At 37.4% G+C, this 57,671-nt stretch carries 57 protein-coding genes (1 of these 57 running past the window's edge); 30 read left to right on the forward strand and 27 right to left on the reverse strand.

The features are described 5' to 3' along the window. Window positions 1–221: 221 nt before the first annotated feature. Window positions 222–764 carry an NADPH-dependent FMN reductase gene (locus OSH00_RS18960; RefSeq protein ID WP_266131717.1) on the reverse strand — a complete coding sequence of 181 codons (543 nt, stop codon included), beginning with the start codon at window positions 762–764 and terminating at the stop codon, window positions 222–224. A 177-nt stretch (window positions 765–941) separates the two neighbouring features. Between OSH00_RS18960 and OSH00_RS18965 the strand changes: the two genes are divergently transcribed. Further along, window positions 942–1,508 carry a 5'-methylthioadenosine/S-adenosylhomocysteine nucleosidase family protein gene (locus tag OSH00_RS18965; protein ID WP_266131718.1) on the forward strand — a complete coding sequence of 189 codons (567 nt, stop codon included), beginning with the start codon at window positions 942–944 and terminating at the stop codon, window positions 1,506–1,508. Window positions 1,509–1,611: 103 nt separating this feature from the next. Here OSH00_RS18965 and OSH00_RS18970 read toward each other — a convergent pair whose 3' ends face one another. The 14 genes from OSH00_RS18970 to ubiG all read right to left on the reverse strand — a co-directional run bounded on the left by OSH00_RS18970 (window position 1,612) and on the right by ubiG (window position 14,134). Beyond that, entirely contained in the window at window positions 1,612–2,226 is a 615-nt protein-coding gene (locus OSH00_RS18970) for a TetR/AcrR family transcriptional regulator (RefSeq protein WP_004832227.1), read from the reverse strand. A gap of 502 nt (window positions 2,227–2,728) precedes the next feature. Further along, window positions 2,729–3,526 carry an ATP-binding cassette domain-containing protein gene (locus tag OSH00_RS18975; RefSeq protein ID WP_266131719.1) on the reverse strand — a complete coding sequence of 266 codons (798 nt, stop codon included), beginning with the start codon at window positions 3,524–3,526 and terminating at the stop codon, window positions 2,729–2,731. A gap of 9 nt (window positions 3,527–3,535) precedes the next feature. After that, a complete protein-coding gene (ssuC, locus tag OSH00_RS18980) occupies window positions 3,536–4,357 on the reverse strand; it encodes an aliphatic sulfonate ABC transporter permease SsuC (protein ID WP_266131720.1) in 822 nt (273 codons plus the stop codon). Continuing rightward, window positions 4,354–5,523: an FMNH2-dependent alkanesulfonate monooxygenase gene (gene ssuD, locus OSH00_RS18985; RefSeq protein WP_266131721.1), complete on the reverse strand. Its 1,170-nt coding sequence runs from the start codon at window positions 5,521–5,523 to the stop codon at window positions 4,354–4,356. The genes ssuC and ssuD overlap by 4 nt, the downstream gene beginning before the upstream one ends. A 28-nt stretch (window positions 5,524–5,551) precedes the next feature. Continuing rightward, window positions 5,552–6,484 (reverse strand): sulfonate ABC transporter substrate-binding protein, encoded by a 933-nt coding sequence (locus OSH00_RS18990; RefSeq protein WP_266131759.1) that lies wholly within the window; start codon window positions 6,482–6,484, stop codon window positions 5,552–5,554. Between the two features lie 93 nt (window positions 6,485–6,577). Beyond that, the gene (locus tag OSH00_RS18995; protein ID WP_266131722.1) at window positions 6,578–7,537 is read right to left on the reverse strand and encodes a sulfonate ABC transporter substrate-binding protein; all 960 of its coding nucleotides are present in this window, start codon (window positions 7,535–7,537) and stop codon (window positions 6,578–6,580) included. A gap of 329 nt (window positions 7,538–7,866) precedes the next feature. Continuing rightward, window positions 7,867–9,222 carry an amino-acid N-acetyltransferase gene (argA, locus tag OSH00_RS19000; protein WP_196076222.1) on the reverse strand — a complete coding sequence of 452 codons (1,356 nt, stop codon included), beginning with the start codon at window positions 9,220–9,222 and terminating at the stop codon, window positions 7,867–7,869. 374 nt (window positions 9,223–9,596) lie between these two features. After that, a complete protein-coding gene (locus tag OSH00_RS19005; RefSeq protein WP_266131723.1) occupies window positions 9,597–9,959 on the reverse strand; it encodes an RcnB family protein in 363 nt (120 codons plus the stop codon). 366 nt (window positions 9,960–10,325) lie between these two features. Then, complete coding sequence (locus OSH00_RS19010) at window positions 10,326–10,622, reverse strand: RcnB family protein (protein ID WP_196076224.1); 297 nt, start codon at window positions 10,620–10,622, stop codon at window positions 10,326–10,328. Between the two features lie 218 nt (window positions 10,623–10,840). Continuing rightward, window positions 10,841–11,236: an RcnB family protein gene (locus OSH00_RS19015; RefSeq protein WP_196076225.1), complete on the reverse strand. Its 396-nt coding sequence runs from the start codon at window positions 11,234–11,236 to the stop codon at window positions 10,841–10,843. 281 nt (window positions 11,237–11,517) lie between these two features. Then, window positions 11,518–11,673: a hypothetical protein gene (locus tag OSH00_RS19020; protein ID WP_196076226.1), complete on the reverse strand. Its 156-nt coding sequence runs from the start codon at window positions 11,671–11,673 to the stop codon at window positions 11,518–11,520. 202 nt (window positions 11,674–11,875) lie between these two features. Next, window positions 11,876–12,622 (reverse strand): YciK family oxidoreductase, encoded by a 747-nt coding sequence (locus OSH00_RS19025; RefSeq protein ID WP_196076227.1) that lies wholly within the window; start codon window positions 12,620–12,622, stop codon window positions 11,876–11,878. Between the two features lie 127 nt (window positions 12,623–12,749). Continuing rightward, complete coding sequence (locus OSH00_RS19030; protein ID WP_266131760.1) at window positions 12,750–13,424, reverse strand: HAD family hydrolase; 675 nt, start codon at window positions 13,422–13,424, stop codon at window positions 12,750–12,752. After that, window positions 13,421–14,134 carry a bifunctional 2-polyprenyl-6-hydroxyphenol methylase/3-demethylubiquinol 3-O-methyltransferase UbiG gene (ubiG, locus tag OSH00_RS19035; RefSeq protein ID WP_196076229.1) on the reverse strand — a complete coding sequence of 238 codons (714 nt, stop codon included), beginning with the start codon at window positions 14,132–14,134 and terminating at the stop codon, window positions 13,421–13,423. The genes OSH00_RS19030 and ubiG overlap by 4 nt, the downstream gene beginning before the upstream one ends. A 183-nt stretch (window positions 14,135–14,317) precedes the next feature. Here ubiG and OSH00_RS19040 point away from each other — a divergent pair, with 183 nt between their 5' ends. After that, window positions 14,318–14,935, forward strand: a complete 618-nt coding sequence (locus OSH00_RS19040; RefSeq protein ID WP_196076230.1) for a thiol:disulfide interchange protein DsbA/DsbL — start codon at window positions 14,318–14,320, stop codon at window positions 14,933–14,935. Between the two features lie 67 nt (window positions 14,936–15,002). On the opposite strand, the gene OSH00_RS19045 is transcribed toward OSH00_RS19040, so the two are convergent. From OSH00_RS19045 to OSH00_RS19055, 3 genes are all read right to left on the reverse strand, one after another. Continuing rightward, window positions 15,003–16,214, reverse strand: coding sequence for an MFS transporter (locus tag OSH00_RS19045; RefSeq protein WP_266131724.1), 1,212 nt, complete (start codon window positions 16,212–16,214; stop codon window positions 15,003–15,005). A gap of 256 nt (window positions 16,215–16,470) precedes the next feature. Beyond that, the gene (locus tag OSH00_RS19050) at window positions 16,471–17,052 is read right to left on the reverse strand and encodes a TetR/AcrR family transcriptional regulator (RefSeq protein ID WP_266131725.1); all 582 of its coding nucleotides are present in this window, start codon (window positions 17,050–17,052) and stop codon (window positions 16,471–16,473) included. Window positions 17,053–17,143: 91 nt separating this feature from the next. Continuing rightward, window positions 17,144–17,788, reverse strand: coding sequence for a TetR family transcriptional regulator (locus OSH00_RS19055; protein ID WP_266131726.1), 645 nt, complete (start codon window positions 17,786–17,788; stop codon window positions 17,144–17,146). Between the two features lie 174 nt (window positions 17,789–17,962). On the opposite strand from OSH00_RS19055, the gene OSH00_RS19060 reads away from it, so the two are divergent. Both OSH00_RS19060 and OSH00_RS19065 read left to right on the forward strand, forming a co-directional pair. Then, window positions 17,963–18,988, forward strand: a complete 1,026-nt coding sequence (locus OSH00_RS19060; RefSeq protein ID WP_266131727.1) for a ferredoxin reductase — start codon at window positions 17,963–17,965, stop codon at window positions 18,986–18,988. A gap of 119 nt (window positions 18,989–19,107) precedes the next feature. After that, on the forward strand, window positions 19,108–20,247 hold the full coding sequence (locus OSH00_RS19065) for a fatty acid desaturase family protein (protein WP_420909555.1): 1,140 nt from the start codon (window positions 19,108–19,110) through the stop codon (window positions 20,245–20,247). Window positions 20,248–20,365: 118 nt separating this feature from the next. Here OSH00_RS19065 and OSH00_RS19070 read toward each other — a convergent pair whose 3' ends face one another. Next, complete coding sequence (locus OSH00_RS19070) at window positions 20,366–21,136, reverse strand: AraC family transcriptional regulator (protein WP_266131728.1); 771 nt, start codon at window positions 21,134–21,136, stop codon at window positions 20,366–20,368. A 103-nt stretch (window positions 21,137–21,239) separates the two neighbouring features. On the opposite strand from OSH00_RS19070, the gene OSH00_RS19075 reads away from it, so the two are divergent. From OSH00_RS19075 to OSH00_RS19095, 5 genes are all read left to right on the forward strand, one after another. Next, entirely contained in the window at window positions 21,240–22,376 is a 1,137-nt protein-coding gene (locus OSH00_RS19075) for a Bcr/CflA family efflux MFS transporter (RefSeq protein ID WP_266131729.1), read from the forward strand. Window positions 22,377–22,566: 190 nt separating this feature from the next. Further along, the gene (gene rph, locus OSH00_RS19080; protein ID WP_196076741.1) at window positions 22,567–23,283 is read left to right on the forward strand and encodes a ribonuclease PH; all 717 of its coding nucleotides are present in this window, start codon (window positions 22,567–22,569) and stop codon (window positions 23,281–23,283) included. A 58-nt stretch (window positions 23,284–23,341) separates the two neighbouring features. Continuing rightward, the gene (locus tag OSH00_RS19085; protein WP_266131730.1) at window positions 23,342–23,581 is read left to right on the forward strand and encodes a hypothetical protein; all 240 of its coding nucleotides are present in this window, start codon (window positions 23,342–23,344) and stop codon (window positions 23,579–23,581) included. 21 nt (window positions 23,582–23,602) lie between these two features. Continuing rightward, complete coding sequence (locus OSH00_RS19090; protein ID WP_266131731.1) at window positions 23,603–25,783, forward strand: phosphocholine-specific phospholipase C; 2,181 nt, start codon at window positions 23,603–23,605, stop codon at window positions 25,781–25,783. A 239-nt stretch (window positions 25,784–26,022) separates the two neighbouring features. Continuing rightward, window positions 26,023–26,187 carry an ABZJ_00068 family colistin stress protein gene (locus tag OSH00_RS19095; protein ID WP_005034741.1) on the forward strand — a complete coding sequence of 55 codons (165 nt, stop codon included), beginning with the start codon at window positions 26,023–26,025 and terminating at the stop codon, window positions 26,185–26,187. 8 nt (window positions 26,188–26,195) lie between these two features. On the opposite strand, the gene OSH00_RS19100 is transcribed toward OSH00_RS19095, so the two are convergent. The 3 genes from OSH00_RS19100 to nadC all read right to left on the reverse strand — a co-directional run bounded on the left by OSH00_RS19100 (window position 26,196) and on the right by nadC (window position 30,402). Then, complete coding sequence (locus OSH00_RS19100; protein WP_266131732.1) at window positions 26,196–28,070, reverse strand: LTA synthase family protein; 1,875 nt, start codon at window positions 28,068–28,070, stop codon at window positions 26,196–26,198. A 171-nt stretch (window positions 28,071–28,241) separates the two neighbouring features. Next, a complete protein-coding gene (locus OSH00_RS19105) occupies window positions 28,242–29,405 on the reverse strand; it encodes a hypothetical protein (RefSeq protein ID WP_266131733.1) in 1,164 nt (387 codons plus the stop codon). 151 nt (window positions 29,406–29,556) lie between these two features. Beyond that, window positions 29,557–30,402, reverse strand: a complete 846-nt coding sequence (nadC, locus tag OSH00_RS19110) for a carboxylating nicotinate-nucleotide diphosphorylase (RefSeq protein WP_266131734.1) — start codon at window positions 30,400–30,402, stop codon at window positions 29,557–29,559. A 153-nt stretch (window positions 30,403–30,555) separates the two neighbouring features. Between nadC and ampD the strand changes: the two genes are divergently transcribed. Both ampD and murJ read left to right on the forward strand, forming a co-directional pair. Then, entirely contained in the window at window positions 30,556–31,161 is a 606-nt protein-coding gene (ampD, locus tag OSH00_RS19115) for a 1,6-anhydro-N-acetylmuramyl-L-alanine amidase AmpD (RefSeq protein ID WP_266131735.1), read from the forward strand. A gap of 56 nt (window positions 31,162–31,217) precedes the next feature. Next, entirely contained in the window at window positions 31,218–32,768 is a 1,551-nt protein-coding gene (murJ, locus tag OSH00_RS19120) for a murein biosynthesis integral membrane protein MurJ (RefSeq protein ID WP_266131736.1), read from the forward strand. Window positions 32,769–32,842: 74 nt separating this feature from the next. Here murJ and OSH00_RS19125 read toward each other — a convergent pair whose 3' ends face one another. The 5 genes from OSH00_RS19125 to OSH00_RS19145 form a co-directional block, all read right to left on the reverse strand. Next, window positions 32,843–33,532, reverse strand: coding sequence for a BamJ family beta-barrel-assembly machinery protein (locus OSH00_RS19125; RefSeq protein WP_266131737.1), 690 nt, complete (start codon window positions 33,530–33,532; stop codon window positions 32,843–32,845). A gap of 46 nt (window positions 33,533–33,578) precedes the next feature. Then, window positions 33,579–34,289, reverse strand: a complete 711-nt coding sequence (locus tag OSH00_RS19130) for a BamJ family beta-barrel-assembly machinery protein (protein ID WP_058972003.1) — start codon at window positions 34,287–34,289, stop codon at window positions 33,579–33,581. A 189-nt stretch (window positions 34,290–34,478) separates the two neighbouring features. Further along, a complete protein-coding gene (locus OSH00_RS19135; RefSeq protein ID WP_266131738.1) occupies window positions 34,479–36,674 on the reverse strand; it encodes a polysaccharide biosynthesis tyrosine autokinase in 2,196 nt (731 codons plus the stop codon). A 21-nt stretch (window positions 36,675–36,695) separates the two neighbouring features. Beyond that, a complete protein-coding gene (locus OSH00_RS19140) occupies window positions 36,696–37,124 on the reverse strand; it encodes a low molecular weight protein-tyrosine-phosphatase (protein WP_266131739.1) in 429 nt (142 codons plus the stop codon). 1 nt (window position 37,125) lies between these two features. After that, window positions 37,126–38,226 carry a polysaccharide biosynthesis/export family protein gene (locus OSH00_RS19145; protein ID WP_266131740.1) on the reverse strand — a complete coding sequence of 367 codons (1,101 nt, stop codon included), beginning with the start codon at window positions 38,224–38,226 and terminating at the stop codon, window positions 37,126–37,128. A 396-nt stretch (window positions 38,227–38,622) separates the two neighbouring features. On the opposite strand from OSH00_RS19145, the gene rfbB reads away from it, so the two are divergent. The 19 genes from rfbB to galE form a co-directional block, all read left to right on the forward strand. Continuing rightward, entirely contained in the window at window positions 38,623–39,693 is a 1,071-nt protein-coding gene (gene rfbB, locus OSH00_RS19150) for a dTDP-glucose 4,6-dehydratase (RefSeq protein WP_266131741.1), read from the forward strand. A 15-nt stretch (window positions 39,694–39,708) separates the two neighbouring features. Further along, entirely contained in the window at window positions 39,709–40,617 is a 909-nt protein-coding gene (rfbD, locus tag OSH00_RS19155; RefSeq protein WP_266131742.1) for a dTDP-4-dehydrorhamnose reductase, read from the forward strand. Beyond that, window positions 40,614–41,516, forward strand: a complete 903-nt coding sequence (rfbA, locus tag OSH00_RS19160; RefSeq protein ID WP_266131743.1) for a glucose-1-phosphate thymidylyltransferase RfbA — start codon at window positions 40,614–40,616, stop codon at window positions 41,514–41,516. The genes rfbD and rfbA overlap by 4 nt, the downstream gene beginning before the upstream one ends. A 64-nt stretch (window positions 41,517–41,580) precedes the next feature. Then, window positions 41,581–42,135, forward strand: a complete 555-nt coding sequence (gene rfbC, locus OSH00_RS19165; RefSeq protein ID WP_266131744.1) for a dTDP-4-dehydrorhamnose 3,5-epimerase — start codon at window positions 41,581–41,583, stop codon at window positions 42,133–42,135. A 184-nt stretch (window positions 42,136–42,319) separates the two neighbouring features. Continuing rightward, window positions 42,320–43,357, forward strand: coding sequence for a polysaccharide biosynthesis protein (locus OSH00_RS19170; protein ID WP_266131761.1), 1,038 nt, complete (start codon window positions 42,320–42,322; stop codon window positions 43,355–43,357). Beyond that, a complete protein-coding gene (locus tag OSH00_RS19175; RefSeq protein ID WP_266131745.1) occupies window positions 43,358–44,215 on the forward strand; it encodes a dTDP-4-dehydrorhamnose reductase family protein in 858 nt (285 codons plus the stop codon). It begins immediately after the preceding gene. Next, complete coding sequence (locus tag OSH00_RS19180; protein ID WP_266131746.1) at window positions 44,212–45,732, forward strand: oligosaccharide flippase family protein; 1,521 nt, start codon at window positions 44,212–44,214, stop codon at window positions 45,730–45,732. The genes OSH00_RS19175 and OSH00_RS19180 overlap by 4 nt, the downstream gene beginning before the upstream one ends. Next, window positions 45,725–46,885 (forward strand): glycosyltransferase family 2 protein, encoded by a 1,161-nt coding sequence (locus OSH00_RS19185; protein ID WP_266131747.1) that lies wholly within the window; start codon window positions 45,725–45,727, stop codon window positions 46,883–46,885. The genes OSH00_RS19180 and OSH00_RS19185 overlap by 8 nt, the downstream gene beginning before the upstream one ends. Continuing rightward, window positions 46,876–47,640, forward strand: a complete 765-nt coding sequence (locus OSH00_RS19190; RefSeq protein WP_266131748.1) for a glycosyltransferase family 2 protein — start codon at window positions 46,876–46,878, stop codon at window positions 47,638–47,640. The genes OSH00_RS19185 and OSH00_RS19190 overlap by 10 nt, the downstream gene beginning before the upstream one ends. Next, the gene (locus OSH00_RS19195) at window positions 47,637–48,833 is read left to right on the forward strand and encodes an EpsG family protein (protein WP_266131749.1); all 1,197 of its coding nucleotides are present in this window, start codon (window positions 47,637–47,639) and stop codon (window positions 48,831–48,833) included. Before OSH00_RS19190 ends, OSH00_RS19195 begins: the two co-directional genes overlap by 4 nt. Further along, entirely contained in the window at window positions 48,826–49,542 is a 717-nt protein-coding gene (locus tag OSH00_RS19200; RefSeq protein ID WP_266131750.1) for a glycosyltransferase family 2 protein, read from the forward strand. Before OSH00_RS19195 ends, OSH00_RS19200 begins: the two co-directional genes overlap by 8 nt. 1 nt (window position 49,543) lies before the next feature. Then, window positions 49,544–50,140, forward strand: coding sequence for a DapH/DapD/GlmU-related protein (locus OSH00_RS19205; protein ID WP_266131751.1), 597 nt, complete (start codon window positions 49,544–49,546; stop codon window positions 50,138–50,140). Next, complete coding sequence (locus tag OSH00_RS19210) at window positions 50,134–51,273, forward strand: NAD-dependent epimerase/dehydratase family protein (protein ID WP_266131752.1); 1,140 nt, start codon at window positions 50,134–50,136, stop codon at window positions 51,271–51,273. Before OSH00_RS19205 ends, OSH00_RS19210 begins: the two co-directional genes overlap by 7 nt. Then, window positions 51,270–52,298, forward strand: coding sequence for a WaaS/CpsH family glycosyltransferase (locus OSH00_RS19215; RefSeq protein ID WP_266131753.1), 1,029 nt, complete (start codon window positions 51,270–51,272; stop codon window positions 52,296–52,298). The genes OSH00_RS19210 and OSH00_RS19215 overlap by 4 nt, the downstream gene beginning before the upstream one ends. A 215-nt stretch (window positions 52,299–52,513) precedes the next feature. Next, the gene (locus tag OSH00_RS19220) at window positions 52,514–53,134 is read left to right on the forward strand and encodes a sugar transferase (protein ID WP_266131754.1); all 621 of its coding nucleotides are present in this window, start codon (window positions 52,514–52,516) and stop codon (window positions 53,132–53,134) included. Window positions 53,135–53,158: 24 nt separating this feature from the next. Further along, window positions 53,159–54,034 (forward strand): UTP--glucose-1-phosphate uridylyltransferase GalU, encoded by an 876-nt coding sequence (gene galU, locus OSH00_RS19225; protein WP_266131755.1) that lies wholly within the window; start codon window positions 53,159–53,161, stop codon window positions 54,032–54,034. A gap of 15 nt (window positions 54,035–54,049) precedes the next feature. Further along, a complete protein-coding gene (locus OSH00_RS19230) occupies window positions 54,050–55,309 on the forward strand; it encodes a UDP binding domain-containing protein (RefSeq protein WP_266131756.1) in 1,260 nt (419 codons plus the stop codon). Between the two features lie 17 nt (window positions 55,310–55,326). Next, window positions 55,327–56,937 carry a glucose-6-phosphate isomerase gene (gene pgi / locus OSH00_RS19235; protein WP_420909556.1) on the forward strand — a complete coding sequence of 537 codons (1,611 nt, stop codon included), beginning with the start codon at window positions 55,327–55,329 and terminating at the stop codon, window positions 56,935–56,937. Between the two features lie 11 nt (window positions 56,938–56,948). After that, window positions 56,949–57,671, forward strand: partial view of a UDP-glucose 4-epimerase GalE gene (gene galE / locus OSH00_RS19240; protein WP_196075412.1) — the 5' portion only. Its footprint extends 297 nt past the window's final position; 723 of the gene's 1,020 nt are visible here — the first part of the coding sequence; it begins with the start codon at window positions 56,949–56,951; its stop codon lies off the right edge, out of view.

The following is a 57,671-nucleotide window of genomic DNA, read 5'->3' on the forward strand; positions in this document are numbered from 1 at the left end:
ATTATATATAAAAAAAGCCCCATCATCCTGACGGGGCTTTTTCGTATTGGTTCGTTAGGTAAACTCCTGTTCTACCTCACTTCCTGATGCTCAGACCGATTATTGTTATTTTGTGTCTGGGAAACTTCCTGTTCCCTATGACGATAGAATAGATAAATTCTTTAGATCAACCAAGTCGTAAAATTAAACAAGCGATGTAAGCCAAAACGTACAACAATCACTTAGACATTGGCATATTGAATCAATTTATTGACTACGGATTTTACGGCTTTATTATCAAATTCATTGCCTTCAAATACTTCGGTCTTACCACGTTGACCAATATCGCGAATTTCGATGACTGCATTGGAGTCAATCATGCCAATAAAAGCACACACCTGTTTAATTTGGTCAATCGAACGTGAGCCATTCGTTCCACCATAACTGACAAATGCAGCGGGTTTGCTTTGCCATTCCTTGTATACATAGTCAATTGCATTTTTCAGTACAGGACTGTATCCATGATTATACTCTGGGGTAATAAAAATAAAGGCATCGCCTGAAGCGACTTTTTTTGCCCACTCCTGCTGTTTGGGTTGGTCATAAATACCTGAAGCAGGTGAGTTTTTTCCTGCAAAGAAAGGCAGATCCCACTCTTTTAAATCTACGATTTCAACATTTAAGGTACTAAATTCAAGTTGATTAATTGTTTTGAGTAGCCATTCTGCAACTTTGATTGCAACACGACCTTCTCGGATACTACCCACAATGATTTGAATATTCATTTATTGTCGTCTCTATTTATGTATTTGATCATTATGGACAATCAAACTGTAGAGTATCGTAGTGATTTGTATATGATTTTAAATTGAATGTGAGGGGCAGAAGGTTTAAAAAAAGAATTAAATTGATCTGGAATAAAAATTCAATTTTAATAAGTAAAATTTTAATTTTGAATAGTAATGAAAGATAATTTAGCATTAATCATGGCTTTACCCAATGAATCTAAAGGTTTATTTGAACAAGCAGGGATTGCCATCCATTATAGTGGAATTGGAAAGATCAATGCAGCATTCACGGCTTATGACGTCATTCAAAAGACAGGTTGTAAAACTATATTGAATCTTGGTAGTGCAGGAAGCTCAACTTTTAATGCTCATGAATTGATCGAAGTAAAAACCTTTGTACAGCGAGATATGGATGTTTCTCCTCTTGGCTTTGAAGTGGGTGTCACGCCAATGGACCAGCATTTTCCTCAAGAAATTCATTTAGACAGTTATTTTCCTGATTTGTTACAAGGCATCTGTGGTACAGGGGATAGTTTTGAAACAGGACAGCCGAAGGTCAATTGTGATTTAGTTGATATGGAAGGTTATGCATTGGCGAAAGTATGTAAAAAGCTCGGTGTGCGATTGATTTCCGTGAAGTATATTAGCGATGGTGCCAATGATACTGCGCATTTAGATTGGGAAGAAAATTTATTATTAGGCGCGCAGAAATTATTAAAACTTTATCAGTCTCTAGATTAGAAAAACAGCAAATTGAATATCATCAGAATTTCAATTTAAGTTTAGGCGACCATAGGGGACTATGGTCGTTTGCCAAAATAACCAATATTGTTATATTGGATGATTAATTGCGCGGTAATACACCATATAAAGTCATATGGATTGTATGTTCGATTGCACGTTGACACATACTTTTATTACGTAAAGTTTTACCTGTAACCATTTCGATTTGAGTACTGAAATCAGCATAGTTTTGAGTCAATGCCCAAATATTGATAATCAGTAATTCAGCATCGATTTGATCTGAGATTTTACCTTGAGTTTGCCAATTCAAAATGACCTTTGCTTTGCGTTTAAATAACTTTTTAAGCGGACCTTTGAGAATGGATAAAATATGTGGCGCACCTTGAATCACTTCTAAGGCAAAAAGCTTAGAAGCTTTGGGCTGAGTTCTTGAGATTTCAATCTTTGTCATAATGTAATGTGACAAAGCTTCAGCTGGTTCCAATTCTGATTCAAGCGATTGTAATGGTGCTAACCATTTCTGCATGACCGTTGTCAGTACTTCAACGTATAAGGCTTCTTTATTTTCATAATAATAGAAAATATTCGACTTATGCATATCTGCTAACTGCGCAATTTCGTCTAGGCTTGCACCGTTGAAACCATAGACAGAAAATACATCAAGTGCAGCACTAAGTAACTGCTGCCGTTTTTGAGCACTCTTTTTTTGTTCCATCGCATCTTTAAATCAAATAAATGATTATTAAATTGTACGGTAAAATGTTTGATTTGTGCACAGAAAGCAACATTATTTTGGTATATTTCTGATAAATAATTATGAAGTTTTATTATTAAATCAATCGCAATTCACTATTATCTAAATTTGCACTAAACTAGAGCAAAACCAATATAAAAATTATGTCAGTTATGGCTTATTATTTAAATTTTGTGACATTTTTTAGTATAAGACTATTTTTTGAGTCACTTACAAAATAAATGAACCAAGAATGCTGTTATTTAATTTTAATTTAAGAAAGTCATTTTGATTTAAAAGCATCCGATTATATTTGAATGAAAAATCTCTATGGATGATTTTATTTATTTAATAATGAAGTTTTAGTCGATAAAAATGGATGAAACTTCGACATATTGATAAAAATACAGGATTCAAGCTGGAATAAGGGCAAGAAACTTTATGCCCTTATATTTTATAGATAAATCCTCAGTGTGCTATGTTTTTAAGTCGCCAACACAGCAGCCAGCACTTGCTGTTCAAGTTCAGCAAACACAACTCCTTTTTGACGTGGGCGGGCTAATTCAACTTGAAACTGTTGTGCGATATGACCTTTATCCAAAAGAATAATACGGTCCGCCAATTGCACAGCCTCGCTAACATCATGGGTGACTAAAATGGTGGTAAATCCTTGTTCCAGCCACAGTTTTTCGATCAAGTTTTGCATTTCTAGACGTGTTAATGCATCCAGAGCTCCCAAAGGTTCATCCAGCAGCAACACGCATGGTGTATGCGACAGCGCACGTGCAAGTGCCGTTCTTTGACGTTGTCCACCTGAAAGCTGTGAAGGCCATAATCCTGACTTTTCCTTTAACCCGACTTTTTCGAGTAGTTGCTCAGCTTTGGGAAATTGATCTTTGGCGAGACCCAATTGCACATTTTTTAAAATGTTTTTCCATGGTAAAAGGCGTGGGTCCTGAAACATCACCCGAATATCATCTGCGATAATACCTTCACGAAAATTCAGCAAAGACTTAAATTTGATTTCACCGTAACTGGGTTGTTCTAAATCCGCAATTAAACGCAATAGAGTACTTTTACCGCAACCACTGCGTCCGACGATTGCAACGAACTCACCCGCTTCAATGTGCAAGTCTAGATCTTCGAGAACTTTAACTTCACCATAGTATTTATGCAGCTGTTCAATCAAAATTTCTGCACCAATTTTTGCCTGGTCTTGTTCAATTGCCTCTGGGCTTGGAAGAAGATCATTGGCGTATTGGCTTATGCTTAAATCGGTCATTTCAAGCTCCTATTTTTGATAACCTGCGTGCCAACGCAATAGATATTTTTCTAAGAATTGTGCGAAGACATCGGCAAGCTTACCCAAAAGGGCATACAGTAAAATACCGACGAGGACGATGTCTGTCTGTAAAAACTCACGGGCATTCATGGTCATATAACCAATTCCAGATTGAGCAGAAATGGTTTCTGCAACAATAAGTAATACCCAAACTAAGCCCAATGAAAAACGTAAACCAACCAGAATAGATGGCATTGCACCAGGTAAAATAATTTCTTTATATAATTGCCATTGGTTTAAACCATAGCTTTTCCCCATCTCAATCAATTGAGGATCAACTGAGCGAATGCCATGATAAGTATTGATATAAATAGGAAAAAATACCCCAACTGCCACCAAAAACAACTTTGCTGATTCATCAATACCGAACCATAAAATCACAAGTGGAATGAGTGCTAAAGCAGGAATATTTCGAATCATTTGCAAGGTCGTATCCAGCAGGTTTGACGCAACTTTTGAAGAGCCGTTGAGCAAGCCTAAAATCAAACCTAAACCGCCCCCTACCAATAGCCCGAGCAAGGCACGACCTGCACTCACTTTGACATGTTGCCAGAGTTCACCGCTGATCAATAATGTCCAAAAAGCTGATACCACTGCTGTTGGAGCAGGAAGGACACGACTTTCAAGCCAGCCCGTTTTCGAGGCGACTTGCCAAATGACAATCAATAAAATCGGAACAATCCAAGGCAGCAAACGCTGCCCCAATTGCTTTGTTCCACGTGAAACGACATGACTTTCCTTGGTAGGACTTCGCTTGACTATGGCATTCATGCGAACTCCTTTAAGGGCTTTTTATTTTCCTCGGGTGTATAGTTGTTGGCTACAATTTCTCCAAATGGTCCAGTTAAATTTGGTTGGGTGAGTTTTTTACGTGTTTCCAATGGAAGCAAGGGGAATACCAGCTCGGCAAAACGAATCGATTCTTCCAAATGTGGGTAGCCAGAAAAGATAAAAGTATTGATCCCCAATTCAGCATATTCTTGGATACGATCTGCAACCGTTTGTGGGTCACCCACCAATGCTGTACCCGCACCACCACGAACTAAGCCAACGCCCGCCCAAAGGTTTGGAGAAACCTCAAGCTTGCTACGATCACCATTATGTAGTTCTGCCATGCGACGCTGACCGACAGAATCCATTTGTTTAAATTTCTTTTGAGCGGCAGCGATGGTTGCGTCATCCACATATTGAATCAATTCATTGGCTGCTTGCCATGCTTGTTCTGCAGTTTCACGAACAATCACATGTAAGCGAATACCATAATTTAACTGACGTCCTTTGGCTTCTGCCCGTGCTTTAACGACAGCAATTTTTTCTTTCACCGCAGCAGGTGGTTCACCCCAGGTTAAATAGGTATCGACTTGCTCAGCTGCCAATTCGATGGCGTCTTCGGAAGAGCCACCAAACCATAGGGGTGGATAGGGCGCTTGAATAGGTGGATAAAGCAGTTTGGCATCATCAACACTCAGGCGTTCGCCATGAAATGTAAAAGATTCCCCTGTGTGTGAGCGCTTTAAAATTTCACGCCAAATCGTGGTGTATTCAGCTGCTGTTTGATAACGCGTGGCATGGTCTTCATATAAACCATCACCTTTTAATTCTTGTTCGTCTCCACCCGTAACGAGGTTGAGTAGAACACGGCCATTGGATAAACGGTCAAACGTAGCTGCCATACGCGCTGCAAGGGCAGGTGTGGTTACACCTGGACGCAAAGCAACCAAAAACTTTAGATTTTTAGTGGCATCAATGAGGCTTGCCGCCGTGATCCATGGATCTTCGCATGAACGACCAGTCGGGATGAGCACACCTTCATAACCCAGATTATCGACTGCAACAGCAATTTGTTTCATGTAGGCATGATCGACTTGTCGCGCGCCTTTGCTGGTTCCTAAATAACGACTGTCACCGTGAGTGGGAATAAACCAGAAGATTTTCATATCATGCATCCTTAAAAAAATTCAAATACTATTTAGCCGTCCAAACAGCCTGTTTGATGTCAATGCTGTTTGGAATAATTTTGAGTTCGCTAAAGCGATTTGCGAGCTGTTGTTGGTCTGAAATCACTTTGGCTGAAAGTGGGGCAGCACCTGAAGGACGAGGACGTCGATCGATAAAGGTCTGACTGACCTGTGGTTTTAACCCCGTGCTTTGACCAATTGATTGTGCGGTGGCAACACGGTTGGCCTGTACCCATTTATCTGCAATATTGATTTGTTGAATAATGCCTTTGACTGCCTGAGGGTATTTTTTAACAAATTCAGGCGATGCCAAGTAAAAAGTATAATTTGGACTTAAACCCTGCCCTGAAGCGAGTACACGGGCTTGATCTTCAATTTGGGCGGAAGCAAAGAATGGGTCCCAAATCGCCCAGGCATCGACAGCTCCTTTTTGAAAAGCGGCACGTGCATCAGCAGGAGTGAGCCAAATGGGTTGGATGTCCGACCATTGCAAGCCCGCTTTACGGACAGCTTGGACCAATAAATAGTGAGCACTTGAACCTTTTTGTAGCGCAATACGCTTACCTTTTAATTCGCTGAGTTTGGTTATCTTGGAACTTTTCGGTACTAGAATGGCGGAGGCAAGCGGTTTGGCAGCTTCGTAGGCAATATAATACAAAGGCTTATTGGCTGCTTGCGCGTAGACGGGTGGCGTATCTCCCGTGACACCAACATCCAGTGAACCAACGGCAAGTGCTTCAAGAATCTGTGGTCCTGCCGGGAATTCATTCCAGGAAATCTTGGCATTGGGAAATTCTTTTTCATAGAGTTTCTGTTGTTTGGCAATCGCAAAGTTAATCGAACTTTTTTGAAAACCAATACGTAACTCTTTTACGGTGGGATCAATTGCCCACACTGAAGTTGACCCAAGCATTGCACTACAGATCAACATTGTTGTCATGGCATGTGTAGGCGCATTGAACCATGATGATGTTTTGTGTTGTACAAAGTGTTGGGTCATTGTGATGTCCTCATTGCATCGCATTATGCGAAATTATTGAGCGAGTACAGCCGCTTGAATATTGATCTTGTTTGGAATAAGTTTTTGTTGATAAAAAGCATCAGCGACATCCTGTTGCTTTTTCACCACATCGTTAGAAATTGAACTTACGCCAAAGCCCATCCGTGAAATGGATGTATTGAGTACATCAAGCGGTAAGCCAGTCGGTTTTTCTAAAAGTTTGGCAGCATCAGTTTGATGTTGAGATACCCATTGTGTGGTGGTATTTAATTCATTCACTACGGTTTTTAAAACGTCGGGGTGCTGTTCTGCAAATTTTCGATCAGCCAAGTAGAATTGATGGTTGTTCACTAGGTTTTGACCTGTAGCAATGACTTTTGCATTGAGTTGTTTTTCCGCAGCAGCAAAGAACGGATCCCAAATCACCCACGCATCGACAGCACCTTTTTCAAAAGCAGCACGTGCATCAGCAGGCGGTAAGTAGACCACTTGAATGTCATCTAGCTTTAAATGGTTTGCTTCCAAGACTTTAAGTAAAAGGTAATGTACGTTAGAGCCTTTATTCAGGACGACACGTTTGCCCTTGAGGTCTTGCACCGATTGAATCGGTGAGTCTTTAGGGACGATCAGTGCCTCAGCCAAAGGTGCAGCAGGCTGATTGGCAACATAGACCAGATTGGAGTTTGCTGCCTGAGCAAAAATAGGAGGTGCTTCACCTGATTCACCAAAGGACACGCTTCCCACATTTAAGCCTTCTAACAATTGTGGACCAGCAGGAAACTCAACCCATTTGACATTGACCCCTTTTTGTTTAAGCGCTTTATCCAAGTCGCCCCGGGCCTTGATAATTGGCAATACGCCATATTTTTGAAAACCGATATTTAAAGTCGTGGTCTCTTGTGGTTTAGAACATCCAGTCAGCATCATGATGGTGGCAAGGCTTGCACTTAGAAAGGAGATTTTTTTCCATGAAGGTTGAAATAAGTGCGCCATGAGTCACGATGCCTGTGTAATGTAAAAAGGATGAGCATCAGCTTAAAAGGCTTTGTATTTTCAAAAAAATAAGTTTTTTATGATTGCTAATGAAAAAAAAAGATAAATTATTAAATGCTAAAGTTATCGTTAAATCAGAAATATAAAATAAATATTCTATAAAAATAAAAAGTTATAAGAATATGAAAAGTATAAATTTATTGCTGTTATTTAGATCAGGAATATAGATTCCATGATCATGCATAAGCAAAATCTCTCAGTCATGGAATCTATTTAGATAAGTTTAGATGTAAATGTGATAATTCATGGAACCCAGTGTGTGTTGAAGATCAGGTCATGCTTTTTTTAAATACCATTGAATTACGTTGATAGTTATATAGAGCTTGGCGTGCTTCGGGTAAGTCATCAACATTTGCCAATTCAAAACCATGCTCCAAGAACCAGTGTGCTGTTCGTGTAGTGAGAACAAACAGTTGTTGAATACCTTGCTGGCGTGCATGTTCTTCTAGGAAATGTAGAATCTGACTGCCCCGGTTCGATTTGCGATAGCCAGGATGGACAGCAACGCAGGCGATTTCAGCGGAGCTTACTTCATCGTTGGAAGCAGGAATTGGATAGAGTGCGGCACAGGCTAAAATCGTACCGTCTCGCTCGATGACAGCAAATTTATCAATTTCAGTTTCAAGTCGTTCGCGTGAGCGATAGACCAGAATTCCTTCTTCTTCCAAGGGACGTAATAAGTTGATTAAACCGCCTACATCACCGATATTTGCCATACGCACTTCTTCATAATGCGCATCAGTAATCATGGTGCCATGCCCATCCCGGGTAAAGAGTTCTTCAATTAAAGCACCGTCATGCGCATATGAAAGCAGATGTACACGATTGACTCCTTTTAATGATGCCTGTTTGGCATTGTGTAAATGCAAGGCAATTTCAAAATTTGAATCTTGATATTTTTCAATGTGTTTATCAAGCTGATGTGGGGTAATTTCACGTTTTAATTGTCCGTATTCATCCATTAAGCCCTGCTGACTGCCCAAGAAAATCAATTTATCCGCTTGCAGGTGGATGGCGGTTTTTGTTGCCACCTCTTCTGCCAGTAAATTAAAGACTTCCCCTGTGGTTGAATAGCCTGTTGGACCTAATAGCACAATATTCTGATTGTCTAAGTGACGTTGAATCGCCTCGGTATCAATGGTTCGAACTTCACCTGTGAGCTGAAAATCGATGCCATCTCGAATGCCGTACGGTTTCGCAGTCACGAAGTTACCCGATACAACATCAATGCGAGCACCAAACATCGGCGAGTTGGCGAGTCCCATTGACAATAAGGCTTCAATTTGTAGGCGAATTGATCCCACAGCGTTCATGACGCAAGGCAAAGACGCACGCGTTGTAATGCGACGATTGATATGGATGGGGCTCTGGATTTTATTTTGGCGTAAATTCGCATTGATTTGAGGGCGTGCGCCGTGGACCAGAATGAGTCGTATACCTAATGAATGTAATAGCGCAATATCATGAATAATATGTTGAAAATTGGCGTGCTCAACAGCTTCACCACCAAACATCAATACAAAGGTCTTACCACGATGGGCATTGATATAGGGTGCAGAATGACGAAACCAATGCACATATTCTTGCGCTGTGCTTTGTGTTGTTTCTGGGCTGTCAGTTTGCATACCTATCTCAGTATTGTTGATTGCTATGTGATGATTCTAAACAAAAATAACTGATAAATAATAGTCAAAATAAAAAAAGCACCCGAACGTGGGAGGACGAGTGCAAAAGGGTTATACATTTCACGATTGAATCTTGAATATAAGATGAAAATTCATGTATTAAAAAGGAGTGATGATCATTGCATTTGAAGCTTCAATATCAATACATTTCCTTTCGATCTGTGAATAAACTTAATCCTGAAATATAGAGAAATAATGAAGATATCCATGAAAATATGTAGTTGAAAGCATGATTAAATCAATAGAACTGTCATGGGTTGCTCAAAATATTAAAAAACCCAAACACAGTTGGGTTTTGCTTTGTTTCAAAATCGTCAACCGATGACACGGATAATGCGATGATTTTTCTGATTGACCAGTACATAGTCTCCATTGATTCTATACCACTGTTGATACTTTCCTGGTTTGGACAAATGACGGTAGTTTTTATAGTTGACGTGATAACGCGAAGAACCAAACTGAGAAGGTAAATACTGACCTGAACGCCAATGGCGGCTTGGTATGACTGTATTGCCATAATGTCTGTTATCGTTCCAGCGGTGTTCATTTCGATGCTCCCAACGCTGTTGTTCATAACGGTGATGTTGATCTCGGTGATCTACATGAGGTGCCGCCATAGTCGATGTCGTTATCATTGCCGCCATCGAAAGTGTGATCGTGGTTAAAATGCTTTTCATTTGATTCACCTGAATTTAACTTTTGTCCTTTGATGCTTTCAAATTACGCAAAAATTAGAGATAAATGGTGAGGATGATTTAGTTGAATTGTGAAATGTATGAAGATTTGATGAAGATGGACAACATACTCATTTTCTCAGTGCTTAGAAATCTCAAAGTCGTATCCCTGCTGCGGAAATCAACTAAATGAGAAGCTTGATAGGCAAAATGGTCGATTGCTCAACGAGCTTGAAAATAAACCGAACAATCTGAAGTTAATTTTAATAAAAAAACCCTCCTTGGGAAAAGGAGGGTGAGGAAGGTGTTGAGTTTTAATGGATGGGTAAAGCAAACAGAATAGGGACTGTGCTTTTGATCATTTTAATATTAACGGACGACTCGAATAATATGGTGGGTACGTTCGTTAACAAGCACATAACGTCCATCAACTTTATACCAACGCTCAAATTTGGCTGGTTTGTGGAGGTTTTTATAAACACGATAATCATTCACATAGTAATGATTGTCATGGTAGCGTTCAGGTAAAACCACACCTTCTCGCCATTCAAACTTTTCATGACTAGCCATAGGGCGATGATCACGGCCATGATCCCAATCTGCCATTGCTGAGGTTGCGACTAAAGCACTGAGAGAGAGCGTGATTGCGCTGATAACTTTTTTCATTTGAATTGACCTTATAAAACGGATGATCTATCCGATGATTGAAAATTACTCCTGAATTTGAGATAAAAAATGAAGAAATATCATTGAATTGTGAATTTACATACCAGTTCTATACATTATTCTCATCGCTTGTAAAAGCTGAGATGGAGCAAAAAAAAAGCTCAAACGAAAAAGGTGTTTGAGCTTATGAAATTGAACTATTGATCACGAATACCCGGCTACATGCCACGAATACTCACAATATTGTTATTGTCAGAATCAACTAAGATATAGTCATTATTAATTTTGTACCATTGTTGATTACGTGAAGGTTTTGGTAGGTTCTCATCCCTATAATCAACTTTATAGCTGTTTCCTCTGTAATGTTGTGGCATTACATAACCCATTTGCCATTTATGTTGCTGTAAACGCTTTACACCACGTTCTTCTCGCTCCCGACGTTGCTCTTGAATATTATCATCGTCATTCCCACGAAAATTACGTCCACGCTCACCGCGATCACGTTTACCTTGATCATACCCATGATCATTGTCAAAATGAGGACCTGCAATGGTAATTTGAGTCGTCAGCAGTGTTGATAGAGAGATTGCGATGATCGCTAAAATCTTTTTCATAATCATCCTCGCTTATCCAGTGTGTTTATTTTGACCTCACTACTGTACTGCTAAATTGCAGAGAAACTGTGAAGAAAATTCAGTTTTTCATTAAAAAATACAGACATAATCAAAACATATTTCTGAAAAAGTGAAAAGGGTTATCGCAATGCTTTGAATCACAAACCCTGATGTGCTTTTCTTTAGTGCACATTTTATGATTAAAAAAAATGTAAATATTTATAAATATTGTTTTAAGCTGAGCACCAGAGTAGCAATATTCCAGCTTTGATTAAGCCGCTTTAGTACCATTGCTCATTTATATCCTTGAGACAATTGACCACCTTGATGATATTTTCTGCTTGATGGGCATCATCAAGTGCTTGAATAAAATGATGGGGCAGTTGTAATTGTTCGATTGAACGGATGATCTCTACTTTATATTTTAAATCAGTCATGGCTCATTCCTCAAAAGGTCTTGTTTCCTTGAAGAAAACTATAAAAGATCTTATTGGATTTGAAAAACTGGATAAAATTATATTTTTTATTGGATAAAACGATTTAAAAGAATTTTTAAATCTCAGATTTTGATGATATGTATAAAAATTCGCTGAAAAAATTTCCCCCCACCGACCATGATTAAAGTAAGGGGAAAATCAATTAATCCTGTGCGTCGATACTTTCACCATTTAATGAAAGACTGTCATCACCCATCAAGTAAAGATATGCTGGCATAATGGATTCCGGTGATGGTAATACTTTTGGATCTTCATCAGGATAGGCTTTGGCACGCATTGCCGTACGCGTACCACCAGGATTGATGCAGTTATAGCGAATATTTGGATAAGTATTTTCTTTGGCAAAAATTTTACTTACCGCTTCAATCGCTATTTTTGAGACCGAATATGCACCCCAGTGCGCACGTGCTTCCCGCCCAACACCTGAGCTTGCAAAGACCACCGAAGCATGTTCAGATTTTTGTAATAACGGCAGAAGCTCTTGGGTCAGAACAAAAGGAGCCCGTAAATTCACTGCCATCACATCATCCCAGACTTCTTCGGGATAGTTTGCCAGTTCCACTCGTTCACCTAAGATACCCGCATTATGTAAAATGCCGTCTAAACGTCCAAATTGCTGTTCAAGGGTATCCACCAAAAGTTCGTAATCTCGAGCAGAAGCAGTAGAAAGTTGTAAAGGTAAAATCGCGGGCTGCGGTGCACCTAATGATTCAATTTCATCATAAATGACTTCAAGTTTATTGAGCGTACGACCATGCAAAACGACGGTTGCGCCGTGTAGGGCATAGCTGAGTGCTGCTGCACGCCCAATACCGTCTCCCGCGCCCGTAATCAGGATAATTTTATCCTTCAATAAATCTGGACGAGGTTGATATTCTGAATATTTCATGGGAGACCTCCTGTAGTTTTTATGATGTGATTTGAATTTCAATATAAAAACATTGAAACACCATATTCAAGATGTTTCAGTGTCTTTTTATTAACTTATTAGACCAGTTAAATAATCTTCTATGCTTCTAAATTTTGACCAACTTCTTGATAACCTGATGTAATTCATCAACATTATTCACAATACAATCTGCTTGCCAAGCACTGAGATCATCTTTGTACTGTAATGGTAAATAACCATAAGCAGCAAGGATGGTATACATCTGCGCATTTCGTCCGGCATCAATATCCCGAGGATGATCGCCTACATAAATGCATTGTTCTGGAACAATATCAATCTGTTTTGCGGCTAAATACATCGGTTCAGGGTCCGGTTTGGTCTGAGTCACATCTTCGGGGCAAACCAGTACGGCGCAACGATCTGTTAGGTTAAGTGCTTGAAGTAACGATTCACTTAGCCAGCGAGGCTTATTGGTTACAATACCCCAAGGAATCCCATGGTTTTCCAACTCTGCTAAAAGTGGATACATGCCTGCAAAGAGATCAGTATCTACAGCAATGTCTGCACCGTATAAGTCTAAAAAATGTTGGCGATGAGCGAGAAAAACCGGATCATCAACTTCAAGTTCCGGATAAACCAGTTTGACCATCGCACGTGCACCTTCAGAGACTTGGGTCCGGATTAAATCTGCATCGACGACAGCACGTCCTTCATTTCTGCACATGTCTTGGATGATACGTATAAAATCTGCGGCAGTATCGATCAAGGTGCCATCTAAATCAAAAAGAACAGCTTGCATCAGACACCTTCATTCACGGTATATACCATGTAGTTCACATCAACATTTGGTGCGAGCCAATAATGTTTGGTGAGAGGGTTGTAATGTAAACCTGTCATATCTTTGAGTATTAAACCAGATTGACGAATATCATGTGCTAACTCTGAGGGTTTAATGAATTTATGATAGTCATGGGTGCCTTTTTTCAACAGACGTAAGACATATTCTGCGCCAATAATCGCAAATAGATAGGATTTGGGATTACGGTTGATGGTGGAGAAAAAGACATGACCGTTAGGTTTTACCAATTTTTGACATGCTTGAATAATCGAAGCAGGATCAGGCACATGCTCCAGCATTTCCATACAGGTGACAATATCGTATTGTCCTGCTTGCTCTTCAGCCAATTGCTCTACAGGGATTTGTCGATATTCAATATTCTGTACATTTTCTTGTTCGGCATGCAAGCGCGCTACATTCAAAGGGGCAGCACCCATGTCAATACCCAAAACATCTGCACCACGGCGAGCCATACTTTCAGCCAGAATGCCACCACCACAACCCACATCGAGGATCTTCTTACCCGTAAGACCATTGGCATGTTCATCAATCCAATTTAAACGTAATGGATTGATTTGATGTAAGGGTCTGAACTCAGAGTGTTGATCCCACCATAAAGCAGCTAACGCTTCAAATTTAGCAATTTCCTGTGGATCAACATTAAGTTGCGACATGTTCGTCACCTCTAAGTAAATTGTTTTAATCAAAAATTAATTTCAGTTATGCTAGTGTAACCATAAATCCAAAAAAAGCGATGAATCGTGTAAAAAACTTCACAGAAGGAAAACGATTTTCTCATATTTGTTTTATAGTGAATGCATATGCTATGCAAGACGACTTAGAGGACAATAAAGTCAATGAAAAAATTTATTTTAGGTGGCATGACCGCAATGGTGATGGCATTTTCTGCAAACACCATGGCTGCTGATTTTGTTGCAGGTAAAGATTATACCGTTGTTCAAAATCCTGGAAAAGTTGCAGTACCAGGTAAAATTGAAGTACGTGAGTTTTTTTGGTACGGATGTCCACATTGCTTCAAATTAGAACCACATATGCAAACATGGTTAAAGAAGATTCCTAAGGATGTTAACTTTATTCGTACACCAGCAGCCATGAATCCATTATGGGAACAGGGTGCGCGTGCGTACTATGTGAGTGAAGCATTGGGTGTTCGCAAACGTACGCATTTACCTTTGTTCCATACTAACTTTTCAGGCAACCAACAAGTACTTCAAAAAGATGCATTTGCTAAATTTTTTACGCAATACGGTGTACCTGAAGCAAAATTCAATAGCATGTATAGTTCATTTGCGATCACGGCAAAAATTGCTGAATCAAATCAATTGGCACAGCAATATCAACTTTCTGGCGTACCCGCAGTTGTCGTGAATGGTAAATACGTAGTTCAAGGTGAAGATGCCAAAGTCACACAGGTTGTTGACTATCTTGTAAATAAAGAACGTACAGCAAAATAAGCCTGCTTCATTCAGGAACCCGCAAATATTTGCGGGTTTTTTTACATGAAAAGAGGGTACAGGATATTTAAGTCAGCTTTCGTTGACCGCTTTTGAAAGCATGTTGATGACTCAAGCCCACGATCAGCAGCGCGACAATAATCATAGCCAGCATGTAATGTGGAAACGTGGATGCTCCTGAGTGATTCAGGATCATTCCACCCATCCATCCACCGGCTGCAACTGCTAAATTAAAAACAGTGACCAACATGGATTGTGCAACATCTGCATCTTCCCGGGCTGCATCGGCAAGTGCTGTCTGTAAGAGGGTAGGTGCTCCACCAAAAGTCACTCCCCAAATTGCGATACAGGCCAGAATGATCAGATCGTTATGGATAACAGTGAGTAAGATGCAACTCAAAGCAAAAAAAATCAGACTGATTAGGGTGAGTATTCTTAAATGGCGATCTACCCACAAACCCACCAACCAAATACCAAGAATGGATGACAGACCAAACAACATCAGCACAAGATCAAGAGGTTGGTTTAATTCCGCCTGAGTTAAATAAGGTGCAATATAGGTATAGAGAATATTATGGGACAAGATCCAAAACAGTAAGACAGTCAGGATAGGTAAAATCCCTGCGCTCGAAACGACCTGCATAATAGACTTGCTGTATTGTTGAGGCTGACTTTGAAAGTCTGGAATCATGACGCGTACCCAGATGATGAGGACCAGTGCGAGTACAGACATCGCCCAAAAGATTTGATTCCAGCCAAACAAATGACCAAACCATGTGGCTAAGGGCACACCCAGAGAAAGTGCTAAAGGTTGACCGACACTGGCTATCGCCAAAGCTTTGCCTTGTAAATGAAAAGGAACCAAACGCCGTGCATAACCCGCCAATAGTCCCCAAATGACGCCTGCTGACATACCTGCAAAAAAGCGTGCCATCAAGATAAAATAATAATGTGTTGAAATTGCAGTGAGACTGTTGAAGATCAGTAAGCCGATAATTGCATATAAAAATAAAGGGCGCCTGTTCCAGTCACGTGTCATGGTGATGATGGGGATTGCTGCCATAACAGAACCTAAGGCATAAAGTGTAATGAATTGACCGGCTTGAGCTTCTGTAATATTTAGCCCTTGGCTGATTTGAGGAAGTAATCCTGCGGGTAGGGTCTCCGTCATGATGGCAAGAAAGCCTGCCAGTGTAAAAGCAAGTATTTGAAATACAGGTAATTTTTCAACAGTATTGTGGGGTGTTGATTGCTTTTGATATTTTTGATGATCAGACATGCAGGATTTCCTGAGCTGTAAAAAGGGGGGAGATCTGTCCACACAATTGAGCTTCCAATGGACTTGCTGTGACTGGTCCCGCATGACCGGTTGAAGTCAATAAATTTAATCTATTCATATATTTGGATATAAATATTTTCATCATATTCAATTCTCGCTGCTTCAAGATAAGCATGTTGTCGTGTATTTTGGAATGATTGTTCCAAAATAAACAAAATAAAAAGCCAAAACCTTGAAAGCATTTTGACCTTTAAAATTAGAGAGACAGCATTGTTATATCAATGACATACTGTAAAATTTTTTGCCTTTCAGCTAAATCACTGCCTTTACCCAGTATTCTCATTCCTTGAATAGTGTTGACCAAAAAATAAGCCAAGGCTTCAGGATTTCTATCAGATGAAATTTCACCGCTAAGTTGTCCATAAACAATTAACTGCATTAAAGCTTGCTGTAGACGTTGAAAATTATGTCTTACATGCTGAGCAACATTTTGGTCATGTGCCGCAAGTTCCAAGGCAGCATTGGCAACCATACAGCCTTTCTGCTGTGGATCTTTTAATTCATCATCAAGAATTGAAAGCAATAATTGACGTATGCGTTCTTGAACAGAAGCATCACCAGTCAATCTTTGAATGTTTGCAGTCGTGATGGCCTGATAGCGTTTTAGCGCTTCCTGATAGAGTGTGTGTTTATTTTCAAAGGTATTATACAAGCTGCTACGTGACAGCCCAGTACCATCTACCAGATCTTGTACAGAAGTTGCGGCGTATCCTTTTTGCCAAAAGACCTGCATGGCTGCATCTGCAATTTCATCAGGTTCAAATTCTTTGTTACGCATAGATTGTTTGTATTGGAATGAGTGTTCCAGTAAATTTTACATTAACTTGAATCACTGTCAACAATCCTTTAGAAATTTAAGTAGGGGAGGTTTAAGATGCTTTGACTTCCCAATTTTCAATCCCTTTGAAAATGAGATGAATTTGAGTCACAGCTTGCTTTTTTAAGACCATTTTCTGTAATTCAAGTTCGATACCTGAATATTGACGGGAGAGGTTAATCCAAGACATTGCCCAAGTAAAAGATAGATTAATCAGAATATTGGTGATCACTTTTAAGTCACTCTCATCTCGAAAATTCTCAATGACTTCAAATTTTTTTAAATCACTGGCGAGATCATCATTTAAAAAGTCGATTTCTCTTGAAATGGCGCGACGAACAATTTCTGAACCGCCCCAACGTTCTGCAATCATAAAAATCCACTGTTGAGGGCTACTGTCTACAGCTTCAAAGAATAATTCCATACTGGTTTTGGTCTTGGCTTCAGGATGAGCGAGACCTTTGCCCAATTGATGTAACACATTTTTGAGATATAGCGACACTTGATCGACCAGCTCTTTACCCAACTCATCCATATCTTGAAAATGGCGATAAAACGCAGTGGGCACTAAACCAACCTCACGTGCAACTTCTCTTAAGCTGATACTCGAAAATGAACGACCTGATGTGCTTAAGGTTAAAGCAGCATCAAGTAAAGCCTGACGGCTTTGTTGTTTACGTTCATCGCGTATCGACATTTGGACATCCATAGTTTTTGGTTGTGATGAGTCTATCAAAAAAAATAATAAATTAAACGACGAATGTCAGTGTACAGGTGTTGACTGAATTAAAAAAATGATTATAGTGTACATATGTTCACTAAAAGAACGTTTGTTCACTCAATAAATAGCAAGCACAAAGAGGAACGTCACATGAGTAGCTATATGCAGTATCAGCCAGAATGGGTTCGTGAGGATTTTGTCGATTTTATCGCAGAAAAAATCAATCCTGTTTGGGCTTGGAAAAAGGTCAAAGCCACTGTTGTTAAAACACGTGCATTGAGCGCTGACTTCTACCAAATTCAATTAAGACCAAATCGTAATTTTAAACATCAGCAATTTAAAGCAGGGCAAAGTATTCTGGTTACCGTTGAAATTGCAGGTGTACGTCAACAACGCAGTTATTCTGTAGTGAAATTTTTGAATAATGGCGACATTATTATTGCTGTTAAACAACAAGGTAAAGTTTCCACTGTATTAAGTCAGTTGGCTTTTGGAAGTGTGGTTGAACTTTCTCAAACTCAAGGTGATTTTGTTTTAGACCAAGATCATACCCCATTGCTATTGATTGCTTCTGGCAGTGGAATCACCGCAATTTACTCGCTGTTGCTTGCGGCATTGACGATGGATGCAAACCGTCGTGTAGATTTGATTTATTTTAGCCGTGATGAAGCCTTTCATGCAGATTTGGAACAACTTTTTCAGCAATATCCAAAGTTTAACTATCATTACATCAACACCGTTCAGCAGAAACAGCATTTAACAACTGTTTTACTGGAAAGTTTAGTTCCGGATTTTCAACAACGACAAACTTATGCCTGCGGTGCGAATGCCATGATGCAAAGCATCAATCAAATTTATCAGGATTTGAATATTACAGCGCGCTTAAAACAGGAATATTTCCAGATTGCAGTAGACGAAAGCCTAGAAGCACAACCAATCGTTTTTTTACGCTCACAACAAGAGTTTGAAGCGCGTTCTAACCTTCTTGAGAGTGCTGAACATGCCGGATTGAAACCAACACATGGTTGCCGTATGGGGATTTGCAATACCTGTACGTGTACTAAAGTGAGTGGTTCAACCAAGAATATACTCACGGGTGAAATTGACCACGATAGCAATACTCAAATTAAATTGTGTATCAGCCAGGCAATCAGTCCTGTGGTGATTAACCTGTAAATTAAAGTAATCATTTCAATAAATTTAAGCAACTTCTTGCTCTGTTGAAGCTAGACGTAGGAAGTTGTACCCAAAATTCAGCGAAAGCTTCTAAAAATGAAGCGCTGAGGAGTAAAACAATGAATATGTCAGTCAATTTTCCAAACAGTAAATCGAAACATTTAAACCCTGAACAAACAGCAGAGTTTGGTCGTCGGGTGGATGAAATCCGCCGTGAAGTGATGGACAGCCTGGGTGAACAAGATGCCAAGTACATTTATAAAATCCGAAATTTTGTGCGTTATAGTGAAATTGCATCCCGTGGAATGTTGATGTTTGGCGGTTGGATACCACCAGTTTGGGTCATTGGCACTGGCTTGTTGGGTATTTCCAAAATTGTTGAGAATATGGAGCTTGGACATAATGTCATGCACGGACAATTCGACTGGTTAAATGATCCAAGTTTGAATGGAGCAAACTATGACTGGGATACCATGGCAACAGGGGATGATTGGAAATATACCCATAATTATGTGCATCATACCTATACCAATATTGTCGGGAAAGACCATGATGTTGGCTACGGATTGCTTCGAGTCAGTGAGTCACAAAAGTGGGAACCGCGCTTTTTATTCAATATCCCATTGGCGATTCAATTGATGGTGTTTTTTGAATGGTATGTCGGTGTTCAGAATCTGCATTTAGAAGATGCTTTGGTCTACAAAACCAAAACTTGGAAACAAGTTTGGGCTGATGCTACAAAATTTCGTAAGAAAGCGCGCCGTCAGATTTTAAAGGATTATGTATTTTTTCCATTGATCGCAGGACCAAATGCACTGCCAGTTTTGGCAGGGAATGCAATAGCCAATGTGATTCGTAGTCTATGGTCTTCAGCCGTGATTTTTAATGGTCATTTCACTGAGGATGCTGAAACTTTTGAAGCAGATAATGTTGAAAATGAAACACGGGCGGAATGGTACTTGCGCCAAATTCGTGGTTCGAGCAATTTTACCGGAACGGATTGGTTGCATATTTTAAGTGGTAATCTAAGTCATCAGATTGAACATCACTTATTTCCAGATATGCCTGCCAACCGTTATGCAGAAGTTGCACCTAAGATCAAAGCCTTATGTGAAGAATATGGCATCAATTATAATGAAGCCAATTTCTTTAAGCAGTTTGGTAGTGTGTGGATGCGTCTAGCCAAGTGCTCTTTACCCAATAATTGGACGACAGCGATTACACAGTCCGTGCAAAGAGTAAAAGGTATTTTTGCTTAAATGATATTTTACAGGTAGTTTTATTTAAAAAGTTATAAGCTCGAAAGAACCTTGTTGAGATCAATGGGGTTCTTTCTCTAGATATAAAAAATTTTTATAAATCCAGTTGGGTATTCAATCATAGCTGATTTTTTTTAATCAACATTCTCGGTGATTGCCCAGATATTCTTTTAAAAAAGGAAATAAAGGCACTCTCACAGGAAAAACCCAGGTGATGGCTGATCACGGCTATTTTTTCATTTTTAGATAATAAATCTATCGCTTTCAGAAAACGCCATTGTTGCCGCCATTGCTGATAATTCAACCCCGTTTCTCTTAAAAAAATTCTGCCAATGGTCTTTTCACTGAGTCCAACCAAATCGGCGAATATGTTTAAATTGGGAAGCAATTCAGTACCTAAAAATTTTCTTAATCGATGATCTGTGGGGAACTGTAAAATGACCGATACCGATGCTGCAGCTTCAATTTCATTCAGTCCTACATTGAATAAATCTAAATAAGGTCGCTTGGACCAATCTGAAGCAAAATCAGCAAAAGCAATTCTTTCCAAAACTTCTTTTAATAAGCAACTGACTTGCAATACTTTGACTTCTTTAGGAAGCGCTGTGTATTGATCGGTATTGATATATACCGAGCGATAGCCAGTCACTTGACTCATTTCAGCGCGATGCACGGTATCCGGCGGAATCCAGGCGATATGTGCTGGAGGCAGGATGCATAACCGACCAGACAAAGTAATTCTTATACTGCCACTGTTGGTAAAGAGCAGTTGTCCCATTTTGTGGGAATGTTCTCCTGAATCATGTCGAGCAATTTCAGAAGCAATACCAATAACATTTAATCCGAGTTGATCGGGATTAAAATCAGCATCTGCCGCTAACCATGCCATTGTTTGTCCGATTTTATAAATAATATGTCTTTTATGATTATATCTCTCAAAATTTGATTTTGTTATTTTTCTTGATGGTTTAATTAAGCGCATTGAAAAGAAAATGTTAAAGAAATCTATATTTTGTCTACTGGCTGTTTTGATGATGTTTCCTCAAGTCGTTGAAACGATTTACAGCCCCGCATTGCCTCATATTGCATATGGATTTCATATAAGTGCTGAAAAGGCGAGTCAAACGATCTCTTTATATTTTATTGCTTTTGCTTTGGGCATCGTTTTTTGGGGACAGATGTGTGACATTCTAGGAAGACGAAATTCGATACTGGGAGGATTGTTGATTTATGCAATAGGCTCAATCGCTGCAATTTTCTGTAGCACTTTTGATGATTTAATCATCGCCAGAATTCTTTCTGCATTTGGTGCTGCTGTGGGTTCAATCGGAACACAAACCATGATCCGAGATATTTTCAAAGCTAAAGAACTGGTCAAGATTTTTTCTGTCATTGGCATCTTGCTTGCGCTCAGTCCAGTGCTGGGTATGGTGCTAGGGGCATTCATAACAACAGGGTGGGGATATCAAGGTGTATTTCTGGGTTTAGCACTATTTTCGATCATACTGATGTGTTGGTGTGTAGTTGATTTGCCTGAAACCCTTATTAAAAAGAGCAAAAAAGTTCCTATTTGTCATACTTTTATCATCCTGCTGAAAGATGGTGATATTTGGAAAACCGCATTTTTGGTCGCACTCTTTAATATGAATCTTTTTGCTTACTACCAACTCTCTCCTTTCTATTTTCAAAGATTAGAAGCCTCATTATGGTTGTTTGGGTTAAGTGGTCTTTGTCTAACATTTGGCTCAGTTTTAGGTGCATTGCTGAATAAATCTCTGCTGAATAAAGATATAAACCCGCATATTTTGGTTTCAATTGCTGCGTTGATTGCAATTTTGGGAAGTGTTTTGATTTGCATTTCTTTAGCCATAAAGAGTTGGTTATTTATTTTTCCAGCACTGTTGATCATGGTTGCATATGGACTTGCTATTCCCAATCTTCTCGCAACTGCACTTAAACACTATCCGGAATGTTTAGGGACAGCAGGCGCACTACTGGGCTTGATGTATTATTTATTATTGGGTGGAGGATTAATTTTGGCTGGTTGGGTGCAAAATTTGTCAGCAGTATTGTTAATTTGCAGTGTGGCTGCTTTATGTATTAATTTATTTCGGCATCGTGAAGTATGAAAACTTTCACGTTCATCACATTATTTTTTTAAGATGATACCCTGAGTATGGTATCCAACAGGCTTGGATCAATCAGTCAATAAGCGGCATATATTCAGCAATTCCAAAAACCACCATCTTGTAACAAAACCAACACTAGAGTATCTGTTATACTTAGCCGCAATATTTTTGAATCCAATAAGGACACACTATGCGTATCGACCAACGTGCATTAGATCAATTACGTGAAGTTAAAATTACTCGTAACTACACACGTTATGCGGAAGGTTCTGTATTGGTTGAATTTGGTCATACAAAAGTGCTGTGTACTGCAAGTATTGACAATTCAGTACCTCGTTTCTTAAAAGGACAAGGACAAGGTTGGGTCACTGCGGAGTACGGCATGTTGCCACGTTCTACCCATACCCGCAGTGACCGTGAAGCTGCTCGTGGCAAGCAATCAGGGCGTACTCAAGAAATTCAACGTTTGATTGGTCGTAGCTTACGTGCAATGGTTGACTTGAAAAAGTTGGGTGAGAATACGATTACGATCGACTGTGATGTGATTCAAGCGGATGGTGGGACACGTACTGCTTCAATTACTGGTGCTGCAGTTGCACTGATTGATGCCATGAATGTGTTGTTAGAGAAGAAAAAAATCAAACAAGATCCCTTAAAAGGTCTGGTTGCAGCAATTTCAGTCGGAATCTACCAAGATGAAGTACTGCTTGATCTTTGCTATGAAGAAGATTCGAACTGCCAAACTGACTTGAATGTGGTGATGACACAGGCGGGTGAATTTATCGAAATTCAAGGTACAGCAGAAGACAAGCCTTTTACCCGCGCTCAATCCAATGCAATGTTAGAAATGGCTGAAAAGGGGATTCAAGCGTTGGTTAAAAAACAGCAAGAAGCCTTGGGTTGGTAATTGCACCATCATCCAAAATTACTATAAATCTAACGCATCTTCGGATGCGTTTTTTTATATGAAAAATTTTGTTGTGTATTCTGATCGTCATGAAATTGCCATTAAAGCTTCACCCTATTGTCATTGGGATCGTATTGACTATGGCTACCTTTATTTCATGGACAGGACAATGCGAAATTTCCTCTTGATTGCAATTATGAGTCTGAGTGTAGTGCTCAGTGCTTGTAATGATGATAACAACCAAACATCAACGACGAATCCGCCAGCACCCACCTGTAAAGTACATTGCGCACCATAATAAAAATATAAGGATACTCACATGAAACGTCGCGATTTTTTAATCAATTCAACAAAAACAATATTTGGTACAGCTGCATTAGCCAGCTTTCCAGCCAGCATTCAAAAAGCCTTAGCGATTGATGCCAAAGTTGAAACAGGCACAATTAAAGATGTAAAGCATGTGATTATTTTGACCCAAGAAAATCGTTCATTTGATAATTATTTTGGAACATTCAAAGGTGTTCGAGGCTTTGGCGATCGTTTTACGATTCCACTATCAGACAACCGCAAAGTGTGGGAACAATATGACAAAGATAAAAATAAAATTTTCCCTTACCATTTAGACAGTACTCGTGGCAATGCGCAACGTGTCAGTGGTACACCCCACTCATGGACCGATGGTCAGTTTGCTTGGAACCACGGAAGAATGGGGAATTGGGTACAATATAAACAACCTCAGTCGATGGGATATTACAAACAGAAAGAAGTCGAGTTTCAGTTTGCACTTGCCAATGCCTTTACCTTATGTGATGCATATCATTGTGCCATGCATACAGGTACGAACTCTAACCGAATGTTCTTGTGGACTGGTTCGAATGGTCCTAAAGCTGCAGGTGTGGCAAGTGTGGTGAATGATTTGGACAGTATCGGTCCATCAACCACGGGCTATGATTGGACGACATATCCTGAGCGTTTGCAACAAGCAGGTATAACCTGGAAAGTTTATCAAAATATGCCTGATAACTTTACCGATAATCCATTGGCAGGATTTAAGCAATATCGTCGTGCCAATGAGTTGTCGGGTAAACCTGTCAATAATGATACTGTATGCCCGGCTTACGATCCTGCAATTGATGCAACACAGCCTTTGTATAAAGGGATTGCCAACACCATGCCTGATGGAGGATTTCTGGGTTCCTTTAAAGAAGATATTGCCAAAGGCCAATTGCCACAAGTGAGTTGGATGGTCGCTCCTGCAACCTACAGCGAACATCCCGGACCATCAAGCCCTGTCCAAGGTGCTTGGTATATTCAAGAAGTCCTGAATGCTTTGACAGAAAATCCTGCAATTTGGAGCCAAACCGTTTTATTGGTGAATTTTGATGAAAATGATGGTTTCTTTGACCATGTACCTTCACCAAGTGCGCCATCTAAAGACAGTTCTGGTCAAATGCAAGGTAAAACCACATTAACCGATGAACAAATTTCTTATGAATATGCAACGCATCCTAAAGCCTCCACAGGGCAACCGAACTTTACTGACCCCAAAGTCAGTAATGGTGTGGGAGTATATGGTCCAGGGATTCGCGTGCCGATGTATGTGATATCGCCTTGGAGTCGTGGAGGCTGGGTAAATTCACAGGTCTTTGATCATTCTTCAGTGATTCGCTTCTTGGAACAACGTTTTGGAGTACAGGAACCGAATATTAGTCCATATCGACGAGCAGTGTGCGGCGATTTGCTGACAGCATTTGACTTTAAAAATCCGAATACACTTGCGATGGAAGAATTGATGGGTAAGAAAAGCAAAAGTGAGGCGGATGCGATTCGTAATGCACAAGCCTTATTGCCACAGGTTTCCCGTCCATTGAGTCAGGTTTATCCGATTCAAGAGCTAGGAACACGTTTCTCACGTGCCTTGCCTTATATTTTACATAGCAGTGCTAAAGTCGATTTGGCTGCAAAAACCGTCAAACTGATGTTCTCCAATACAGGCACACATGCAGCAGTATTCCACGTTTACGACAAGTTGAATCTTGAAGCGATCCCTCGTCGTTATATGGTCGAAGCAGGAAAGCAGTTGGATGACCTGTGGAACACCAGTCATGGAAAATATGATTTATGGGTATTGGGACCCAACGGTTTCCATCGTGGTTTTGCTGGAGATCTGACTAAATCTGTACAGGCAGAGTCGTTGGCAGAAGTACGGGTGTGTGTTGAAGAGTGTGATCCAAAGATCTATTTAAAAGTTCGTCATGATGCAAGCAAATCTGCAAAACTGATGGTAAAAGCCAATGCCTATCTGCCAAATAAAACATGGAATATTGAAACAGCATCTACGGAGAAAGAATTGAACTGGAACATGTCTGATTTTGGAGGTTGGTATGATTTTACCGTCATGATCGAAGGCGACAGTTCCTTTAAACGCCGTTTTGCTGGACGTATTGAAACGGGTAAAGACTCTTTCTCTGATCCATATATGGGATTTATTGAGTCTTAATCTTTCAGTATTTGCCTGTTCAGCTTGGAAATAAGGTGCGCTTTGCACCTTATTTTTTGAGTTGATCAAAGACCACATCATTTGCGTAAAATTACATGTTTAAGCTTCCAATCATCTATTTACGTCAATAGATACATAAATCAGCACAATGTCCTGTGTTTTATCTACAGAGTGTTCAAGGATTTTGAAACAAGTCTTTTTAGAATGGTCGAAATTTTATCGAGTTGTCGGGGCATTTTATGAAAATTCTGATTTTTCTATTTGCAGTGATTACATTTATGCTGATGGCTGGAGATCCTCGCCGTGAGGATTTTGAAAGCAAAGAGTTTGAAGTCAAAAACAATGATCAACAACAGCAGATTGAACAAAAAGTTGATCAGAAAGATTCAGCAGAATCTTCCTGAACCGACCATCAGCTTTCAGCTTTCGATTTTAAAATCTGGTAAGTAAAGTTCTTGCCATTCAAGACATCCATATTCATGTCTTTGTACTGCTGTAAAATCTCAGCCTGATTAAATTCACAAGATTTTTGTGTCTGTATTCCAGTTTGATGAACAGTACGATAACAAGAACTGACATTGTTCACAAAGCGATAATAGGGTGAAAGAGGAACATGGGCTGCTTTAAGTACTTTAGGTGCAAGGAAGTGTGCAGCAACAAAAGGTCCTTTAAATTGCTTTCGGTCAATTGGAAAGTTCGCCCATACAGCAAGTGGGGTTTCAAAGAAACGCACATCTTTCTTTTCAGCTTTTTCTTGCTCGGATTTGAAAAAGCCATATTCATCATACACTTTCTGTAAGTTGGGTAAGTGATCACCAAAGAATACAACAATCGTAGGACGCTCAAGTTGTTGGACATTTTCAATCAGCATTTTCAATTTATCGTCAGCACGCTGCATCCCTGTTAAATAGGTATTCAGTGCACGTTTACTGTTATCGCTGATGCCATCTTTGGTGATTTTAAAATGGTCTTTGCCAAAACGATCATCACTATACATCGGATGGTTTTCAACACTGATGGCATAGATAAATTGTGGCTTATCGGTATTCTTCAGTTGATTTTCGATGCTGTTATAAATCAAATCATCTGTTGCCCAACCTGCAGCATTGATGTATTTGGCACGATCAGCCATGTTGATCATATTTTCAATCGAGGTAAAACGGTTGAAACCTAGATTTTGATAAACAGCGCTACGGTTATAAAAATATTTACCATTGTTATGCATAGCTGTTGTTTCATAACCCAAGCTATTTAAATACATCGGCAACGAGTAGGTCGGTCGTTTGAGTTTCGATACATAAGCCAATTCATTGTGGTTCAAATAGGTATTTAAACTGGTCAATACTTCAAATTCAACATTGGCAGTACCGCCCCCAAAGCTAGGGGAAAGTACAGTAGAGACCTGATTTTTATTGATTGTTGGGGTGATATTCCGAGGAATGCTCTTGTCTAATTTTGTGGCATCCCAATGCGACTCACTCATGACAAAAATAATATTGGGCAGTTGTTGCTGTGGCTGATCCTCGGATTCTAGATTTGATGTTGTCTTTTGTTGATTTTCATCCATCATCGGTTGATAAAGCGTCGCCACTTTTTCTTCAGGAATCACTTCAGTCTGGAAGATTTTATTGTTTAAGCCATCCACAGACTTAGAAAAAAAGAATGTTGGAAATCCCAAATATCGAATAGTTAAGTGATCACCAATCCAATCACCACGTGTGTTGGGTAAGTATTGTGCATACTGACAAAGCGAATTTTTTGCAGCATTGGCGCAGGATTCACTAAAATTATTTTTAAAATTCGCAGTAATAAAAAATCCAAGAATCGCAAAAGATAGAATGCTATTGGTCAAGAGTAAGGGTTTTGTGCCTAACTTTTCTTTTCGATATAAAAATACAAACAATGCAATAAACACCGCAATCGCAGCAAAAACAGCAATTTTTAATAAGATGGGTGAAGCAATAAAGGTTTCTTTAAATAATAAAAAATCACTAGGGACTAAGCTGGCTGAAAGATACTGCTCTTTTTTAATATTGATAAAACTGAGTAAAAAAATAATAAACTGGCTCAGTAAAATCGTTGCAAAGGTTTTTCTTAACACCAAATAGAACAGGCTGATAAAAGCATAATTCAATAGGATAGAAAAAGCATATTTATACAGACGTGACTTAAGATAGATGTCACCTAATTGAAAGAAACGCGTGATATCTTCCTGGTACAAGAAAAAAGCAAATACTGATAAAAAAGCGACAAGCAAAAACAAAACTTGTTGTTTCAATGTCTTCATCGGCCTAATTTTAGCGAAGTTTGGAGAGCCAAAAATTATAGGCTGATTCAGGCAATTATTCTATGTAAAAACCGTCTATTTTGTAAGCAAATTAAACTTTTTAACTAAAATTTTGACTGAGTTAACCAAGATAAAAGCCCAAAGAAATGACTCATTCTTTGGGCTTAAGATTTAACGGCTTACTCGTTGTATTGCTTCATTATAAGTCTCACTTGGCTTGTATTGATTTGCCAATTGATAATGATGTTTGGCTTGGGCAAAATCTTGGTTATTTTCATAGATTTTACCCATATTATAATGAGAATACGCTTTGGTATTGTCATTGGTCGCCAAAGCAATCGCTTTTTGATTTGCCCATAATGCTTCTGAGGCACGATTGAGTTTTTGATAGGTTACGGCAAGATTACTATAGGTTTGCCCTACATTTGGATTGTAGTCTATCGATTGTTGATAGAGCATGGCTGCTTGTTCAATCTGATTATTTTTATAGGCTTTGTCTGCATTTAGGTTGAGTGTTTTAGCTCGCTTCTGTGCATCCGCAGAAACAGGCACAAGATTCACTCGGGTAGTTTGATTTTGATAATTCGAGACGCTTGAACCAACTTGACTGGCATTCACGGTGGTTCCAGAAATACGGTTGATGTCTTGAATTTCGCCTTCTGGGCTAATTCGGAAGACAGTCCAAAAATTCCCGGTTTGACCTGTCGGGATATAATAGGAACGAATCAGCGACTCTCCTGCATAGACCATGACTTTGGCTTGGCTATTGGATAGATTGTTTGTGTTGGGTCGATCACGATCTGAAAAATCATGCACTGAATAAACGTAATATTGACCTTCAAGACGTTGATCAATGGTGACGGTTTCTGGACCATAAGAGTCGGTATCATCGACATCTAGATTTGCTGATAAGCCTTGTTTACTGTCCCAGTAAACATGCTGATTTTTATAACTTAAATGTGAATCAAGATCCAAAGGATTTTTGCCCCAGTTCAGGACAATACGCATACTGTTTAAATCTTTAAGCACAGGGCTGAGTGCATAGGTCATACCATCACATGGGCATTTTGCCACAAGTGTTGAATAACCTGATTTTTTAATAATCAGTAAATTATCAGCGCCGTCTGCAGCATTGCTATTGACTGTACTTCGTCCATCGGCATTGGTAGAGCTCGAGGCAGAGTGTTCACCGTTCTTTTGTAAAATCACTTCGGCATTGGCAATATTTTGATCTTTGACGGTTGCACTTAACACATGAACATTGACGGTGTCTGCATGGCTAAAAATCGGAATCGCTAAAGCGAGGAGTGATGGAGATAGAATATGTTTTTTCATTGTTTATCTCTTATCTTTACAGATGATTTATTGATTATTTAAAGTATATTGAGCATAAAAGTAGCTGATTATTTATTCACTGATCGTTATATTTTGTAATAAAAAAAAAGCAGCACTTTGGTACTGCTTGATTAAGGCATATTCCGAGTGTTTAGCCATTAAAACGCATTGATAAATCAATGGCTTTGACATCTTTGGTTAAGACACCCATCGAAATATAATCCACACCGGTTTGCGCCACTTCAGTTAAAGTCTCTAAGGTGATATTGCCTGAAGCCTCTAATTTACAACGTCCCGCAACATGCTTAACTGCATCGATCATTTGCTGTTGGCTAAAGTTATCTAACATCACAATGTCAGCTTGAGCTTCAAGGGCTTGATTCAGTTCATCCCATGTTTCAACTTCTACTTCAACGGGCTTGTTGGGTGCGATTTGACGTGCTTTGGCGATCGCCTGTGCAATTCCACCCGCCGCCATGATATGGTTTTCTTTAATTAGGAATGCATCAAATAAACCCAAACGATGATTTTGCCCGCCACCTACACCCACCGCATATTTTTGTGCAATACGTAAACCGGGTAGAGTTTTGCGTGTATCCAACAGTTTGGTTGGCGTACCTTCCAGATATTTTACATATGCTGCAGTTTTGGTTGCGACAGCAGATAGCGTTTGCACAAAGTTTAATGCTGGACGTTCTACAGTCAGTAAGCTACGTGCAGAACCTGCCAATTGATAGATCGTTTCATTGGCTTTGACGACATCACCATCATTTTTCAACCACGTAATTTGTACTGTTGGGTCGTATGCCTTAATCAAGGCATTCACCCACGGTTGTCCAGCAAGAACCATGTCTTCACGAGAAATAATAGTAGCAGTCGCTTGTTCATCTTCTGGCGTGAGGAGGGCGGTGATATCCGCATCGCCAATATCTTCTTGGAGTGCTTGTTGAATATTAATTTGAATCGATTGTTCAAGCAAAGCTTCAGGTATGCTCATGGATATCCCTATGGTTGTTGCCCTTAAAAACTGAGCGATATATTAGCATTGTCATTGCAAGTTTGAAGAAGTTTTTATTTTATATGGATAAGAGTACACTAAAATATTGAAATTCGCTTTGTTGAAAATAAACAAGCCCGGTAGGAATAAGATATGCAATCGGCATCAAAGTTTCAGGTTGTAAATGGTCAATTGACTGGCGCAAGACAGGTCCCATCTCCTAATTATAATCAACGTCCTGAAAATACTGAGATTCAGCTGATTGTTGTTCATAATATCAGTTTACCCCCCTCACAGTTTGGTGGAGGCTATATTGAACAGTTTTTTCAAAATCAACTCGATTGCTCATTACATCCTTATTTTCAAACCATTCAAGGCATGCAAGTTTCTGCACACCTATTGATTTTACGAACAGGTGAGATTATCCAGTTCGTTAATTTTAATGACCGTGCTTGGCATGCAGGACGTTCCTCATATTTGGGAAAAGTGGAGTGCAATGATTATTCCATTGGCATTGAATTGGAAGGCAGTGATGATCTCGACTTTGAAGAAGTGCAATATCAACAGTTGGTTGATGTGGTAATGGCTTTGCAACAGGCATATCCGAAGACTGATCATCATTTAGCAGGGCATTCCGATGTTGCACCTGGTCGAAAAACTGACCCAGGAGCACATTTTCAATGGCAACGCTTTCGGGAAGAATTGACGCAGAAAAAATTGAGTATAAAAAATAAGACTAAAATAGATTTCTGTTTATGATTTAACAACGCAATTTTGAGAATATTTAATTACAATAGCGACTTTATTTTAACTAGGTGAATACGATGGCGCTGTGGCGATCCACCTTTATTGTTAGTGCAATGACCATGCTGTCAAGAGTCTTGGGTCTGGTACGAGATATGGTACTGCTCAATGTCTTTGGTGCAGGTAAGGATTTTGACACCTTTGTAGTTGCTTTTCGTATTCCCAATTTTTTCAGGCGGTTGTTTGCTGAAGGGGCTTTTTCTCAAGCATTTATTCCCGTTCTCACTGAGTACAAAACTACAAAACTGCATGCTGAAGTGCAAATTTTGATTAGTCGGGTGTTTGGTTGTTTGTTAATGGTGATGTCATTATTAACGCTGATCAGCATGATTATTGCGCCAGTCATTTTGTATATTTATGCACCTGGTTTTCATAGTGATCCTGCCAAATTTGACCTTGCTGTCGATATGTTCCGTTTGACGATTCCATATCTGATGTTTATGTCACTGACCGCGTTTGCCAGCAGTATTTTAAACAGCTATGGATCATTTGCATCACCTGCATTTTCGCCTGTATTGCTCAATGTTGCAATGATTGCAGGGGCTTGGTGGCTAACGCCTTATATGGCACAGCCAATTATGGCACTGGGTTGGGCTGTGGTTGCTGCAGGGGTTTTACAACTTGCCATACAAATTCCTGAACTCTGGAAGAAAAAATTGCTGATTCCACCTAAAGTTGATTTTAAACATGAGGGTGTAGATCGAATTTTAAAGCTGATGTTGCCTGCTTTATTTGGGGTATCTGTGACACAGATTAACTTGTTGTTGAATACAATCTGGGCATCGTTTATGCAAGATGGTTCTGTTTCATGGTTATATAGTGCAGAGCGAATGACTGAATTGCCGCTTGGGCTGATCGGAGTTGCGATTGGTACAGTGATTCTTCCTTCACTTTCGGTGAGTAAAGCTGAACAAGATCAAGCCAAGTTCCGTAGAATGTTGGATTGGGCGGCACGTGTGATTGTTTTGGTGGGCGTTCCTGCCAGTATTGCATTATTCATGTTGTCTACCCCCATTATTCAAGCGCTTTTCCAACATGGTGCTTTTGATGCACGTGATACGCAAATGACTGCATTGGCTCTGCAATGTATGAGTGGTGGTGTACTGGCATTTATGCTGATTAAAGTCTTTGCACCAGGTTTCTACGCCATTCAGGATACCAAAACACCTGTACGGGTGGGATTAATGGCCGTTGCTGCCAATGCCATCCTAAACGTGATATTTATTGGAATCTTTAAACTGATTGACTGGCAAGCAGAGCACATGGCTTTAGCGATTGCATCATCTGGTTCAGCTTTGGTGAATGCAGGTATGCTGTATTTTTATTTGCATAAAAAAGACATATTCCGTTTTGGTGCACATTGGAAAAAACTTTTCATTCAGTTTGCGATTGCCAATATTGCCATGGTTGCAGCGTTATGGTGTGCTTTGACTTGGTATGATGGTAGCGTTTCTCAATGGATCCGGATTCTTGAAGTGGTGGGGCTATGTCTAGTCGGTGTGATTGCTTATGCTGTTGCTTTACTTGTATCGGGTTTTAGACCAAGACATTTAAAGCATTAACGATAAGATTGATGCTTATTAGAAATAAAAAACATCGCAATTTAAGCGATGTTTTTTTAATATTTATGCTGAAACTAAGGTAACACTTTCAACAGCTCTACATCAAAGATTAAGGTACTGTCTGGTCCAATCGCATCACCTGCACCCATGTCTCCATAGGCGAGTTTTGCTGGAATAAAGAAGCGATATTTAGCACCTTCTTTCATCAGTTGTAACCCTTCAGTCCAGCCTTGAATCACTTGGCTGACTTGGAACTCAACAGCTTCGTTGCGTGCAAAAGAACTATCAAAAACGGTGCCATCCAGTAAGCGACCTTCATAATTGACAGATACTTTAGACTTCGCAGAAGGTGATTTTCCTGTTCCTTGTTGCAGGATACTATATTGTAAGCCACTTGGACGTGTAATCACGCCTGCTTTTTTTGCATTTTCAGCAAGAAATTTTTCACCAAGTTGAGCATTTTCATCAGCGACTTTTTTAAATTCTAGCAACTGTTTAGCTTCAGTCTGTTGCTTGTATTGGGCTAATGCCTTGGCCATTTCTTCGTCGGTCAATGCAGCTTTTTGACCTGTAGATCCTTCTTTGATGCCTTGAATAAAGGCATCTAAATTGATCTGTTTAAGGGTATCAGCATTGCTACGTCCCATGACATAACCATAGCTGTAGCCAAGTTGATCTTGCTGAGCGCTTTTATTGTTAATGGGTGCAGCAAAAGTAACGCTACTTATTAAACCCATACTGAGTGCAATCAGTGTCTTTTTCATAATTAAAAATCCAAAAAGGAGAGTAAACCTCTCCTTTCTTTAACTGTTATTTCACTTGAATCAGTTCAACATCAAAAATGAGTGTACTGTTTGGAGGAATCGTCCCTGGAACACCTTGTTCACCATATGCCAGTTTTGCAGGAATATACAAGGTTGCTTTGCCGCCTTCTTTCATCAGTTGTAAACCTTCAGTCCACCCTGGAATCACTTGATTTAAAGGGAATTCAACAGGTTGACCACGGTCATAAGAGCTATCAAACACTTTACCGTCTAAAAGTTGACCTTTGTAGTGTACGGTCACTTGTGAGGTCGCAGATGGCTGTTTGCCTGTGCCTTCTTTGGTGATTTTATATTGCAATCCTGATGCAGTTGTTTTAACACCTTCTTTCTTTGCATTTTCTGCTAAGAAAGCATCACTGGATGCATTAGACTGTTTTGTTTGTTGCAATTGCTTTTGTTGCATTTCTTTTTGAAACTCAACATAAGCCTTTTGTAGTTCTTCGTCGGTATAGGCACGTTGCTTTTTCGCATGACCGTCACGGATACCGTTAATAAATGTATTGACATCAACTTCTGGTGGAGTTTGGCTGGCAACTTCATAACCAAGCGCATAACTGATTTTTTCTACAGGTTTTGCGTCTTTTGACATTGAATGACTACTGTTTACATCAGCAGGGTGTTGAGATGCATAATAAACAGGAACAAGTGCAGCACCACCTAAGATTACAGCGATTGCGATGGGTAAGGCTTTACTCATAAAAAATTCCAAATTTTAATCTTTTAACAAGTTCATTTACGGATGAACAGAAACTGCTCAAGCATATAACTTCTTTAGTCTAAACGATATAGTTATCTGAGCTGAACAACTAAAAATATACAGTTATGTTGTCCATTGACCCAGTATAAAAAAAGCCAGAATGAATCTGGCTTTTTGTCTTATTTGGAATTAATCATCTTTGGTCGATGTATAAGCATAAGCGTAATTATAGCCATAATTACCGCCAGCTGTGGCTTGAACATCGTTGAGAATAATCCCGTTCACTTTGCTTCCTGCTTGTTCAAAGCGATTCACAGTCAGCTCCAACTCTTTCATCTGAGTTTTGGCATAGCGCGCAACCACCAAGTTAACACCTGCGAATTGTGAAATGATGATACCATCTGTCACCGCCAAGATTGGTGGTGTATCAATAATAATATGATCATATTGCTGAGACAGTTGAGCGAGCAGTTCACTAAAACGTGGAGAACTCAGCATTTCAGCTGCATTGCCTTGATTCTTACCACGAGGCAGAAAATCTAAATGACTTACACTATTTGAATGCACAATACATTGTTCTAGTGTACTTTGATTGGTTAGATATTCAGTTAAACCTGGCGCGGTATCATGGTCAAAGTATTTATGCAAATAGCCACGACGAATATCGGCATCAATCAAAAGGACTTTTTTATTACCCTGCGCAAAAATTGCGGCAAGGTTTGTTGAAATAAAAGACTTTCCAATTTCTGGTGCAGGCCCTGAAATCGCGATAATATTATTTTTGGCATTATTCAAGGCAAAATGAATTGTGGTACGGATACTGCGTAAACTTTCAATCGCAATATCTTCACTATTTTTAACTGCAAGAATAGGAATCGATTTTTTCTTTTTCAGCAATTGTACACGACTTTCCTGAATCGGAGAGCGAGGAACAGTTGCATAGACGGGTAAATCAAGTTCATTTTCGATACTAGAAGAATCTTTGATACCTGATGAAAGTAAATTTCGAAATAGAGCAATCAGAACACCAATAAAACCACCCACAAAAATTGATAAAATTAGGATAATTAGTTTTCTTGGTTTAATTGGTTTTACGGGTTCTACTGCTGTATCAATGATACGTACATTACCAATTTCACCCGCTTTTACAATTTTTAATTGCTGATAGCTGTTTAATAAAGAGGTGTAGAGTTCAGTATTGACTTTAACATCACGATAGAGTTGTAAATATAAACGTTGGGTTTCAGGTAAACGCTTAATCGCTTGATTCAACTCAGTCGATTTTTTCTGGATCGCCGCAAGTTGCGCATTGATCTCAGTCATCAGCGGATGATCGGGGGTGTATTTGGCAGAGTACTCCGCTTGTTTCTGCTTTAACTCAATCCGCATTTTTTCGAGTTCAACATTCTGCTTTAACATCAACTCTGATTCTTGAGTCACATCCACAGTATTGTATTGTTCACGGAATTTATTGAATTTAATCTCAGACTGTTCAAGCTGTTGCTTGAGCTCTGGGAGCTGTTGATCAAGAAAACTTAAGGTTTGTTTAGACTCTAAGGTTTTACGCTCAATGTTCTGCTCATGATAAACACCTAAGATATGATTCAGCACCTGAGTGATGTGTTGTTGATCATTTCCGCTATAACTTAGACCAATCACACCTGTCATTCTACCTTTTTCAACAACTGAATAACTTTTTTGAATCAACTTAACAGTTGAAGGTAGGGAAAGTTTGGTGAGTGTAAAGTCTTGTTGAAATGGATGGGGGCTGTTAATTTGTACTGACCATAGGCCTTTACTGTCTTGTGCTTGATTGAGTTGGTTTAATAAACCCTTAAATACAACTTGATCTTGATAACTTAAACTGAATTGATTCTTATCTAAAAAATTTAATACAAGTTTTTTATCATCATAATATTGTGGAACACCCAACTTTAAAATAGAAAAACTAGATTGATTTTTTTTAAAATCAACAGATTGAGCAGTATAAGTGAGCTTGGTTTTGTCTTTTGAAACGAGTTTATGTAAAAAAGTGTTTTCATTATCTTGAATTTGAATATCTAAATTCAAATTTTTGATGACTTTTCCAAGTACAAGCCGAGAATTTAATATTTGTATTTCAGCATCAGCAGGAGATTTTTGACCTAAACCACCCGCAACATCTTTAAGTTCACCCATTAAGGCTGCAGAAGCGGCACTTTTACCATCTTCCACTTGCACCATCGCATCTGTGGAGTAGACAGGGGAGATTACACGTAAATAGAGCAGAGCACAGATCAAACTTAAAATGGTACAAAGCGCAATCACTTTCCATTGGGCGATTAAAGAGAAAAACAACTCTTTTAAGTCAATCGTATCATCATTAGTTTTTGAATTTTGATTCATAGGTAAACAACTAATTAAAAATTATAGATGTGATTGCCAGTCTTTGGCATAGGATTGGATATTTTCACATGTTTCATCAAAAAAAGCTTGATCATGTTGGTATGGATCAGGCACATTTTGACTTTGCCAGTGTCCTAAACGAAACACTTTACCTTTGGCAAAAGGCCATTTCTGCTCAATATGTTGAGACTGATTTTTACTCATCACCAAGATTAAGTCTGCTTTTTTGATCAGATCTGCATTAATTTGTCGTGCAATATGCGAACGCATATCAATACTCAAAGCATCCATACAAGCAATGGCCTTATCATCCGCACTATGTCCAACCATTGCAGAAAGACCTGCTGATTCAATATTTAAATTGGGATGACTTTGCTTTAAAAAAAACTCTGCCATTGGACTTCGACAAATATTGCCCACACAGACCACCAGAATATTTTGGATTTGCATCTTATTTACCCAACTGGTCAAAGCTATATAAAGCACTTGAGAATGGGATAACTTGATTCATGATACGTTGCCAGCGTGTTAGACCTGTAGCATCAATATAAACGATATCATTTTTTTGCATGGCAAATTGATTGGCTAAAGCCAAATTACCTAGACTACTTAAATTTAGGTGATAAATTGTCGATTGCTTGGTATTTAAATCGGTACGCATCACATAAATTCGTGCGGCACTGGCTGAATAAGGACTAATGCCTTCACTCTCACCAAGTACATCACTTAAGGTCATCCCTTGATCACGCAATGTTAGCGCTTGGCTTCGGCTGGATTCGCCCATCACATAGAGTTTTTGATCTTGTTTGGTGTGGACAAAAATGGTGTCATTCGGTTGAATCAATAACTGATGTAGAGACAGGCCCTGTTTTTCTAATTGAATGGTATTTAAGTTATAGGTTTGACCATTTCGAATCAGTTGAATATTGGTCGTATCGCCTGTTTTTGTGTCTATACCACCAGCTTGACCTAATGCAGTATAAATACTGATCGGTTGGTCATTGAGGGTGTATTGACCACTTTTCATCACTTGACCATTGACAAAGTAACGACGCCCTTCATAAGACAATACACGGACAACCACATCAGGATGCTTTAAATATTTTGCAAACTGGTTGTGTAAAAAACGATTGGTTTCAGCTAAGGTCTTACCAGCAATACGTACTGATCCAACCAAAGGCAATTGAACATTACCGTTTGAGTCAATCGGATAACCTACAGCTTTGATATTGGTCGCATCTTGAATGGGAGGCGTAATTTCAGGGTATGCCCAAAGCTGAATAGAAAGAACATCGCCTGAACTTAAACGATAAGTATTTTGTTGATGATGAAATAAAGAAGCAAGATCACTTGATTGTGCTTGATTGGTAATATTGAAGCTTGGAATTGTGGTTTGGGTTAATTGAACAACTGAGAGTTCAGCACCTTGATCCGTTTTATACTGTCCTTGCTCAGGTAAATCATAGGTTTGAAGCCCTGAAGTGATCGCACAACCAGAAAATGAAATTGAAATGGCTAAAATTGTCAACAGTGATGTGTACGGATACTTCACATTCAAAACCCTTATTTTATACTGCGTTGTTACTTTAGAATTTAATCTTGAGGATGGATTGTAAGCTAAAAAATATAGATTGGGTATCTTCTTGTTGCACTGTAATTGTATTAAAACCGAAAAAGAACTGTGTTGAGTTGTATCTATTTAATGATTTTTTAGCATTTAAAGAATAAAGTCCTTCGAGGAGATTAATGTCGTGAGATGCAAGCAAATAGATCGAGCAGATTAGAAGCTATCAATATATGAATTTAAATTGAGTTTAGCTATAATTCTTCATCTGTATTTAAAGTAAATAAAAGTACATGTCTTAATGATAGTTTAGTTACTTTTAAAATTAAGGTTTATATTGAAAATTTCAACTACATTGATTAAAAATGATTTGCAGGGTGTTGTATGAGAATTTTGGTGACAGGTGGAGCTGGTTTTATTGGATCAGCAGTAGTTCGCTATATTATTAAGAATACAGATAATCATGTACTTAATGTTGATAAATTAACCTATGCAGGAAATTTAGAGTCTCTTAAAGATGTAGACCAAAATAAACGATATCAATTTTCACAAACTGATATTTGTGATCGTCAGGCCATGGATCAATTGCTTGAAGATTTTAAACCTGATGTGATCATGCATTTGGCAGCTGAGTCACATGTTGATCGTTCTATTACAGGTTCTGCCACATTTATTGAAACCAATATTATTGGAACCTATCAGTTGCTTGAAGCAACTCGTCAATATTGGAATAATTTGACAAAAGATAAAAAACAAAGCTTTCGCTTCCATCATATCTCTACGGATGAAGTATATGGTGACTTAGAAGGTACGGATGATCTATTTCTTGAGACCACACCGTATGCACCAAGCTCACCGTACTCTGCAAGTAAAGCCAGTTCAGATCATTTGGTCCGAGCATGGCAAAGAACGTATGGTTTACCTACGATTGTCACCAATTGTTCGAACAATTATGGTCCTTATCACTTTCCTGAAAAATTAATTCCTTTAGTGATACTAAATGCTCTAGATGGCAAGTCTTTGCCAATCTATGGCAAGGGTGACCAAATTCGTGATTGGCTATTTGTCGAAGATCATGCGCGTGCGCTCTATAAAGTTGTGACAGAGGGTGTTGTTGGTGAGACTTACAATATTGGTGGACATAATGAAAAACAAAATATAGAAGTAGTCAAAACCATTTGTAAAATTTTGGATGAGTTAAAACCACAAGCCAATAGTCAACCTTACGAAACATTAATTACTTTTGTTAAAGATCGTCCTGGACATGATTTACGCTATGCAATCGATGCAAGTAAGATCAAAAATGATTTGGGCTGGGTGCCTGAAGAAAGTTTTGAAACAGGTATTCGAAAAACTGTTGAATGGTATTTGTCTAATCAGGATTGGGTTGAAAATGTTCAAAGTGGTGAATATAAAAATTGGGTCAAACAACAATATCAATCTGAAAATGCTTAAGCTTTGAATAATACGATGAAGATTTTATTACTTGGAAAAAATGGGCAGGTTGGTTGGGAGTTGCAGCGTGCATTACAACCACTGGGTCAAGTCATTGCTCTTGACCGCACGATGAATGAAAATGGTTTGTGTGGTGATTTAGCAGATTTTGATCAAATTCAAAATGTATTTGAGAAAGTTCAACCAGCTATCGTAGTCAATGCTGCCGCATATACCGCTGTTGATAAAGCTGAATCAGATCAAGAAACAGTTGATCAGATTAACCATCTCGCTGTTAAAAAACTTGCTGAGCTTTGTAAGCTTCAAAATTGTTTACTTATTCACTATTCTACAGATTATGTATTTAATGGTGAGGGCGAAACAGCGTGGTCTGAAAATGATCAGTCTGAGCCTGTAAATTTTTATGGTCAAACTAAACGATTAGGTGAAATTGCCATAGAGCAAAGTGGGTGCGCATATATCAACTTTAGAACATCTTGGGTGTATGGCACATATGGTCATAATTTTATAAAAACCATGCTGAAATTAGCATCGAGTCGTAAAGAGTTGAGTATTATCAATGATCAAATAGGCGCTCCAACAGGAGCTGCTCTGATTGCTGATGTGACTTGTCAAGCTTTGAAATATTATTTACTGGTCGATTTAGATCAACAAAAACAGCTACAAGGTCACTATCACCTTGCGTCTACAGGTCGATGTTCATGGTATGAATATGCACAGTTTATTTTTGATTTGGCAAAACAAAAAGGTCAAAATTTAACAATTCAAAAAGTAAATCCAATTGAAACATCCGCATATCCAACACCTGCAAAACGTCCATTAAATTCGCGTTTAAATACAATGAAGCTACAAACAAATTTTAAAATACATCTACCTCACTGGAGGTTAGGTGTAGCACAAGTTTTAGAGGAAATAATCCAATGAGCCAATTAAAACGTAAAGGTATTATTCTTGCTGGTGGGTCTGGAACACGTTTATATCCGATCACAATGGGTACATCAAAACAGCTCCTTCCAATTTATGATAAACCAATGATTTATTACCCGTTGTCTGTTTTAATGTTAGCTGGAATTAGTGAGATTTTGATTATTTCAACGCCTGAAGATTTGCCTAATTTTGAGAAGTTATTAGGCACGGGAGAAGAGTTGGGAATAAAACTTTCTTATAAAGTGCAGCCTTCACCAGATGGCTTAGCTCAGGCTTTTATTTTAGGTGAAGATTTCATTGGTGATGATAATGTTTGTCTTATTCTTGGAGATAATATCTTTTATGGGCAAAGCTTTGGAGCACAATTAAAGCGGGCTTCTGAACGAAAAGCAGGGGCAACTGTGTTTGGATATTATGTTAATGACCCTGAACGTTTTGGTGTGGTTGACTTCGACGCAACCGGTAAGGCGCTAAGCATAGAAGAAAAACCAGAACAGCCTAAATCAAATTATGCAGTTACTGGACTTTATTTTTATGATAGTAAGGTGGTTGAAATTGCAAAAAATATTAAACCATCACATCGCGGTGAGTTGGAAATTACTGACGTAAATAATGTCTATTTACAGCAACAAGAACTCAATGTTGAGCTTCTTGGGCGTGGGTTTGCTTGGTTAGATACAGGTACCCATGACTCATTACTTGAAGCAAGTCAATTTGTTCAAACCGTTGAGCATCGTCAAGGTTTAAAAATTGCCTGTTTAGAAGAAATTGCCTTTAATAATGGCTGGATTGATGCTGGACAGTTATTCAATAGAGCAACTTTTTTTAAGAAAACTGGCTATGGTCAATATTTACTAAAATTGCACCAAGAACAGCAAAAGAAATCACAGATATAGTATTTAAAGTATGAAGATTTTAATCTGCGCTTAACGCTTAATATGTTAAATAGAGATATAAAAAATGAATGTAATTGAAACAAAGATAAAAGGTCTATTAATACTTGAACCTAAAGTCTTTGGCGATGATCGTGGTTGGTTTATGGAAAGCTTTAATCAAAAAGCTTTTGAACAAGCATTACAAGAGCGCGGATTAGATGTACCTCAGTTCGTCCAAGATAATCACTCTTTGTCTCAAAAAGGTGTATTACGAGGTTTGCATTTTCAAAAAGCACCCTTTGCTCAAGGTAAATTAGTACGTGTTGTTCAAGGTCGTGCATGGGATGTGGCTGTTGATATTCGAGAAGACTCAGAAACCTATGGGCAGTGGTTTGGTGTTGAACTTTCGGGTGAAAACCATAAGCAATTTTGGATTCCTGAAGGTTTTGCCCATGGTTTTGTCGCATTGGAGGATAATACCCAATTTTTATATAAAGCAACAAATTATTATAATAAAGCAAGTGAGCGTGCAATCATTTGGAATGATGAGGACTTGGCTATAGATTGGCAGGTTGATGGTTTAGTGGAAATACTTGTGAGTGAAAAAGATCTAGAGGCAAATCGTTTTTCCAGTATTTAAAATTTTTGGATTAATAAGTTGTGTCAGGTGAAGTAGCCCTAAAGATATGACTGTCATGCAAAATGCTTACAATAGCCTTAGATTGAAATCTTTTATCAAAATAGATTTTAATATTTGACTTAGGTAAGTAAAGCAAAGAGATTGAGGAAAAATGGAAACTAAACAAGTTCAAGAACTATCAGAGATGTTTAAAGGAAAAACACTTTTAATCACAGGTGGCACAGGTTCATTTGGTAACGCTATGATTAAGGGTTTTTTAAATTCACAGCTTAAAGAAATTAGAATCTTTAGTCGTGATGAGAAAAAGCAAGAAGATATGAGAATTGAGTATAAAAATGAAAAACTTGATTTTATTCTTGGGGATGTTCGGAACTTTAACGATATAAATCAAGCCATGATGGGAGTGGATTTTGTTTTTCATGCCGCAGCATTGAAACAAGTCCCATCATGTGAATTTTATCCTATGCAAGCAGTGCAGACAAATATATTGGGTGCCGAAAATGTGCTTGAAGCTGCAGCTCGTAACAATGTACAACGCGTTGTTGTTTTGAGTACAGATAAAGCTGTATATCCAATTAATACTATGGGAATGTCCAAAGCTTTAATGGAGAAACTGGCAGTATCTAAAGCTAGAGATACCCGAGTAAAAAATATAGAAGCAGTCTATACCGCAACACGTTATGGCAATGTGATGTGTTCACGTGGCTCCATTATTCCATTATTTATTAAACAAATTAAGGAAGGTCTACCTTTAACTATTACTAATCCTAAAATGACACGTTTTATGATGTCTCTACAGGACTCGGTAGAACTAGTTATGTTTGCTTTCAGTCAGGGTAATCCAGGTGATATTTTAGTACAAAAGTCACCAGGAGCAACAATTGAAGTTTTAGCTCAAGCACTTAAAGAACTTTTTAATGCGAATAATGAGATTAAAATTATTGGTGAGCGTCATGGAGAGAAATTATTTGAAACTCTTTGTTCTAAAGAAGAAATGGCTAAAGCTGAAGATTTAGGAGACTTTTATCGAATTCCTGCTGATTTTAGAGATCTAAACTATAGTAAATACGTGCAAGAAAATGCGCCTGCGTTACTTGATGACGAATATAATTCACATAATACTCATAGATTGAATGTAAAAGAGCTAAAAGAATTATTGCTTACTTTGGATTATGTTCAAGATGAATTGAAATCAGGTGGCATAGAGGTGGATGTAGTATAAATGAAGAAAATATTAATTTTAGGTGCATCTGGCATGGCTGGTCATGTGGTGTACACTTATCTAAAAGAAAATAGCACTCATCAAATCATTGGCACGACTAATAGTACAAGTTTTGGTGATGACACAATTGAGCTAGATATTTTTAACATTGAAAAACTTGAATCAACACTAAAACAATATCAACCTGATGTTGTGATCAATTGTGTTGGTATGTTAATTAGAGGGTCTAAGCAGTATCCAGATAAAACAATTTATTGCAATGCCTACTTTCCACATTTACTTAAGAGACTTATCAATGAAAGTGGTGGTGAGTTGATACATATATCTACGGACTGTGTTTTTTCAGGTAAAGACGGTGGATATACTGAGAATTCGTTCAAAGATGCAGTTGATTTGTATGGTATGTCTAAGTCATTGGGTGAAATCAATGATGATATTAATTTAACTATACGAACCTCAATTATTGGTCCAGAATTGAAGGAAGATGGTGAGGGTTTATTTCATTGGTTCATAAATCAAAAAGAGTCTGTAACGGGTTTTAAAAGTAACTATTGGTCTGGCGTGACTACATTAGAGTTAGCTAAATTCTTAAAATGGGCTTTAGATAAAAAAATTTCGGGACTTTATCACTTAACTAATAGTCAACCTATCTCAAAATTTGACTTATTGAATACTTTTAAAGATGTATATTCGAAGAATGTTATAATTAATGACGATAAAGATTATGTGTGTAATAAATCATTTATAAATACAAATAAATCAGTGGATTATAGTGTGGTGGGGTATCCTCAAATGCTAGATGAGCAGAAAATTTTTATGTTAGAACATAAAGATTTTTATAAACACTATGAATTATGAGAAATTCTAATTTAGGAAGATTAATCTCCAATTATGTGACACGTATTTGGGGGTTGTTTTCTGTTTTTTTATTTATTCCAATCTATATAAAATACTTGGGAATTGAATCCTATGCTGTTATTGGATTTTATGCTTTATTGCTTGGTATAGTGAGCTTTGCTGATGCAGGTATGTCATCAGCTGTAACTAAAGAATTTTCTAAGCCATCACCAATAAATCAAAAATATAGTGTTTTAAAAATTATTGAAAAAAATTACATATTGGTTTGTATACTAATTAGTTTATCTGTTTTGTTTTGCTCAGATTTCATTGCTACATATTGGCTTAAGTCAGATGGAATAAATATAATTGATTTATCACTTTATGTAAAATTAATAGGAATTGGTATTTCATTACAACTTCTTTCGTCCTTATACTTTGGAGGTTTGTTCGGTGTAAATAAACAATTTGAAGCAAATACAATTCAATTTTTGTGGAGTTTATCTAAGTCAGCCTTAGTTGTGCTTTTATTAATATTTGTTAAACCTAGTTTAACTCTTTTTTTATTTTGGCAAATATTTTGTAATTTAGTTTATGTATTGGTGCTTAGATCTTATCTTATAAAATCTATAGTGTTTGAAGCAAAAGGCCAAATTTTAAGTGTAGTCATGAATAAACTTCCTAAAGATGTTGTTCAGTATATAGGAGGTATGACTATAATAGCAGTGATAGCCTCAATAAATAGTCAAATTGATAAAATTATGGCATCTACATACCTTAGTTTGAAAGTTTTTGGATATTATTCAATTGCATCTAATTTAGCTCAAATACCTGTTGTAATGGCTTCGCCTTTAGCAATGTCAGTATTTCCATTATTTTCAAGATTTAGTTCTACAACTTACGATGATAAAGCAGATATAGTTTATAAGAAATCATCTTTTGTAATGCATCTAGTATTGATTCCAGTATTTCTTTGTTTCTACATATATGCACCCGAATTAATTGTATTGTGGATAGGAAATGCAATTGATGCAATATGGTTTGATAAAATTGTTTATGTTATGAGATTATTGTTAGTGGGGTCGTTCTTTCTAGGTTTACAATTCTTACCTTATTATCTCCTGCTTTCTAAGGGTAAAACATCATATACAATTTATCAGGGTTTAGCGCAAATATTGATAGGCGTTCCTTTATTGTTCTTTTTTGCAAAAAATATCGGTATAGTTGGGTTGGGTTGGGTTTGGATTATTATTAATTTTAGTGCATTGTTGTTTCTGAATGTTATTGTTTTTAAAAAATATCTAAAAGGGTTGTTATTTCTAGATTATATGCTAAAAACATTTTTTTGTGTGTTGTTGATAAGTGGTTTAGTTTTCGGTTTTGTTGCTTTTGTTAATCAATATACTAACATTTACTTTTTAATTGTGCTGATATTTTCCGCGGTAATATCAGTTGGCTTAACATTAGTATTACATAATCGACTAAATCGTAGATCAATATTTAATGTACATAGCGTTGTGGATTTTGCAAATGAATAAATTATTATCAGTAATAGTACCCACTAGAAATAGGCAAATCTATTGCATAGAAGCGGTAAAAACGATATTACAAGATCTTGATGAAAGGTGTGAATTAGTCATTCAAGATAACTCCTCTGATGATCGTCTAAAAAAGCAGGTAGAAAATTTAGCTGATGATAGGATTGTATACAACTATAATGCACGACCACTGTCATTTATTGATAATTTTGAAGAAGCACTTGATTTAAGTAAGGGTGATTTTTTCATAGTTTTGGGAGATGACGACTCTACAACCAAAGATACTATTAGGGTTGTTGAATGGATGCAAGAAAATAGTATTGATTCAGTGGCTTCTACCAAAGTAGTTGACTATATTTGGCCAAACACTACTATAGAAAAATATAAAAATGGCTTACTAACATTCTACAGCTACAATAAAGATATTCAACAGGTAGATGCCTTAGCACAACTAAAGAAGCTGATAAAAAATGGCTTTTTGGCATATCAAATGTATAATTTGCCTAGAACTTATCATGGAATTATACGAAAAAGTTGTATGGATGATGTTAAAAATATTTCTGGTAGATATTTCGGTGGATTGACTCCTGATATATATTCAACAATAGCTCTATCATGTGTTGTTAAAAAACACTATGTAATAGATTATCCATTTTCTATTGCTGGTGCATGCCCTGCCAGTGCAACAGTTAATGCCACTGTAGGTGGTCATTCTGGAAAACTCGAAGAAGCCCCTCATTTTAAAAACAGAGGTTCATATAATTGGGAAGATACTGTACCAGCTTATTATAGTGTTGAAACTATTTGGGCAGAATCAGCGATAAAAGCTCTTAAGTGTTTGAATAGAGATGATTTGCTAGATAAATTTGATATGTACAAACTCTACATTTATGGTATTTTACTTAACAGAAATTATATCTTAGGTCTGTCAATAAATGAAACATTGAAACTTCATTCAAAACTAGAATCTAATCTATTTGTACACATTTTCAAACTTGGTTTAAAATTGATTAGTACAATAGCTAGTGTATTGAAAAAAAGAATATTAGGTAAAAAAAAGCTTAATGAGGCTGTTCAATTAGGTAATGTTTATAGTCTAGGTGAAGCCAAAAAGATTTTAAATGAGAATTTGAAAGGCGTTGTATGGAAATGAAAGTTTTTATTAAGTCTTTGTTAGCTCCAGCTTATTACTCCTTGTGGCGTGCTTACATTACTATTATGGGCTCTATTTTTAGAGCAAAGATAACTAACGGTTATGACATACCTATTATAATAAATAATCGAAATAGGCTGACATTTTTGCAAAAATTAATTGAATCATTAGAGGTTAAAGGTTATAGAAATATTTTTATTATTGATAATAATTCAGACTATCAACCTTTATTAAATTACTATGAAAGTTGCCCATATAAAATTTTTAGATTAGATAAGAATATAGGTTATCTTGCTTTATGGAAAACTAGTATATATAAAAATTTTATAAAAGATTTTTATGTTTATACTGATTCTGATGTTGTACCAACAGAGAATTGTCCAAGTGATTTTCTTGATCAATTTCTTCAAGTGATGAAATCTGAAAAAGATTTAATGAAGATAGGTTTGAGCCTGAATATAGATGATCTACCAGATTGTTTTTCGATGAAAAGCCAAGTTATAGATTGGGAGCACCAATATTGGCAACAAGAGTCTGAGGATAGCAGATTTTATGTTGCAAACGTAGACACTACATTTGCTTTGTATCGCCCGTTCATGAAAGGTGGGGCAAGTCGTTTAAAAATGTATCGTTCAAAAAAGCCCTTCTCTGCATATCATATGCCTTGGTATAATGATTCTGCAAATTTATCAGAAGAAGAAAAGTTTTATATTGAAAATGCAAAAACAAGTACACACTGGACTACAAAAAGATGAATACTTATTTATTTATCTTTCTATTATTATTGTTTTTTGCATTCTTAGAAATTTCAAATGTTTCTGGTACAAAACTAAGAATATTACACATTGTATTGGTATTTGTATTTGTATTTGTAGCCGGGCTTCGATATGAGACAGGAGTAGATTGGCTAGCTTATCAAAATTATTTTGATGAAGTCATTCCATTAAACGATGCTTTTACTTTTAATTCTTTTGGTAATGTTTTTTTAACCTTGGATGTGGGTTATAGCCTATTAAATTCTATAGTTAAAATGATGGGAGGGGATGTTCAGGTCGTTTTCTTCGTCATTTCTCTAGCATCTACATTTTTGTTGATAAGAAATCTAAAATATTATTCTAATCATGTTTTAACTGGGTTACTTATTTATTATCCTTTTTTCTTTTTTATATTTGATATGAGCGGAATTAGGCAAGGCTTAGCAATACAACTCGTATTATTTTCAGTTAAGTATATTACACAAAGAAATTTTTTCAAATTTTTATTCTATATATTACTAGCAACAAGTATTCATTGGACTGCAATTGTTTTATTGCCATTATATATATTTGCAAATAAAAAAATTTCTATAGGATACACGGCAATTATTTTCTTATTTTCTGTTGTTATATTTACATTTAAAATAAAATGGATGGGTGCAATATTAGGAGATTTTGTTGGGCAACTAAATGCTTTTACAATGTTATCTGATAAAGTAACAGCATATACTACAAATGAAGTATTTTCCCAAGAAAGAGGTTGGGATATGTTTTCCGTATATAATTTTTTACGTATTTTTTTAATTGTTTCTGCTGTGCATTTTTTTAAAGACAAAATATCAAATTCTGTTCCAAGTTTTACTATATTTTATAATTTTATACTCTTTGAGTTAATCTGTATGTTTTGTTTTTTTGAGTTTTTTGAAGTATCAGAAAGGCTTAGATTTTATTTCGCTATTGCAGAAGTTATTTTGTTGTCAAATATTATATTTGTGTTCAAGAATCATATTATTAGAATTTTTGCCTTACTATTATTGGCAAGTAGTGTTTTTCTGAATGCATATCCTTTTTTATTACAATTTCCTAGCACAGTTGCGTATCACCCATACCAGAATTATTTTTTACATACTTTATTTGATTTAAATAGTGATGGCTACTCTAGATTACAGGAGCATAAAGCATCTCATGAATAGTAATAGTAGGATATCTGTTTGTCTAGCAACCTATAATGGTGAGAAATATGTTCGAGAACAATTGGTTTCTATTTTAAAACAATTATCTCCTAATGATGAAATTATAGTATCAGATGATCACTCTACTGATAAAACATTATCAGTAATTGAGTCTTTAAATGATCCAAGAATAAGAATAATAATCAATGAATTAGGTAAAGGATATAGTAGTAATTTTGAAAATGCTATTAATCATTCGACTGGAGATTATATTTTTCTTTCCGATCAAGATGATGTTTGGATAGAAAATAAGGTTAAAATAATGATGAATGAACTACAATCTTTTGACTTAGTAGTTTCTGATGCAATTATTTCAGATTCTTTTCTTAAACCAACTTTGGGCTCTCATTTTAAAGCTCACAATACTAAAATTGGATTTTTAAATAATTGGTTGAAGACAAGATATATTGGTGCATGTATGGCATTTAGAAGAGAAATTTTTTCTAAATTGTTACCTTTTCCAAGTCAATCGAAATGGTGTGCGCATGATTATTGGATTGCCAATATCGCAGAATTCTTTTTTAAGGTTAAACTTGTTGATATCCCCCTTATTAAATATAGACGTCATGGAAATAATGCTTCAACGGGTGGAGAGAAAAGTAAAAACAGTATTTTTCATAAAATTATTGTGAGAATTTATACATTTTTGCAATTAATTAAGAGGATGTAATATGAAAATATTGCAGCATTATGGCTACTTTGGTTTAGTTAAAATAGTAATTAATGTAATAAAAACAAGAATATTTTTTCATAAAGCAAGGCTGATTCGTTTTCCATTTGATATTCGTGGGAAAAATTTTGTAAAAATTGATGAGGGCTTTACAACTGGTGTAGGGTGTAGAGTTGAAGCGCTTCCTGAAGGTAATTATAAGACTTTATTTATAGGGAAAAATTTTCAAATGAATGACTATGTTCATATTACTGCAATGCAGAGTGTTATTATTGGTGATAATGTATTATTAGCTAGCAAAATTTATATTTCTGATTGTACCCATGGTAGTTACGGTGGAGATGATAATGACAGTCATCCAGATACACCGCCAGATAAACGTTCACTCTTTTCAAAGCCTGTAATCATTGAAGATAATGTTTGGCTTGGTGAATTTGTATCAGTTTTACCCGGCGTAACGATTGGGAAAGGGACTATTGTAGGTGCGAACTCAGTAGTATCTAAAAGCTTACCTCCGTATGTAATAGCTGTTGGCTCTCCAGCAAAGCCTATTAAATGCTATAATTTTGATACTCAGAAATGGGAAAAAATATGTTGATTAAAAATGTCTTAATTACTGGCGGAGCTGGTTTTATTGGCTCAAATTTAGCTCTAAAATTAGTTTCAAAAGGTTATACTGTTACAGTATTAGATAACCTTTCTCCTCAAATTCATGGAGATAATCCTCAAATCACATCACCATTGTATTTAAGTATTAAAGATAAAGTAAATTTTATTTATGGAACTGTAACCAATAAAGATGATTGGGAGAAAGCTTTAAAAGGGCAAGATGCTATTGTCCATTATGCAGCAGAAACTGGTACCGGACAGTCAATGTATGAGGTAGAGAAATATGTTGATGTAAATATTAACGGTACTGCTTTGATGTTGAATTTACTTGTTAATGGTGACTATACTGTAAAAAAAGTAGTTGTAGCATCTTCACGTTCGATCTATGGTGAGGGAAAATATTTAAGCAAAGAGCTAGGAGCTGTATATCCTACACAAAGAACTGCTGAATTTATGGATAATGGTGATTTTGAAGCCAAATATCCAAATTCATCAGAATTAATTTTAGTCGGTACAGATGAAGAATCAAAAATACATCCTTCTTCGGTATATGGAATTACAAAGCAAAATCAAGAACAAATGGTTTTAACTGTGTGTCCAACTATAGGCATAGCTGGAGTAGCATTCCGCTATCAGAATGTTTATGGTCCAGGCCAATCTTTGAAAAATCCATATACAGGAATTTTATCAATATTTTCTACACAAATAAAAAATGGTAATGCCATTAATATCTTTGAAGATGGTAAAGAAAGTCGTGATTTTGTTTATATAGATGATGTTGTAGATGCAACGATTCTGGGACTTGAAAAAGAAGAAGCAAATAATCAGGTTTTTAATGTTGGGACTGGTGTGGCTATAGATGTATTGACGGTAGCAAATGAACTTGTTAAAAATTATGGTATTGAAGTTCCGATAAGAGTATCTGGTAACTACCGTTTAGGTGATATTCGTCATAACTATGCTGATTTAACTAAAATTAATAAGTTTCTTGGTTTTCAACCAGAAGTTTCATTTGAGCAAGGTCTGAAAAAATTTGCTGACTGGGTGAATACTCAAGAAGTACAAGAAGATAAATACCAAAAGTCAATTGATGAAATGAAAGCTAAAGGGTTGTATAAATGAATAATTTAGATGGCCTAGAAGGTAAAAGAATTTTATTTTTATGTGTGCAATGGTTTGATCTAGAAAAAGATATTATAGCTCAACTTGAAAAGCATGGCGCACAAGTTACTTATTTTGATGAAAGACCTGCAAATAATAATTTTACTAAAGGTCTTTTACGTATAAATCGGGATCTTTTAGAGAAAAAAGTTCATAAATATTATGAGAATATCCTTGAAAAGATAAAAGATAATCAATTTGATTTTTTGTTTGTAAATAGAGGAGAAGTCATACCTGAACGTTTTTTAGAGCAGTTTATTCAACGACATCCTAATTGTAAGAGAATATTTTATACATGGGATAGTTTTGCAAACCTTGGTCATAGTGTAAATATTTTGAAATATTTTCATAAAAAATTTACCTTTGACAAGAAAGATGCTTCAGAGTACAAAATTGGATTTAGACCTCTTTATTTTACGGAGCGATATAGTAATATCAGATACCAAACTGAAAATGAAAATATTGATTTATTGTTCTTAGGTACGGCGCATTCAGATCGTTATATTATTAGTAATCAAATTGCTGATTGGTGTAGAGAAAATGGTTTAGTCCCTCATAATTATTATTTTATGCAAGGAAAATTAGTTTATTTTTATAAAAAATTTTTTGACAAATCCTTTCATGCATTTGATTATAAAAAGCTAAGTTTTAAAAGCTTATCGAGTCAAGAAGTTATCTCATTGTATGAAAGATCAAATGTTATACTTGATATCAGTCATCCTAATCAATCGGGTCTTACAATGAGAACTTTTGAGACAATTGGAGCTAGAAAAAAATTAATTACTACTAATAGCAATATTAAAGATTACCCTTTTTATAATCCTAACAACATTTGTGTAATTGATCGTAAACAACCTAAACTTACATTGGATTTCTTTACAAATCAATATCAATCCCAAACTGCCGAAATGTATTATAGATGCTCTATAGATGGCTGGATTGAAGATATATTTTTCGGCGATGAGGTGAATTTTTGGAAATCTTAATGTTTTTTTTATATTTAAAGACTGCTAAATTGTGTAAATAAAATATGACCTAAACTTATGATTATGATAGAGTTATGTTCTATCAAAAAATTTAGAGCTAAACGTTAAGGCTGCAAAAAATAAGCATTTGTTTTTTAATTAAATATTCGCAGTTTTATGTTCAGACAGAAGTTTTATAAACTTGTTGGATAAGTGGGTTATTTAGGTATTACTATATGAAAAGGCTTTTAGATATCATTATCAGTATCACTGCATTAATACTTTTATCTCCTATTTTTGCAATAGTCGCCTATAAAGTACGTAAAAACTTAGGCTCTCCGATCTTTTTCTATCAAGAGCGCCCAGGTAAGAACGGTAAACTTTTTAAAATGATGAAGTTTCGTTCAATGAAAGACGCAACCGATGCTCATGGTAACCCATTACCTGATGAGCAACGTATCACGCCATTTGGACAAAAATTACGTTCAACTAGTTTGGATGAAATGCCACAACTATTAAATGTTTTGAAAGGCGATATGAGCGTCGTTGGTCCTAGACCTATGTTGAAAGAGTTTGTCGAACTTTATTCACCTGAACAAGCACGTCGTTTGGAAGTACGACCTGGTATGACGGGGCTTGCTCAAATTAGTGGTCGTAACGAATTAGACTATGAAGAACGGTTTAAATGTGACGTTTGGTATGTCGATAACCAAAGCATATTGGTCGATTTTAAAATTATGTTTAAAACCGTTTCTGTTATGACCAATCGTGAGGGAATCAATGCCCCTGGTCATGTTGGTCCATCTCTTTTTAAAGGAAATGAAACAGAAGCAAAAAATGATGAAGTAAAGTCTTAAGTTAATATATTGAAGTTTTAAGTTATGATCAAAAAAGCCATTCTCCCTGTTGCGGGTCTCGGTACACGTTTTTTACCTGCAAGTAAATCAATTCCTAAAGAAATGGTGACTGTGGTTGATCGCCCTGCCATTGAGTATGTGGTCAAAGAAGCTGTGGCAGCGGGTATTGAACAAATTATTTTGGTGACTCATTCTTCAAAAGCATCTATCGAAAATTATTTTGATCGTAATTTTGAGCTTGAAACAACATTGGAAAACAAGAAAAAATTAGATTTACTGAAAGAAGTTACTGAAATTTTACCAAGCAATGTCAGCGTGATTAGTGTGAGACAGCCTCAACCATTGGGTTTAGGTCATGCTGTGTTATGTGCAAAATCTGTGGTAGGTGATGAAGATTTTGCTGTGTTATTACCAGATGTGTTGGTCAAAGAAAATAGCGCTGAAAATGATCTTACCCGTATGATTCAACGATTTAACTCATCGAAAGCATCGCAAATTATGGTTGAAGCTGTGCCTGATCATTTGGTAGATCAATATGGTATTGTAGATGTTAAAGCCTCACCTGAAGAAGGTGAAAGTATTGTCATGCAAGGTATTGTAGAGAAGCCTGCTGTTGGTTCAGCACCTTCAAATCTATCTGTTGTGGGACGTTATGTACTGCCTGCTAAAATTATGCAGTTACTTGAACAAACACCTAAAGGTGCAGGAAACGAAATCCAACTGACTGATGCAATTGCAGCATTACAAAAAGTAGAAAGTGTAGAAGCCTATCGTATGAAAGGTCAGACTTTCGACTGTGGTAGTAAAATCGGTTATTTAAAAGCTGTATTGCACTATGGTATAGAACATCCAAAACTCGGTGACGAATTCAAACAACTCATCAAAGAACTGAATTTATAGAATATTGGGTATGATATGAATATTTGTGTATTTGGCACAACACTTCAAGCTGGCGTTCTCGCTGGCTTGTTTGCTGAATATGGGCATCATGTGTATTGGTGCCCTCAAGTAGGTATTGAAAAACAGTCTTCAGTTCATTACCAAGATGAAGATTTAAATCAGCTGATCCAAAAACAGATTAAAAATCATGCCATTGAATTGGTTGGCGTAAAGCAACTCCAATTACACAGTGAAGTTTTTTTATTTAGTTTTAACCCGTCTGAATTTGATCAAGCCAAAAAATTAGCTGAAGAACTCAAGCGAAGTCCTATCATACATCCAAAGTTAATGATCAATGGTTCAACCTTTGGTTTGGAAGGTACAGAAACACTGAAAGAAATTCTGGTTGCCGATCATTGGGCGTATTTGCCAGACACGATTCAAGAAGGTAATGCAATTCAAAGTTTTACTGGACTCAAGCAAGTGATCATTGGTGTCGATCATGTGGCGACCCAACCAATTGTTAAAGAGTTGTTAAGACCATTCTTCCAATTAAAACATCAATATCTCTTTATGCCATTTTTAGATGCTGAATTTACCAAACTGAGTATTTCAGGCATGTTGGCAACACGTATCAGCTATATGAATGATATGGCACAAGTGGCAGAAAAACTCAATATTGATATTCAGAATGTGAAACAAGGTTTAGCTGCAGATAGTCGAATTGGTGCGAGCTATCTTTCTTCTGGTGTTGGTTTTGGTGGTGAAAATTTTTCTCATGATATTTTAACCCTTACAGGTACCGTTGCTGGTTCTGGAATCAAAAGCCAATTACTCGATCAGGTTTGGAATATCAATGAACAGCAAAAAGAAATTTTGTTTCGCAAGCTGTGGAATTATTACCAAGGACAATTGACGGGTAAAATTGTTGCGATTTGGGGGGCATCCTTTAAAGAAAATACCTCGAGTATTGAAAACTCCCCAATTCATGCCATGCTTACTGCACTTTGGGCACAAGGTGCAATTGTTCAACTCCATGACCCACAAGCATTAGAGCGAGTATCTGCTCTGTATGGCGAGCGCAGTGATTTAATCTTATGCCATGATCAATATCAAGTTGTCGAAAATGCGCATGCTTTATGCCTATTAACCGCTTGGAAGCAATATTGGAGTCCAGATTACACTCAACTTGTGCAGAAAATGGCTCATCCATTTATTCTAGATGGACGTAATATCTGGGATCCAGAATTTGTCAAAGGACAAGGTTTTGCTTATCAAGGTGTGGGGCGCGTATGATAACATCGATATTAGAGATGGATCAAAGTCAGCAAAGCGTTCAACAATTACGTTTAACTGATTTATTTAGACAAGATCCACAGCGTTTTGAAAAATTTTCGGCTCATTTTGATCAATTGAGTTTTGATTATAGTAAGCATCGTATTGATCAAACGGCATGTGAAGCTTTGTTTAAATTTGCAGATTCAAAGCAACTGAGAGCATGGATTCAACGTTTATTTACAGAAGAGCCGATCAACTACACTGAAGGTCGAGCGGCAATGCATTGGGCATTGCGTTTACCTAAACAGGATCAAGATTACCCTGAATTGGCTCAAACGGTGCATCAACAACTCGATCGCATGTTTCAACTTGTTGAAAAAGTGCATGCAGGACAATGTCGTGGTTCAACGGGTGAAGTGATTCAAGATGTTGTGAATATTGGTGTAGGTGGATCAGACCTTGGACCTCTTATGGTCAGCCATGCTTTATCCGATTATAAAGTTACTACAGCTAAACCATTAAAAGTCCATTTCGTCTCGACCATGGATGGAAGTCAGCTTTCTGAACTGTTGCATCAACTGCGCCCTGAAACGACTTTATTTATTATTTCCTCCAAGTCATTTGGGACGATTGATACCTTATCCAATGCGCAAACTGTGCGCCAATGGTTGGAAAAAGCATTAGGTCATCACAAAAGTATCGTACAGCATCACTTTATTGGTGTTTCAACCAAACCTGAAAAAATGACTGAATGGGGAATTGCACCAGACAACCAGTTCCTGCTATGGGATTGGGTGGGTGGACGTTATTCATTGTGGTCCTGTATCGGTTTGCCGATAGCCTTGCAAGTCGGTGTTGAGGGCTTTAAACAGCTTCTGGCTGGTGCTTATGCGATTGATCAGCATTTTCAAAAGACACCGTTTGAACACAATATTCCAGTCCTGATGGGATTGCTGGGGGTTTGGAATACTAATTTTCTGGATATCCAAACTCATGCGGTATTGCCCTATGATGGGCGGTTGAAATATTTTGCATCCTATTTACAACAGCTGGAAATGGAATCGAATGGTAAATCCATTCAACGCAACAATCAGAAAGTCGAGCTAAAAACGTGTCCGATTGTATGGGGCGAAGTAGGACCCAATGCGCAACATGCATTTTATCAGTTGCTCCATCAAGGAACGCATGCGGTGAGTTGTGATTTCATCGCACCTGTAGAGCGTTATAATGCCAATCAATTTACCTATGCTGAAAATGCTGAGGCATTGATAGAACAGCATCATTTGGCTTTATCCAATTGTTTGGCTCAATCACGTTTATTGGCTTTTGGTAATCAGGCTTTAAATGCGGATGAGTTGGAGAGTTTACCTGAATATAAACAATATGAAGGCAATCAACCCAGCTCTACACTTTTATTACAAGAACTCAGTCCTTATAGTCTTGGAATGTTGATTGCTTTGTATGAACATAAAGTCTTTGTACAGTCGGTCATGTGGAATATTAATCCATTTGATCAGTGGGGCGTTGAAAAGGGTAAAGAAATTGCCAATCAACTGCTTCCTATTCTCAGTGGTAAAGAAAAAGACTTTTCTCAATTAGATGCTTCCACACAAGGTCTAATCAAGATATTGCTAGGTAAAGAATAGAGAAAAAACGTATGGCGAATATTTTAGTCACAGGTGGAGCAGGTTATATTGGCTCACATACGTGCTTGGAACTTCTAGAAGCAGGACATGATGTGGTTGTGCTTGATAATTTGTCCAATAGTTCAGAAGAATCACTCAAGCGTGTACAGGAACTTACAGGGAAAAGTCTGAAGTTTATCCAAGGCGATATTCGTGATCCACATGATTTAGACCAAGCATTTGCGACACATAAAATTGATGCGGTGATTCATTTTGCAGGCTTAAAAGCGGTGGGAGAAAGCCAAAAAATTCCACTGAGTTATTTTGATCATAACATTGCAGGATCAATCCAGCTGACGCAAGCCATGGAAAGGGCAGGGGTTTTTAATCTCGTTTTTAGCTCATCTGCAACAGTTTATGATGAAGCCAATATCTCTCCTTTAGATGAAACTATGCCAACAGGTATGCCTTCAAATAATTATGGCTATACCAAACTGATTGTTGAGCAATTGTTGCAGAAATTAGCCATCGCAGATCCACGTTGGTCGATTGCACTATTACGTTATTTTAATCCAGTTGGCGCACATAAAAGTGGTCGTATTGGTGAAGATCCGCAAGGGATTCCAAACAATCTGATGCCTTATGTCACGCAGGTTGCTGTTGGACGTCGAGAAAAACTATCGATCTATGGTGATGATTATGACACGATCGATGGGACAGGAGTTCGTGACTATATCCACGTGGTTGACTTAGCC

The sequence above is a fragment of the Acinetobacter nematophilus genome, assembly GCF_026344175.1.
In the GTDB taxonomy this organism is placed as follows: domain Bacteria; phylum Pseudomonadota; class Gammaproteobacteria; order Pseudomonadales; family Moraxellaceae; genus Acinetobacter; species Acinetobacter nematophilus.

Bases quoted from the DNA above. Each gene is read 5' to 3' on its own strand.
- OSH00_RS18960 (WP_266131717.1), bottom strand. From the start codon at position 764: ATGAATATTCAAATCATTGTGGGTAGTATCCGAGAAGGTCGTGTTGCA.
- OSH00_RS18965 (WP_266131718.1), top strand. From the start codon at position 942: ATGAAAGATAATTTAGCATTAATCATGGCTTTACCCAATGAATCTAAA.
- OSH00_RS18970 (WP_004832227.1), bottom strand. From the start codon at position 2,226: ATGGAACAAAAAAAGAGTGCTCAAAAACGGCAGCAGTTACTTAGTGCT.
- OSH00_RS18975 (WP_266131719.1), bottom strand. From the start codon at position 3,526: ATGACCGATTTAAGCATAAGCCAATACGCCAATGATCTTCTTCCAAGC.
- ssuC (WP_266131720.1), bottom strand. From the start codon at position 4,357: ATGAATGCCATAGTCAAGCGAAGTCCTACCAAGGAAAGTCATGTCGTT.
- ssuD (WP_266131721.1), bottom strand. From the start codon at position 5,523: ATGAAAATCTTCTGGTTTATTCCCACTCACGGTGACAGTCGTTATTTA.
- OSH00_RS18990 (WP_266131759.1), bottom strand. From the start codon at position 6,484: ATGACAACAATGTTGATCTGTAGTGCAATGCTTGGGTCAACTTCAGTG.
- OSH00_RS18995 (WP_266131722.1), bottom strand. From the start codon at position 7,537: ATGGCGCACTTATTTCAACCTTCATGGAAAAAAATCTCCTTTCTAAGT.
- argA (WP_196076222.1), bottom strand. From the start codon at position 9,222: ATGCAAACTGACAGCCCAGAAACAACACAAAGCACAGCGCAAGAATAT.
- OSH00_RS19005 (WP_266131723.1), bottom strand. From the start codon at position 9,959: ATGAAAAGCATTTTAACCACGATCACACTTTCGATGGCGGCAATGATA.
- OSH00_RS19010 (WP_196076224.1), bottom strand. From the start codon at position 10,622: ATGAAAAAAGTTATCAGCGCAATCACGCTCTCTCTCAGTGCTTTAGTC.
- OSH00_RS19015 (WP_196076225.1), bottom strand. From the start codon at position 11,236: ATGAAAAAGATTTTAGCGATCATCGCAATCTCTCTATCAACACTGCTG.
- OSH00_RS19020 (WP_196076226.1), bottom strand. From the start codon at position 11,673: ATGACTGATTTAAAATATAAAGTAGAGATCATCCGTTCAATCGAACAA.
- OSH00_RS19025 (WP_196076227.1), bottom strand. From the start codon at position 12,622: ATGAAATATTCAGAATATCAACCTCGTCCAGATTTATTGAAGGATAAA.
- ubiG (WP_196076229.1), bottom strand. From the start codon at position 14,134: ATGTCGCAACTTAATGTTGATCCACAGGAAATTGCTAAATTTGAAGCG.
- OSH00_RS19040 (WP_196076230.1), top strand. From the start codon at position 14,318: ATGAAAAAATTTATTTTAGGTGGCATGACCGCAATGGTGATGGCATTT.
- OSH00_RS19045 (WP_266131724.1), bottom strand. From the start codon at position 16,214: ATGTCTGATCATCAAAAATATCAAAAGCAATCAACACCCCACAATACT.
- OSH00_RS19050 (WP_266131725.1), bottom strand. From the start codon at position 17,052: ATGCGTAACAAAGAATTTGAACCTGATGAAATTGCAGATGCAGCCATG.
- OSH00_RS19055 (WP_266131726.1), bottom strand. From the start codon at position 17,788: ATGTCGATACGCGATGAACGTAAACAACAAAGCCGTCAGGCTTTACTT.
- OSH00_RS19060 (WP_266131727.1), top strand. From the start codon at position 17,963: ATGAGTAGCTATATGCAGTATCAGCCAGAATGGGTTCGTGAGGATTTT.
- OSH00_RS19065 (WP_420909555.1), top strand. From the start codon at position 19,108: ATGAATATGTCAGTCAATTTTCCAAACAGTAAATCGAAACATTTAAAC.
- OSH00_RS19070 (WP_266131728.1), bottom strand. From the start codon at position 21,136: ATGGCATGGTTAGCGGCAGATGCTGATTTTAATCCCGATCAACTCGGA.
- OSH00_RS19075 (WP_266131729.1), top strand. From the start codon at position 21,240: ATGTTAAAGAAATCTATATTTTGTCTACTGGCTGTTTTGATGATGTTT.
- rph (WP_196076741.1), top strand. From the start codon at position 22,567: ATGCGTATCGACCAACGTGCATTAGATCAATTACGTGAAGTTAAAATT.
- OSH00_RS19085 (WP_266131730.1), top strand. From the start codon at position 23,342: ATGAAAAATTTTGTTGTGTATTCTGATCGTCATGAAATTGCCATTAAA.
- OSH00_RS19090 (WP_266131731.1), top strand. From the start codon at position 23,603: ATGAAACGTCGCGATTTTTTAATCAATTCAACAAAAACAATATTTGGT.
- OSH00_RS19095 (WP_005034741.1), top strand. From the start codon at position 26,023: ATGAAAATTCTGATTTTTCTATTTGCAGTGATTACATTTATGCTGATG.
- OSH00_RS19100 (WP_266131732.1), bottom strand. From the start codon at position 28,070: ATGAAGACATTGAAACAACAAGTTTTGTTTTTGCTTGTCGCTTTTTTA.
- OSH00_RS19105 (WP_266131733.1), bottom strand. From the start codon at position 29,405: ATGAAAAAACATATTCTATCTCCATCACTCCTCGCTTTAGCGATTCCG.
- nadC (WP_266131734.1), bottom strand. From the start codon at position 30,402: ATGAGCATACCTGAAGCTTTGCTTGAACAATCGATTCAAATTAATATT.
- ampD (WP_266131735.1), top strand. From the start codon at position 30,556: ATGCAATCGGCATCAAAGTTTCAGGTTGTAAATGGTCAATTGACTGGC.
- OSH00_RS19125 (WP_266131737.1), bottom strand. From the start codon at position 33,532: ATGAAAAAGACACTGATTGCACTCAGTATGGGTTTAATAAGTAGCGTT.
- OSH00_RS19130 (WP_058972003.1), bottom strand. From the start codon at position 34,289: ATGAGTAAAGCCTTACCCATCGCAATCGCTGTAATCTTAGGTGGTGCT.
- OSH00_RS19135 (WP_266131738.1), bottom strand. From the start codon at position 36,674: ATGAATCAAAATTCAAAAACTAATGATGATACGATTGACTTAAAAGAG.
- OSH00_RS19140 (WP_266131739.1), bottom strand. From the start codon at position 37,124: ATGCAAATCCAAAATATTCTGGTGGTCTGTGTGGGCAATATTTGTCGA.
- rfbB (WP_266131741.1), top strand. From the start codon at position 38,623: ATGAGAATTTTGGTGACAGGTGGAGCTGGTTTTATTGGATCAGCAGTA.
- rfbD (WP_266131742.1), top strand. From the start codon at position 39,709: ATGAAGATTTTATTACTTGGAAAAAATGGGCAGGTTGGTTGGGAGTTG.
- rfbA (WP_266131743.1), top strand. From the start codon at position 40,614: ATGAGCCAATTAAAACGTAAAGGTATTATTCTTGCTGGTGGGTCTGGA.
- rfbC (WP_266131744.1), top strand. From the start codon at position 41,581: ATGAATGTAATTGAAACAAAGATAAAAGGTCTATTAATACTTGAACCT.
- OSH00_RS19170 (WP_266131761.1), top strand. From the start codon at position 42,320: ATGTTTAAAGGAAAAACACTTTTAATCACAGGTGGCACAGGTTCATTT.
- OSH00_RS19175 (WP_266131745.1), top strand. From the start codon at position 43,358: ATGAAGAAAATATTAATTTTAGGTGCATCTGGCATGGCTGGTCATGTG.
- OSH00_RS19180 (WP_266131746.1), top strand. From the start codon at position 44,212: ATGAGAAATTCTAATTTAGGAAGATTAATCTCCAATTATGTGACACGT.
- OSH00_RS19185 (WP_266131747.1), top strand. From the start codon at position 45,725: ATGAATAAATTATTATCAGTAATAGTACCCACTAGAAATAGGCAAATC.
- OSH00_RS19190 (WP_266131748.1), top strand. From the start codon at position 46,876: ATGGAAATGAAAGTTTTTATTAAGTCTTTGTTAGCTCCAGCTTATTAC.
- OSH00_RS19195 (WP_266131749.1), top strand. From the start codon at position 47,637: ATGAATACTTATTTATTTATCTTTCTATTATTATTGTTTTTTGCATTC.
- OSH00_RS19200 (WP_266131750.1), top strand. From the start codon at position 48,826: ATGAATAGTAATAGTAGGATATCTGTTTGTCTAGCAACCTATAATGGT.
- OSH00_RS19205 (WP_266131751.1), top strand. From the start codon at position 49,544: ATGAAAATATTGCAGCATTATGGCTACTTTGGTTTAGTTAAAATAGTA.
- OSH00_RS19210 (WP_266131752.1), top strand. From the start codon at position 50,134: ATGTTGATTAAAAATGTCTTAATTACTGGCGGAGCTGGTTTTATTGGC.
- OSH00_RS19215 (WP_266131753.1), top strand. From the start codon at position 51,270: ATGAATAATTTAGATGGCCTAGAAGGTAAAAGAATTTTATTTTTATGT.
- OSH00_RS19220 (WP_266131754.1), top strand. From the start codon at position 52,514: ATGAAAAGGCTTTTAGATATCATTATCAGTATCACTGCATTAATACTT.
- galU (WP_266131755.1), top strand. From the start codon at position 53,159: ATGATCAAAAAAGCCATTCTCCCTGTTGCGGGTCTCGGTACACGTTTT.
- OSH00_RS19230 (WP_266131756.1), top strand. From the start codon at position 54,050: ATGAATATTTGTGTATTTGGCACAACACTTCAAGCTGGCGTTCTCGCT.
- pgi (WP_420909556.1), top strand. From the start codon at position 55,327: ATGGATCAAAGTCAGCAAAGCGTTCAACAATTACGTTTAACTGATTTA.